A 48531-nucleotide genomic window follows, 5' to 3' on the forward strand; every position below is an offset into this window, starting at 1 on the left:
TCAGTGAACGTCGATGATGTGAAGACCCTGGCGAATGCGATCAGGGAAGAGGTGGCGAAGGCGATCACCGGCCAGCATGACACGGTCGACCTGATGCTGACGGCCTTGTTCGCCGGCGGGCATATCCTGCTTGAGGGACCGCCAGGCACCGCCAAGACGATGACGGCGCGCTGCTTCGCGCAGGCGCTCGGCGTCGCCTATGGGCGCATCCAGTTCACGCCCGACCTGATGCCCGGCGATATCGTCGGATCGAACATCTACAATTTCCAGACCGGGCAATTCACGCTGACGCGCGGCCCGATCTTCTGCGACCTGCTGCTCGCCGACGAGATCAACCGCACGCCGCCGAAGACGCAGGCAGCGCTGCTGGAAGCCATGCAGGAACACGCCGTGACCTTTGACGGCACCACGCATTCGCTCGGCCAGAACTTCATGGTGGTTGCGACGCAAAACCCGATCGAGCATCAGGGCGTCTATCCGCTGCCGGAAGCCCAGCTCGACCGCTTCCTGTTCAAGCACCGGGTGAGCTACCCCGACGCGCAGGAGGAACGCGCCATCATCGTCCATCATGGCGGCGGCTCCGCCTCGCATGACATCAAGCAATACGGCATCGAGGCGCAGACCGACCGCAAGACGCTGGAGAAGGCGCTTGCCACCGTCGGCGATGTCACGCTCGTCGACGATGTCGTCGGCTACATTGCCTCGCTGGTGCGCGCCACACGCCAAAGCCCGGAACTGGAGGTCGGCGCCAGCCCGCGTGCCGGCGCTATGCTCGCGCGGGCAGCGCGGGCGCGGGCGGCGTTGGACGGACGTGCCTATGTGATCCCCGACGACGTCAAAGCGCTCGCCGTGCCGGCGCTCCGCCACCGTGTCATCCTGTCGCCCGCGGCACAGATCGACGGGCGGCTGGTCGAGCAGATCGTGTCCGACCTTGTCGACCAGACGGAAGCGCCGCGTTGATCTATCCCAGCGGCAGAGCGATCTGGGCAGCGGCGGCGGGGGCCATCCCTGCCTTCCTGGTGGCGCTGGCATTGCCGTCGCTCTGGTATCTCGGCTTGCTGTGGATCTGTCTGTTGCTTGCCTTCCTGGCGGTGGATGCGGCCGCCGGACGCGGACGGGCATCGCTCAGCGCCAGCCTCGACGCGCCGCCGCAGATCGGCGTCGGCGGTCGCTTCAACCTGCAGATCGCCGCCCGCTTTGCCGGCCGGCCGCGGGCACTGCAGGCGCGGGTCGGGCACGATACGCGGCTAACGCCTGTCGCAGGCAGTGGCGGCGCGCTGGCTCCGACCAGGGACGGCGGAACGCTCGACCTGCAGTTCGAGGCATTGCGGCGCGGCATTGCCAGCTTCGATCGCCTGTGGCTGCGCTGGCGCGGACCGTTCGGGCTGGTCTGGAACCAGGTCGTGCTGCCGATGGACAAGAAGGTGGCGGTGCTGCCCGATGTCAGCAGTGCCCGCGACGAGGCGATCACCCTTCTGCAGCGCTCGGCACTGGCCGACGGCCATGCCCAGCGCCGCGCCGGTCAGGGCCGCGAGTTCGAGTCGCTGAAGGACTACCAGCCCGGCATGGGCCGGCGGATGATCGACTGGAAGCGCAGCGCCCGCCATGGCAAGCTTTTGGCGCGCGAATTCCGGGTCGAGGAGAACAACAACATCGTGCTCGCCATCGACAGCGGGCGCCTGATGTGCGAGCCGGTCGACGGCGTGCCGAAGGTCGACCGTGCCGTGACGGCCGCACTTTTGTCGGCCTTCATCGCGCTGAAGGGCGGCGACATGGTCAGCCTGTTCTCGTTCGATGCGCGGCCACGCGTCACCAGCGGCGCGGTGCGCGGTTCCGCCAGCTTCGCGATGATCCAGAAGCGCGCGGCCGAGATCGACTATTCCAGCGAGGAGACCAATTTTACGCTCGCGCTGACCACGCTGTCGGCCAAGCTCGACCGCCGCTCGCTGGTCATCGTCTTCACCGATTTCGTCGACCCGATCAGCGCCGAACTGATGCTGCGCACCGTCGGCCGGCTGACCGAACGGCATCTGGTGCTGTTTATGATGATGAAGGATGTCGAGCTGGAAACGCTGGCCGACATGCCGCCCGCCGCCCCCGAAGACGTCGCGCGCGCCGTCACCGCCGGCAACCTGCTCAGGGAGCGGCAAGTGGTGATCGGCCGGCTCAGGCTGCTTGGCGCGCATGTCATCGAGGCCAGCCATCAGCGGCTTGGCCCGGCGCTGGTCGAGCGCTACCTGCAGCTCAAGCAGGAGGATTTGCTGTGACGATGCAAGCCGGCACCAATGCCGTACGCCAGTCGCTGGCCAGCTTCCGCCAGGAGCGCGAGGCGGATTGGAAGGCGTTCGAGGCGCTGCTGGCGCGTGTCGAGAAACGGGCGCCGCGCGCGCTGTCGGAGGAGGAATTGCTGTCGCTGCCCCTGCTCTACCGGTCGGCACTGTCTTCGCTCTCGGTGGCGCGGGCGACATCACTCGACAATGCCCTGGTCTCCTATCTCGAATCGCTCTGCCTGCGCGGCTATTTCTACCTCTACGGCGCGCGCCGCGGCCTGCGGCAGCGCATCGGCGATTTCTTCCTGCATGACTGGCCGCACGCCATTCGCGACCTGTGGCGCGAGACGCTGGTGTCCGTCGGGCTGACCGCGGTAGGCGCCGGCGCCGGCTACTGGCTGGTGGCGTCCGACAAGGGCTGGTACGACGCCATCATCGCGCCTGGCCTGGCCGGCGGGCGCAATCCGGATTCGTCGGCCGAGATGCTGCGCAGCGTGCTCTATGACGGCGCCAGCAGCGAATTCCTGTCGAGCTTCGCCGCCTATCTTTTCACGCACAATACGCAGGTGGCGATCCTGGCCTTCGCGCTGGGCTTCGCCTTTGCCGTGCCCAGCGTGCTCATCATCCTGATGAACGGCTGCATGCTCGGCGCGATATTCCAGATCTACGCGGCCAAGGGGCTGGGCTTCGAACTCGGCGGCTGGCTCTCCATCCACGGCACCACCGAGATGTTCGCGATCGCGCTGGCCGGCGCCGCCGGCATGCGGATCGGCACGCGCATCGCCTTTCCCGGCGAACTGCCCCGCATGGCGGCCGCCGCCCAGGCCGGGCGGGTGGCCGCGACGGCCATGGTCGGTGTTGTGGTTATGCTTTTGTTTGCCGGCCTGCTCGAAGGCATCGGCCGGCAGACGATCACCAGCGATGGCGCGCGCTATGCCATAGGCGGCGGCATGCTGGCGCTATGGAGCGCCTATTTCTACCTGTTCCGGCTGGTGCGACATGGCTAGACGCGCTGCCTTTGTCGCGGCACGACCGCTGATCACGCCGGAGGGTGTCGATCTCAGGGTCAGGCTTGCCGACGCCGGCACGCGGGCTTCCGCCTTCCTGCTCGATGTCGTGATCATCTCCACCGCGACGGTGGTGATCACTATCGTCGCGCTGTTCGGGTTGAGAGGCCTTGGCGCCCACGAGCTGCAGCCGCTCTTCATAGTCTGGATCATCCTGATCTTCCTGCTGCGCAATGCCTATTTCATCGCCTTCGAGGCCGGCCGGCGCGCAGCGACACCCGGCAAGCGGATCGTCGGCATACGGGTCGCCTCGCGCAGCGGCGCGGGTCTCACGATCGATCAGGTGATCGCGCGCAATCTGATGCGCGAGATCGAAATCTTCCTGCCGCTGTCCATCCTCGCCGGGCGCGGCGGCGCCGGCGTCGCCGACACGCTGACGACGATCTTCGGGCTGGTGTGGGCGCTGCTGTTCGCGCTCTTCCCGCTCTTCAACCGCGACCGCCTGCGCATCGGCGACCTGCTGGCCGGCACTTGGGTGGTCGAGGCGCCGAAGCTGGCGTTGGTCGAGGATCTGTCGCTGCGGCAGGATCCGGTCGCCAACGCGTTTCACTTCAGCCAAGCCCAGCTCGACGCCTATGGCATCGCCGAACTGCACAAGCTGGAAGAGGTGCTGCGCCGCGACGACTATTTCGCACTAAGGGCCGTCGCCGATACGATCGGGCGCAAGATAGGTGCAGCGCCGCAAGCTCACGACGCGCGCGCGTTCCTGACCGCCTATTACGGAGATCTCAGGGCGCATCTCGAGCGCAAGCTTTTGCTCGGCACCCGCAAGGCCGACAAGCACGCGCGGTAGCAACCGCCGAACCGGCGATGATGGCTCCAAGTGCCTGGCGCCAAACGTGGAAACGTCGGCGCTGCCCCTCATCCGCCTGCCGGCACCTTCTCCCCGTATAGTGACGGGGAGAAGGGGGATTTATCGCGACGTTGGCGCCTATTCCGCAACGCTGGTAGTTGGCGAAGCCATCTGCGACAGCGTCTTTCTCCCCGTCACCATACGGGCAGAAATGCCCGGCAGAGCAATGAGGGGCGGCGCCGACTTGCGATATCCGATGCCCTCTCGGCGCTCTTGCTCCTACCCCACCCACTTCTCGTAATCGGACACCAGAAGGTGAACTGGTGCGACGTCCTCGTCGATGTTCGAAAAACGGCCGATCGGCTCGCGGAAGACGTTGTCGGTGAGGTCATCGTTGACGGTCGAGACTTCGCCGATCAGCACATCCTTGCCCTCGGCCCAGAAGGCGTGCCAGACGCCCGGCATCAGCGTGACGCTCTGGCCCGGATCGAGCTTCAGCAGCCCGCCGGCCGGCAATCTGTGGATGGTTCCGTCGACAGGCACCGACACTTCGGCCTTGGGATCGATACCGCCGTCGCGATCGTGCATGAACAGTTCCAGCACCAGCTTGCCACCGCCGCGGTTGATGATGTCCTCGGCCTTGATGTTGTGGCGATGCATTGGCGACAGCTGGTCCTTGCGCGAGATCATGATCTTCTCGGCATAGAGCATGCCCATTCCCTTTTTCATGTCCGCGTAAACGCCGTTGCGCACGGTGAACAGGAACAGGCCGAGTTCGTCGAACTTCTCCTGGCCGTAGTCGGTGATGTCCCAACCGAGCCGCGAGGTGAAAATGGCCGCGGAGTCAGCCTTGCGCGCCTTCATCTCTTCCGGGCTCCAGTAGGCGAAGGGCGGCATGATGTAGCCGAACGAGCGGATGAAGGCGTCGGCGTCGCGGATGATGTCGTTGATGGTGGAGCGTTTCATGGTCGTGATCCCTTCTTCAGGCGGCGCCTACAGCGCATAGCCGAACACCGATCCGGTGTCGACGCAAACTCTATACTGGCCTCATGACATCCGGACCGATCGGGGCCATAAGTCCAGCCAAATCCCAAGGTGACAATCCATGCGCAGCATAGACGACCTCGATACGCCGGCGATCCTGATCGATGCCGCCCGCGCCGAAGCCAACATCAAGCGGGCGCAGGCGCATGCCGACCGCCATGGACTGAAGCTCAGGCCGCATATCAAGACCCACAAGCTGCCCTATTGGGCGAAGAAGCAGGTTGCGGCCGGCGCGGTCGGCATCACCTGCCAGAAGATCGGCGAGGCCGAGGTGATGGCCGATGCCGGGCTGACAGATATTTTTCTCCCGTACAATATCCTCGGCCGCGCCAAGCTGGAGCGACTGAAGGCGCTGCATGGCCGCGTCACGCTGTCGGTGACGTCCGACAGCAGGGAGACGCTGGAAGGGCTCGCCGCCACATTCACCGATGCCGGCCATCCGCTGCCGGTGCTGGTCGAATGCGACACCGGCATGGGCCGCTGCGGGGTGCAGACGGCCGATGAGGCGGTCGCGCTGGCGCGCGAGATCGACAAGGCCAGGGGCCTTCGCTTCGGCGGGCTGATGACCTATCCGGCGGCCGGCCGCGCGGCTCAGGCCGAGTCGTGGCTCGTAGATGCCAAACAAGCGCTGGCGGCAGCAGGTCTCGCCTGCGACCGCATCTCCAGCGGCGGCACGCCCGATATGTGGCGCTCGGGCGAGGACAGCGTCGTCACCGAATATCGGCCCGGCACCTACATCTATCTCGACCGCTACCAGGTCGCCAAAGGCGTCGGCAGCCTCGACGATTGTGCGCTGACGGTGCTGTCGACGGTGGTCAGCCATCCGACGCTGGCGCGCGCCATCCTCGATGCCGGCAGCAAGGCGCTGTCCAGCGACACGCTGGGGCTGGCCGATTTCGGCGAGCTGCTGGGCATTCCGGGCGCGAGGATCGCCGGATTGAGCGAAGAGCATGGCAATGTCACGCTTTCAGATGGCGCCAAGCTTCGCATCGGCGAGCGCGTGCGCGTCGTGCCCGACCATTGCTGCGTCGTCACCAATTTGTTCGACCAGGTGCATCTGATCGACGGCGACAAGGTGCTGGAAACGCTGCCGGTGGCTGCGCGCGGCCGGATGGGGTGAGGAGCGGTAGCTGATCTTCGACTGAGGTCAGTTAGCCTGCCGCGCCGCCACACGGCGCATCGAGATGACGCGGCGTCGGCGGATTTCCGTGCGCATGGCCATCAGATGCAGGGCGAAGAACAGCACGGTGAAGCCGAGCGCCATCACCAGCAGCGGTCGCAACATCGAGGGATCGATGGCCGAGCCGCCCATGCGGAACACCGAAGCCGGCTGATGCAGCGTGTTCCACCAGTCGACCGAGAATTTGATGATCGGGATGTTGATGAAGCCGACCAGCGTGATGATGGCAGCGGCCCAGGCGGCGCGGCTTGCGACATCGAGTGCCCGGGTCAGTGCTATGATGCCGAGATACATCAGGAACAGCACGAAGACCGAGGTTAGTCGCGCGTCCCACACCCACCAGGTACCCCACATCGGCTTGCCCCAGATGGAGCCTGTGATCAGCGCAAGTGCCGTGAAGACGGCGCCGATCGGAGCCGCCGATTTCAGCGCCACATCGGCCAACGGATGGCGCCAGACCAGCGTGCCCAACGCCGAGATCGCCATCAGCGTGTAGCACATCATGGCGAGCCAGGCGAAAGGCACGTGAATGTACATGATGCGCACGGTGATGCCCTGCTGGAAGTCCTCAGGTGCTGCGAAGCTCATGTAGAGGCCGGCAGCGAGCAGGATGGCGGCGACCGAAGCCAGCCACGGCACGAGCCTATCGGCCAGCCCGACGAAGCGCGTCGGGTTGGCAATATCCATCCAGCCGGCAAGGCGTGAGGTGGTGTCGCTCATGCGGCCTTACATAGACCGGCGGCGTGTTTGGGGCAATCGAGTGGTTGTCGCAGGCGAGGCAGGCTCTTCCTTCTCCCCGTGGGAGAAGGGAAAGCCGTCCCGCTTAAGCCGCTTCGTTCACTGTCCGGCTGAGGCGACGGACTTCTTCGTCGTTGAGCAGGCCGCCGGCGCGCAGCAGGCTGGCGAAGCGGCCGTTGCGCAGCGACAATTCGGCAAAGCCACCGAACTCGACCACCCTGCCCTTGTCCATGAACACGACCAGGTCGGCGTCGCGGACCGTGGTCAGGCGGTGGGCGATGATGAAGGTGGTGCGATCGCGGCGCAACTCGTCGATCGCTTCCTTGACGCGGTCCTCGGTCTCGACGTCGAGCGCGCTGGTGGCCTCGTCGAGGACCAGGATCGGCGCATCCTTGAGCACGGCGCGGGCGATGGCGATGCGCTGGCGCTCGCCGCCCGAAAGCTGGCCGCCGCGCTCGCCGACCACCGTGTCGTAGCCAGCGCTCTTCGACAGGATGAAGTCCTGCGCGGCGGCGGCATTGGCGGCGGCGTGGACCTCGTCATAGGTCGCCTCGGCGCGACCGACGCGGATGTTGTCCTCGATCGAGCGGTTGAGCAGGCCGGCATCCTGGAACACGGTGGCAATCGAATGGCGCAGGGACTTGCGGGTCACCGAACGCGTATCGATGCCGTCGATCAGGATGCGGCCGTTGGACGGCGTGAAGACGCGCTGCAGCAGGTTGATGAGCGTCGTCTTGCCGGCGCCCGTCGGGCCGACGATGGCGACCGTCTGGCCTGCCTGGACTTCGAACGACACGTCGTCGACACCCTGGCCGGAATTGGCGAACTCAAAGCCGACATGTTCGAAACGGACGTGACCGGTGACGTTGACGAGGTCGCGCAGACCGTCGGGCTCGGCGGTTTCGGCGGCCGAGTCCTCGAGGCGGTAGAAGTCCTCTAGCTTGGCGCGGGCCTCGGAGATCTGGTTGGCGAAGGCCGACATCTGGTCGAGACGGGCGATCAGCAGCGTGGCGAAGCCGGTAAAGGCGATGACGTCACCGATGCGCAGTTGGCCATGGGTGACCAGATAGGCGCCGATCAGCAGCACAATCATCATCGAGATGGTCGACGACAGGCGATGCAGCGCGTTGGCGATCGCCCACCAATCGAGCACCGGGTTCTGCGCATCGAGCAGGTTCTTGACGTAACGCTTCAGCGCCTCGGTCTCATGGCCGATGCGGTTGTAGCTCTGCAGCACGGCGACGTTGCTGACGGAGTCGGTCACATGCGCGAACACGGTGTGGTAGTGCCGCTCGACCGCTGCCTGGCCTGCCTTGGTGCGGCGCATGACCAGCCGGCCGATGCCGACATAGAGGGCGCCGAGCGCAAGCAACACCATCGACATGCGAACGTCCATGCTGAGCGCGGTCGGGATCAGCAGCGCCAGGGCGACAGCCGTCGACAGATGCTGGCGCATGAATTCGAGCCACAGGCTGAACAGGGTCTCCACCGCGCGCAGCAGCGTGTGGAGCGAATTGGAGGTGCCGCGCTGGTGATGCCAGGCGAGCGGCATCGTGATCACGCGCTCGAACGACTGGCACAGAACTTCGCTGCGCCGCTTATGAGCGAAACGGTCGGCGCCGCGCGCCACCAGCACGAAGGCGACGATGTTGAAGGCACCAAGGCCGGCCCACAATCCCAGCGTCGAGAACACCGAGCCATGCTCGGAGATGGCATCGATCACCCGTCCGAACATGATCGGCTCGAGGATGGCGATAATGGCAAGCGCGACGTTCGCGCCGCAGATCAGCGCGACGCGCTTTCTGTCGGCCGCGAGATAACCCAGCGCTCTCCAGTAGATTTGCAGAAGTGACACTTCAGCTACTCCGCCAAAAGTTTTATTGTGCACCGCACCATTTCTTGACACGTACCGGTTAACGCGTCGCAAAACAATGCCCGTCTACCTCTTCCGTTCCCAATTCGCGAACAAAAGATGACGACGCTGCGAAATCTGTCGTGATCACCTAACGGTTTGAGATAAAAGGTGAAATGTCAGCCTTGCGGCAAAATCATGGCAGCGCCGAAGCGCTGCCACATTTTTAATCACCGGAAGCTTGCGTAGCTGGGTCTAATAGATCGAGCCGGCCGTTCGCCAAGATGATCCGCAAATAAAGACGAGAGAGTACTGCCCGCCCCGAAGGACGTGCAGATAGTGCTTCAAGCCTTTGATGTCACGCAGGTATCCTGACAACCACCTCGACCTTGTCGCCGGCCTTCGGCTCAAAGGACGAGGATTTTGTCTTGGTTCCATTGACCTCGAGCGAGATGGATTTGGCCTTTTTGTCGCGGATGACACGAACCTTGACCTCGGCCTCCAGCATCTTGAGCGTCGCCGCATAGCCGTCCCAATGGCCGGGGAGTTTCGGCCGGAACGTGATCTGCTTGCCGCGCCGCTCGATGCCCAGAATGCCTTCGACCGCAGCCCGGTAAAGCCAGCCGGCCGACCCGGTGTACCAGGTCCAGCCGCCACGACCGCCCTTGCTTTCCCCGGCATAGATGTCGGCCGCCACGACATAGGGCTCGACCCGATAATGCTCGGCGGTAGCCTCGTCGGCGGAATGGTTGACCGGGTTCAGCATCGAGAAGCATCGGTAGGCGTCGTCGGTGCGGCCCATCTCGGCCAGCGCGATGACGAACCATGTCGCCGCGTGGGTGTACTGGCCGCCGTTCTCGCGTACGCCCGGCGGGTAGCTCTTGATGTAGCCCGGGTCCTTGTCGGTCCTGGAGAAGGGCGGCGTGAACAGCTTGACGATCTTGAGCTCGTCGTCGACGAGCATCTTTGTCGCCTGCTGCATGGCGGTGGTCGAGCGCGCCGGATCGCCCTCGCCCGACAGCACGCTCCACGACTGAGCAATGGAGTCGATCTTGCACTCTGCGGAGTTGTGCGAGCCGAGCGGGCTGCCGTCGTCGAAGCTGCCGCGGCGATACCATTGGCCGTCCCAGGCGGTGCTTTCCAGCGCCCGCTTCAGCGCGTCGGCGTGCTTTGTCCAGGTTTGTGCGCGCTTGGTGTCGCCCTGCGTCTTGGCGATGGGGGCGAAGTCGCCCAGCGTCTTCAAGAGAAACCAGCCCAGCCAGACGCTCTCACCCTTGCCGCCTTCGCCGACGCGGTTCATGCCGTCGTTCCAGTCGCCGCCGAGGATCAGCGGCAAGCCGGCGGGGCTGCTGCGCTTGATGGCAAGATCGAGCGCCCGCGCGCAATGGTCGTAGAGCGAGGCATGCGTCTTGGAAATCTCCGGCGTGAAGAAGGCATCGTGCTCGCCTTCGCCGAGTTCCTGCCCGTCGATGAACGGCAACTGCTCCTTCAGGATGCCGGCATCGCCGGTCACGTCGATGTAGCGGCTGGTGGCGTGGGCGAGCCAGACCACGTCGTCCGAGATCATGGTGCGCACACCGGCGTCGGTGCGCGGCAGCCACCAATGCTGCACATCACCCTCGGGGAACTGCCGGCGCGCCGCATTGAGTATCTGGTCGCGCGCCAGCTTTGGATCATGCGCCAAGAGCGCCAGCGTGTCCTGCAGCTGGTCGCGGAAGCCGAAGGCGCCGCTCGCCTGGTAGAAGGCGGACCGGGCACGGATGCGGCAGGCGAGGCTCTGGTAGGGCAGCCAGTGGTTGACCATGGCGTCGAGCGCCTTGTCGGGCGTTTCGACCTGGATGGTATCAAGGAAGCCGCGCCAGACGCGCTCATTGTCGGCCAGACGCTGGTCGAAATCCTTGCCGCGATGGGTCTGCACCAGCGCGCTCGCCTCTTCGACAGAGGCCGCGTCGCCGAGCAGCCAGAACAGCGTCACGTCGCCGCCGGCGGGGATGTCGACATCACTGGCGATCGCGGCACAGGGATCATCACCGGCTTCGACGCGGTCGGACAGGTTGGCACCCGCCAGCACCGCCTGCGGATACTGGCTGCTGCCATGCCTGCCGATGAACTCGCTGCGGTCCGCCGTCACCGAATGCACCGGGCCGCCGGCGGCCAGGAAGGCCACCCGCTCGCTGAAATCGAGCCCATAGGGATTTTTCGCCAGCAGCGCGCCGGTCGCGGCATCCCGCGACGGGACGATGGTCGCCGCTGTGCGCGAGCGATGGCCGCCAAGCACCCATTCGGCGTAGGCATAGATGCGCAGCCGCGCCGACACCGAGCCGGAATTTTGGATACGCAGCCGGGTGATCTTCACCGGATCGTCCGCGTCCACCACATGCGTCAGGTCCATCGACAGCGGCCCACGCTTCGAGCGGAAGGTCGAAAAACCCTGTCCGTGCCATGTTTCGTAGGTCATGGCGGGATCGCGCAGCACGGCGGCCGTCGGCGAGAATGCCTTGCCGCTGGCGTGGTCGTAAATGTAGATGCCCTCGCTCGGCCGGTTCGAGACCGGATCGTTCGACCATGGCGTCAGCTGGTAGTCGCGACTGTTGCGGCTCCAGGTGAAGGCCGCGCCCTCGGCCGAGACATGGAAGCCGAACGAGGCGTTGGAGATGACGTTGATCCAGGGCTGGGGCGTTGTGCGGTGGCCGGTCAAACGGGTGACGTAGTGGCGGCCGTCGCCGTCGAAGCCGCCAAAACCGTTCCAGAGGCTCAAGCCGCTGCCGTCGGCGCTGCTTTCCGCCGAGGCGCGCGCCATGAAGGCCGGTGCCGGCAGTGATGGCTCGCGAGGGCCCGCTGCGCCCGGCGCCGGCTGCAGGGCATCACGCGCCTGCAGCGCCGCCGCCTCGGCGCGCTCGATCTGGTCGAAGATCGTGCCGTTGCGCGTGTGCAGCACGACACGGGCAACCGCGAGCAAGGTCTTGTAGGTGGCCTCGTCCATCAGGTCGCGGCGTACGGCGAAGATGTGCTGGCGCGGGCCGAGCTCCTTGCCGCGCAGGCGGGCGTTTTCGCACAGCGTCTCGACTGCCCTTTGCAGGTCCTGCACATAGGAGGACGCCTGTTCGTTGACGACGACGAAGTCGATCATCATGCCGCGGGCGCGCATATATTCCTGGAAGCGCAGCGCCTGGGCGACGATCTCCAGATCGGCGACGTCGCCGATGCGGACCAGGAAGATCGGGAAGTCGCCGGAGATGCTGGTCGGCCACAGGCTCGACTGCTTGCCAAGACCCGACGCGATGGATTCGGCCGGCAGGCGCAGGAAGGAATCAGGATAGACCAGATAGCGCGCCAGCTTCTGCACATTGGCGGCGTCGGTCAGGCTAAGGCCGAGATGGCGGGTCTGCACCTGGCTGCGGGTCCAGGCGAGCATCGCCTGGCGGGCGAAGCTTTCCGGATGGTCGAGCCGGGCGATGGCTTCGTCGAGCTCGGCGCGGTTGGCGCCGACGACGGTCCAGAAAGTCAGCGAGATCTTCTTGTTGGCGGGCACGCGCACCTGCCGGCGAAGGGCTGCGACCGGATCCAGCGTGAAGCCGGAATGGCCCCCAAGCTTTGCGCCGGGATCGAAGGCAGCCGCATCGACGATGGTGCGGCCGCGGCCGATGAAGGCGCGCCGGTCGGTCTCGGCCTCGGCATCGCGCGCCGGTCCCGAAGGATCGGTGACGAAATGCGCCATGGTGAGGTCGGGTTCGTTCTTCTCGCGCTTGCGCCTGGTGGCGAGGATGGCGCCCTTGTTGGGCGCGATCTCGGTCTCGACGAACATTTTCGAGAAGGCCGGATGGGCGTAGTCCGAGGCTTCGTTGCCCAGCACCAGTTCGGCGAACGAAGTCACCTCGATATGCCGATCGACGGCGCCGTCATTGTAGAGCGTGACGCGGCGGCCTTCGCCATTGCCTTCCGAGATGACGATGCATTCGACTTCCGAACGCAGCGATCCCACGGATTTGATGAAGCTCGCCTTGTCGTCGGAAAACAGCGTCTGGACGCGCTCGTTCTCAGCCCGCCTCGGCTCTGATGTCGCCGACCACCAGTCGCCAGTGCCGGCATCGCGCAGGAAGACGTAGGAGCCGAGCCGATCCTCGGTCGGGTCCGGCTGCCAGCGGGTGACGGCCAACTCGCCAAAGCGGCTGTAGCCCGAGCCAGTGGCGGTGACCATCACCGAATAGCGGCCGTTGGACATGACGTTGGTCGAGCGCAGCGCGCGTGCCGGATCGAGGATGATGCGCGTGTCCGGGCTTTCGGTCTCGGTCTCGTCCTTGGAGCGCTCGTCGGCCTCGGTCCTGACGGTGGCGGTCGGGATGTCGCGCGGCGCCCTCTCCTGCAGCAGGAGTTCGGCCGACTCGATGACCGGGTCGCTGTGGAAGCGGTCGCGCAGGCGGCCCTCGAAGATGGCGTCGGCAACGGCGGCGATCGACATGCCCGAATGGTGAGCCATGTAGTTCAGCACGACGGCGTGGTCGGAGCCTTCGGGCACACGCTGCGGCGTGAAATCGACGGCGTCGTAAAAGCCGTGCCGGCCAAGCGCGCCAATGGCCTTCAACCTTGCCAGGTTCTGGACGGATTCGCGCGGCGTGAACTGCGCCGCCAGGATCGTCGCGTAAGGCGCGATCACCGTGTTCTGGCCAAGGCCGCGCTTCAGCCCGAGCCCGGGCACGCCGAAATTGGTGTACTGGTAGGTCAGCTCGCGGTCGCGCGCGTTGTAGGCGGCTTCCGAAATTCCCCACGGCACGTTCTTCGAGCGGGCATATTGGATCTGGCGCTTGATGATCAGCTTGCTGGTCTGGTTGAGGATACTGCCTTGCGGCTCCTTCATCACCAGCGGCGGCATCAGATACTCGAACATCGAGCCCGACCAGGACATCAGCGAGCCCTGGAAACCGATCTCGACGATCGGCCGGCCAAGACGGAACCAGTGCTCGGTCGGCAGGTCGCCCTTGGCGATGGCGAACAGGCTGGTCAGCCGCGCCTCGGAGGCGAGAAGGTCATAGCAGCTTTCGTCGAGCTGGTGTTCCTCGACCCGGTAGCCGATCGACAGGAGCTTGCGCTCCTGCCGCATCAGGAAGGAGAAATCCATCTCGAAGGCGTAGCGGCGCGTGCGCTCGCGCAGTGCCAGGAGCCTGGCGCGCAAGGTTTCGACGGCGTTCTCGTCATTATGCGAGTCGTGGACATGCGCCTCGCAGGTGGCCTCCAGCCGCGCCGCCCAATCGGCGATGACATCGCTGCGCGGCGACGCGGCCTCGGTGTGGATGGCGACAGCAAGCTTGCGGATCTCGCCGGCGAGCACGGCAAGGTTGATGGTGCGGATCGACGCCATCTCGGGCTGTGCCTTGATGGTCATCACCGCGCGCCGCATGCCGTCGAGACGATCGGCCAGCCGCTGGCGCAGCGGCCTGAGCTGGCGGCGGTCGTCGGGCAATTCCTCGAGGCTCTCGTCGAGGATGGTCACCGTGTCGAGAATGCCCTCGAAGTCGCCCTGCAGGTGAACGGAAGGCGCCTCCGCCCATTCGGCACAGGCTGCCGCCACCGCCACCAGATGGCCGGCGAGGTTGCCGCTGTCGACGGCCGAGATGTAGAGCGGATACAGCGGCTTCAGCGTGGTCGTGTCGTACCAGTTGTAGAGATGGCCGCGATCGCGCGGCATGCTCTCGATGGTTGCCATCGTCGCATCGATACGGGTGATGGCGTCGGACAGGCTGATCCAGCCGAAATCGCGCGCCGAAACCACCGACAGCAGGTAGACGCCGATATTGGTCGGCGAGGTGCGCGGCGCCACCACCGGCGCCGGGCTCTCCTGGAAATTGTCCGGCGGCAGATTGTGGTGCTCGGCGGTGACGAAAGTCTCGAAGTAGTGCCAGGTGCGCCGCGCCACGGTGCGCAGCGCATGGATGTCGGCGGCCGAGATGCGCAGCCGGTCCTCGGTCTCGGCCGAGCGGCTGATCCAGCAGGCGACCGCCGGCGAGCCGATCCAGAAAATCGCGAAGAAGAAGGCGACGAAGGCGCCGGTGGAATCGGCGAGTACTGGAATGGCCAGGCCGACGACGCCGATAATCACGGCGCCATACATCATGCCGTAATAGGCTGCGAGATCGCTGCCACCGCTCTTGTGCGCCTGCGAGGCGGTGCGCCATTCGAGCAGGTTCTGCCGGCTGACAAACAGGCGGTAGACCGTACGCACGATCGCATCGCCCATCATCCAGGCGTTATGCGCCATCAACAGGATCTTAAGCGCCACGAGGGCCGTGCCGAAGACGGTGTCGCGCGCCAGCGCCGAGAAATGGCCTCGCGGCGTCTGGTCGCCGCTCTTCGGCAGGATGCCGTTGACGATGTCGAAGGTCGGCGCCATGAACAGGCTGAGGATCAGCAGCGCCTGCCATTGCGCGGCCTGCGTGAAGGGCAGCAGCGTCCAGCCGGCGATCGCCGCCATCACCCAGAAGATCGGCGTCAGCGAGCGGCGCAGATTGTCGACCATCTTCCAGCGCGACAGCGCCGGCACGCCGGAGCGCGGATTGAAGATGAAGCCGAGCAGTTGCCAGTCGCCGCGCGCCCAGCGGTGATGGCGGGAAGCATCAACTGAGTAGCGGATCGGATAGTCCTCGACCAGCTCGACATCAGTAACCAGCGCCGAGCGCGCCAGAGCGCCTTCGAGCAGATCGTGACTGAGGATGGTGTTCTCCTCGATGCGGCCCTTCAGCGCCGCCTCGAAGGCATCGACATGATAGAGGCCCTTGCCGGTGAAGGAGCCGTCGCCAAAGACGTCCTGATAGACGTCCGAAACGGCAAAGACGTAGGGGTCGAGGCCGCGATTGGCGGAGAAAATCCGCTGGAAGAACGAGGCGTCGTCGCCGCTGGTCAAAGAAGCGGTGATGCGCGGCTGCAGGATGGTGTAGCCGGCGGTGACACGACGCTTGGCCGCATCGAAATGCGGCCGGTTGAGCGGATGGCTGAGCTTGCCGGCCAAGGTGGCGACGGCATCGCGGGTGGTGCGCGTGTCGGCGTCGAGCGTCATCACATGGACGACGTTTTCCGGCAGTGGCACATCAAGCGGCAGGAAGGTGGTGTCGCTGTCGCCGCGCAGCAAAAGGTTCAGCTCGTGCAGCTTGCCGCGCTTGCGCTCCCAGCCCATCCAGCAGCCTTGCGCGGCATTGTAAAGCCGGCGCCGGTGCAGCACATAAAAACGCGGCGCCCCTTCCGACGGATAGCGGGCGTTGAGCCGGGCGATCTCGTCGCGGGCATATTGCAGGATCTCGATATCGGCGGCGTCGATCTCGGTCTTGGAATCCGGCCAGTCCGAAAGCAGCGCGAAACGGATCTCGTCGGCCGTGTTGGCGAGGTGGTGCACCTCGATGTTGCGGATGTTTTCCTCGACATCGTCGCGCGAGCCGATCAGCGAGGGCACCACGACCAGGGTGCGCGCCTCGGCCGGCACGCCCCCATGCTTGTAGTCGTAACCGACGAGCCGCGTCGGCTTCAGGAAAAGCGACACGACGGTGTTGAAGAATGCGAGCGCGCCCTCGCTGGCCGGCACGGCGAACAGCGCCAGCATCAGCACGATGGACGGCACCGAAAGGCCGAGATGGGCAAGCGCGTTGCCGGCGAGCGCCAGAAGCAGGACGGTCAGCGCAAACACCGGCACGACGACACCCAGCCAGCCGGTGTTGGCGAAGGTCCGCTTGACGGTGACGCTGACGGTCGGCCGGTAGCCAATCGCCTTTTCCAGCTCCAGCCGGCGCGGACCGACGAGGAAGAAGCCGACATCCGTATGCGCTGCACTCTCGGTGGCGCCGGTAGCACGGCCGGCGAGCTCGATCGCCTTCTCGGCGACGCGGTATTCAGAAAGCTCGGAGCGGCGCGCCAGCTCCTCGATGGCGGTGCGGTACTGGTCGCGCGAGAAGAAGTCGAGCGCCGCGAAATCGGTGCGCTCGCGCAGCAGCGTGTCGATGCGGCTGACGCCTTCGAACCACACCGTCCAGTCGACGTCGTTGATCAGACGCAGGCCGCGGATGATGTTGCCGGTGGTGACATTGCCGCTGGACAGCGTGTGGTGCTCCGAGATGATGATTTCCTCGGCATCGGAGCCGGTCTTCTCGAGCTCGCCCTCCAGCCATTCCAGCGCCCGGCCGGCATTCTGCGAACCGTCGCGCAGGCGGTAGAGCAGTTGGGTGGCGAAGGTTGTGTCCTGCGCATGGGTGACGTAGTGCGACAGGATCGCCTGGCGGTCGGCGTTGTCGTCGGTCGCCAGCACGCGGTCGGCGACTTCGTTGGCGATCTGGCGCATCTGCCGCGTGCGGTTGACGCGCACGGCGATGCGGCGAAGGTTTTCGATCAGCACGAAGCGCAGCAGCGACGGCAGCGCCCAGAGCTCGCCGATCTTCAGCGGCTCTACCGACTGGAAGCCCTCGACGATCGACTTGAACATGGTCGCCGAGACCGAACTGTCGGAATGCGCGACATAGGTCCAGGCCACCGCCAAAGCGCGCGGCACGCTGGTACCGTCGGACAGTTTCAGGGTCGGCAACTGGCGATAGAAGCGGCGCGGCAGATCGCGCTTGACCTGGAAGATCGTCTCCTCGACCAGATAGTTGTTGTCGAGCAGCCATTGCGCCGCCGGCGTGATGGTTTCGCCCTTCGCTTGCGCGGCATTGGTCGAGCGGTAGACTTCGAGAATCCGTTTCGCGCTGTCGCGGATACGGGCCTGGAATTCGAACGGCGTCAGCCCGAACAGGTCCCCGACTTCGCCCTCGGCAAGGCCGCTGCCCAGCGCACGCAGCCGGTCCTCCGGCAGGAAATTGGAGCGGATCGGCTCTTCCGTAATGGCCGGAAAGGCGGCGCTCGTCTTTTCGATCTTGGCGGGGTTCGTCTGTATGTTCATTGAAAATTCCGTATAGCGGGCGCGATGCGGCGTCCCCGCCACGGCAATGTCCCTAAAAGCGATTCAAATGCAATTGGTTGCATGGCGACATTGGTCGAAATGTTGTTTCCGCGCGCGACAGGGCGCCGTCTCTCGACAACTTCCGGATGAGCGCCCCTCGCACCCATTCGGATTTGATCGGATTCAGGCTTTTTCGTGGTACGGGCAACAGCTTACGCGATATTTCGCCGGCAGCGCGATCATGTTTGGAGACAGGCGTTAACCGTTGCCGGCAACACGACCGATGCGGACGACGAACAGAGCCGCCGTCCGTGTGGGCTCCAAGCGCAGTTCCGAGGCGCCCTGCCCCAGCAGAACCGCATCCAGCGGACCCAGGCGCGCCGGCGCGGCGCCGTGCACCGCGAGTTCGCCGTCGAGGCAGAGGACGAGCGTCGCATCATCGGCCGGCGAAACGTCGATCGCGGTCGAAATCAGCAGCCGCTCGACAGTGTGGGTCATGCGGGTGCGGCGGGTCATGACGTTGAGATCGGTGACCGGACCGGCGATCAGCTCGGCTCCGGTCGGCACGTCGGCCGGGAAGGAAAACGGGGCGGAGGCGCTGGTCAGTTTCTGCGGGGCCTGACCGGCGATATCGAGGATGATGCCCTCGCCTTCCAGTACGGCCAAGGTGCGGTCGACGCCAGCAAAGCTCGAAAACGGCCCGCCGGCCTCGACGCGCGCCATGGAGACGCGCCAGTCGAAATCGTCGAGCCCGACGCCGTCAGGTGAGACGGCGATTTCGGTCGTCGTGCCGCCGCCGTTCTTCCACGGCATGACGCGGTAGTCGGCGGCACGAAGGATGCGCATGCTTAACCCTCCGCAATGGCTACGGGCGTTCGAAACGCGAAAAGCCGCTTCTGCGGCTTTTCGCCTGCCTGCGGCCGGACGTTTCTCACCCCAAAATGCCCGGCAGGTTGAGTTGGTGTTGCTTGGCACAGTCAACAGCGATGTCGTAGCCGGCGTCGGCGTGGCGCATGACGCCGGTCGCCGGGTCGTTCCACAACACCCGCTCCAGCCGCTTTGCTGCTGCGGGCGTGCCATCGGCGACGATGACCATGCCTGAATGCTGCGAAAAGCCCATGCCGACGCCGCCGCCATGGTGCAGCGACACCCAGGTGGCGCCGGACGCGGTGTTGAGCAGCGCGTTGAGCAGCGGCCAGTCGGAGACGGCGTCGGAGCCGTCCTTCATCGCTTCCGTCTCACGGTTGGGCGATGCGACCGAGCCGGAATCGAGATGGTCGCGGCCGATGACGACGGGCGCCTTGAGCTCGCCCTTGGCCACCATCTCGTTGAAGGCGAGGCCAAGCCGGTGGCGGTCGCCGAGGCCGACCCAGCAGATGCGCGCCGGCAAGCCCTGGAAGGCGATGCGCTCGCGCGCCATGTCCAGCCAATTGTGCAGGTGGGTGTTGCCGGGAGTGAGTTCGCGCACCTTGGCGTCGGTCTTGTAGATGTCCTCGGGATCACCAGACAGCGCCGCCCAGCGGAACGGGCCGATGCCGCGGCAGAACAGCGGGCGGATATAGGCCGGGACGAAGCCGGGGAAAGCAAAGGCGTTCTCGAAGCCCTCTTCCTTGGCCACCTGACGGATGTTGTTGCCATAGTCGAGCGTCGGCACGCCGGCATTCCAGAACGCCACCATGGCCTCTACATGCTCGCGCATCGACGAGCGGGCGGCCTTCTCAACCGCCTTGGGATCGGACGTGCGCTTCTCGCGCCATTCGGCCAGCGTCCAGCCCTTGGGCAAATAGCCGTTCAGCGGGTCATGCGCCGAGGTCTGGTCGGTGACCATGTCGGGGCGCACGCCGCGCCGCACTAGTTCCGGCACGATATCGGCGGTGTTGCCGACGAGGCCGACCGACTTCGCCTCTCCGGCCTTGGTCCAGCGCTCGATCTTTTCCAGCGCCTCGTCCAGCGTGTCGGCGCGCTCGTCGACGTAGCGGGTGCGCAGCCGGAAATCGATACGGTCGGGATCGCATTCGACGGCCAGGCAGCAGGCGCCGGCCATGACGGCCGCCAGCGGCTGGGCGCCGCCCATGCCGCCAAGGCCGCCGGTCAGGATCCACTTGCCCTTGAGATTGCCGCCATAGTGCTGGCGGCCGGCCTCGACGAAGGTCTCGTAGGTGCCCTGCACGATGCCTTGCGTACCGATATAGATCCACGAGCCGGCCGTCATCTGGCCGTACATCATCAGGCCCTTCTTATCGAGCTCGTTGAATTTCTCCCAGGTCGCCCAATGCGGCACCAAATTGGAATTGGCGATCAGCACGCGCGGCGCATCCGGATGGGTGCGAAACACCCCGACCGGCTTGCCGGACTGGACCAGCAGCGTCTCGTCCTCGCCGAGCGTCTTCAGCGACGCGACGATGCGGTCGAAATCGTTCCAGGTGCGCGCGGCGCGGCCGATGCCGCCATAGACGACCAGTTCGTTGGGGTTTTCGGCAACGTCGGGATCGAGATTGTTCATCAGCATGCGCAGCGGCGCCTCGGTCAGCCAGGTGCGGGCGTTGAGCTCGGCGCCGCGCGGGCTGCGGACTTCGCGGATGTTGTGGCGAGGATCGGTCATCATTGTCCCTTTCGAGTAAGGCGGCGCGTCAGCGTCCGGCCCAGTCAATCGCGGTTTCGAGGATCTTTTTCAGCGTGGCGCGGATCGGTGCTGCAAACTCGGCATCATAAGGAGCCGGCCAATTGTCCGGCGCGCCCTTGCCTCCGGGCTCGCGCATGTAGCCACGGTTGGAGAGCTCCATCTGCAGCGCATGCACGTTGTTTTGCGGTTTGCCAAAATTGCGCGTGATCCAGCCGCCCTTGAAGCGGCCGTTGATGACGAAGGTCTCGCCGGTTTCGGCGAGGATCTGGCCAACCATCGCCTGCAACGCAGGATCGGCGCTCTTGCCATCATTGGTGCCGAGGTTGAACACCGGCAGCGTGCCCTCGAACAGGCGCGGCAGCACCGAGCGGATCGAATGGCAGTCATAGAGCACGATCTTGCCGTGCAGGCCGCGCAGCCGGTCGATTTCGGCCTGCAAGGCGGCATGATAGGGCATGAAGTATTTTTCGCGGCGCTCATCGATCTCCGACGGTCCCGGCTCTTCGCCTTCGCGGTAGAGCGGATCACCATCGAAACTCTCGGTCGGGCAAAGGCCAGTCGTCGCCTGGCCCGGGTAGAGCGATGCGCCGGACGGGTCGCGGTTGACGTCGATGACGGTGCGCGAGATCGCCGTATGGACGATCGTCGCGCCGAGGCCGGCAGCAAAATCATAGAGATTGTCGATCCACCAGTCGCAGTCGCGGCGGCCGAGCCAAGGCGAGACCAAACGGTTCTCGAGGCCGGCGAGATCGATGCCGGTGTGCGGGATCGACACCAGCAGCGGTGCCGTGCCGTCCGTTACCGTGAGCCAGTCGGCCATCATGCCGCTCCCGAAATCGCGGGCAGCGCCACCGCGCCCGCCGCCTCCACCGCCGCACCACTGCGCACAATGGCGATGGCCTTTTCCATGTCGGGGTGGAAATGGCGGTCATTGTCGAGATGCGGCACTTCCGCCCTGACCAGCTTGCGGACAGCTTCGAGCGCAGTGCTCGAAGGCAGTGGAGCGTGGAAGTCGCAGCCTTGCGCGGCGGCCAGCAACTCGATGCCGATGACTGCCGTGGCATTCTCCACCATGCCGATCAGCCGGCGTGCGCCGTGTGCTGCCATCGAGACGTGGTCTTCCTGGTTGGCCGAGGTCGGGATGGAATCGACGCTCGCCGGATAGGCCTTCTGCTTGTTCTCGGAAACCAGCGCCGCGGCGGTCACCTGCGGGATCATGAAGCCGGAGTTCAGCCCCGGCTTCGGCGTCAGGAAGGCCGGCATGCCGGACAGCGCCGGGTCGACCAGCATGGCGATGCGCCGCTCCGACAGCGAGCCGATCTCGCAGACGGCAAGCGCGATCATGTCGGCGGCGAAGGCCACCGGCTCGGCGTGGAAATTGCCGCCGGAAAGAGCCGTGTCATCCTCGGCGAAGATCAGCGGATTGTCGGTGACGCCATTGGCCTCGGTGCCCAGCGTATCGGCGGCCTGGCGCAGCACGGCGAGTGCGGCACCCATCACCTGCGGCTGACAGCGCAGGCAGTACGGGTCCTGCACGCGCTCGTCGCCGACGCGGTGCGATTCTCGGATGGCGCTGCCGGCCATCAGATTGCGCAACGCGTCCGCCGTCTCGATCTGGCCGCGATGCTTTCTGAGCAGATGGATGCGCGGATCGAAGGGCGCGTCGGAGCCTTTTGCCGCATCGGTCGACAGGGCGCCGGCGACCAGCGCCGACTGGTAGAGGACCTCGGCCTCGAACAGGGCGGCCAAAGCGTAAGCGGTCGAGAACTGGGTGCCGTTGAGCAGCGCCAGCCCTTCTTTGGCCCCGAGCGTGACCGGCTCCAGCCCGTGCGAGACGAAGGCGACCTTGGCCGGGAAACGGCCATGCGGTGTAAAGCATTCGCCGACGCCGATCATCACAGCGGTCATGTGCGACAGCGGTGCCAGATCGCCGGAAGCGCCGACCGAGCCTTGCGCCGGCACCACTGGGATGACGTCATTGGCGAGCATGGCTTCCAGCAATTCGATGGTCTGCGGCTGCACGCCGGATGCGCCCTGCGCCAGGCTGGCGAGTTTCAGCGCCATCATCAGCCTGGTGACAGCGACCGGCATCGGCTCGCCGACACCGGCGGCATGCGACAACACGATGTTGCGCTGGAGGGTCTCGAGGTCGGCGGCGGGAATGCGGACGCTCGCCAATTTGCCGAAGCCGGTGTTGATGCCATAGACCGGCTCACCCTTGGCGACGATCCTTGCGACGGCCTCGGCGCTGGCCTTGATCTTTGGCCGGCAGGCGTCATCCAGCCTAGGCACGGCGCCGCGGTAGATGGCGCGCCAGTCGGCAAGCGTCGCATTGCCGGGCTTCAAAACGAGTTCGGTCATTGTCCTCTCCAGATGCGGGCATGCAGCGGGTTGAAGCCCATGCGGTAGACGAGTTCGGCCGGGCGCTCGATGTCCCAGATCGCGAGATCGGCGGATTTGCCGGCCTCCAAGGTGCCGGTCTTTTCCAGCAGCCCGAGCGCGCGGGCCGCTTCGCGGGTGACTCCCGCAAGGCATTCCTCGACCGTCAGGCCGAACAAGGTCGCCGCCATGTTCATGGTCAAGAGCAGCGAGGTCAGCGGCGAGGTGCCGGGATTGCAGTCGGTCGCGACCGCCATTTTGACGCCGTGCTGGCGGAACAAGGCGACCGGCGGCTTCTTGGTCTCACGGATAAAATAATAGGCGCCGGGCAGGATCGTCGCCACGGTGCCAGCCTTGGCCATTGCGGCCGCGCCGGCCTCATCGGTGTATTCAAGATGGTCGGCAGAGAGCGCGCCATAGCGTGCGGCGAGTTCTGCGCCGTGCAGATTGGACAACTGGTCTGCGTGAAGCTTCACCGGCAAGCCCAGCGCCCTGGCCTTGTCGAAAACGCGAGACATCTGCTCGGGCGAAAAGGCGATGCCTTCACAGAATCCGTCGACCGCATCGGCGAGACCTTCGGCGGCAACGGCCGGCAGGATCTCCTTGGCGACGAGATCAATGAAAGCGTCCTTGTCGCCTTTTGCCTCGGGCGGCAGCGCGTGGGCGGCGAGGCATGTAGTGCGGACCGTCACCGGGCGTTTGTTGCCCAGCTGCCGCGCGGCCCGCAGCGACTTTGTCTCATTGGCTAGGTCGAGGCCATAGCCCGACTTTACTTCTACGGTGGTGACGCCTTCCGCCATCAACGCATCGAGGCGCGGTAGCGTCTGGGCGACAAGTTCGTTCTCGCTGGCGGCACGCAAGGATTTGACCGACGAGACGATGCCGCCACCGGCTTTGGCGACCTCTTCATAGGTGGCGCCGGCCAGACGCATCTCGAACTCGTTGGCGCGGTTGCCGGCATAGACAAGATGTGTATGGCAGTCGATCAGGCCGGGCGTGATCCAGCGGCCATCGCAGTCGATGCTCTCGGCGCCCTGAGCGAGGCTGGACGGCATCTCGGCTTCCGGGCCGGCATAGACGATCAGGCCATCGCGCGCGGCGATCGCGCCCTTTTCGACGATGCCCAGTCCGGACGTGTTTTCGGACAAGGTCGCCAGGCGCGCATTGCGCCAAAGGTGAAGGCCCCCTGCCCGGCTTTTCATTTGTGCCGCCATCATCTTTTCCGTTTCAATGGATGGCAATTATGTATATACATATTGAAACGCACTGCAAGTGCTATCGTGAATGGAAAGCGGGATTCGGAGAAAAACGTGACGGCGATCTTTGCGGAACAGGCGCTGCTGCCCGACGGCTGGCACGGCAATGTCAGGATATCACTGGCTGACGGCCGCATCGTGACAGTCGACGCAGGTGCATCGCCGCAAGCCGGCGACGAACGACACGCCATCCTGTTGCCCGGCATGCCGAACCTGCACAGCCATGCCTTCCAGCGCGGCATGGCGGGTCTCGCCGAATTGCGCGGCCCTTCCGCCGACAGTTTCTGGAGCTGGCGCGAGGTGATGTACCGTTTCGCGCTGTCGATGACGCCCGACCAGGTCGAGGCGGTCGCCGCCCAGCTCTATGTCGAGATGCTGGAAGCCGGTTTTTCACGCGTCGGCGAGTTTCATTATCTTCATCACGATCGCGACGGAAAACCCTATGCCAACATCGCCGAGATGGCGGAGCGCATCGCGGCGGCGGCCGGCGAGACAGGCATCGGGTTGACGCTGCTGCCGGTGTTTTACGCGCATTCCTCCTTCGGCGGCGCGGCGCCCAATGAAGGCCAGCGGCGATTCATCAATGATGTGGAGAGGTTCGCGCCGCTGCTTGAGAAAAGCCGGGAGTGTGTTCGCGCTCTGAATCAAGCCGTCGTCGGCGTCGCCCCGCACAGTCTGCGCGCCGCGACGCCGGATCAACTCGCCTCGGTCGCCGCCATGGCGCAAGACGGGCCGGTTCACATCCACGTTGCCGAGCAGGTGAAAGAGGTTGAGGACTGCATCGCCTGGTCCGGCGCGCGCCCGGTCGAATGGCTGCTCGCCAATGCCGGGGTGGACCAGCGCTGGTGCCTGATCCATGCCACCCACATGACCGAGGCCGAGACGGTCGGCATGGCCAAAAGCGGTGCCGTTGCCGGTCTCTGCCCGATCACCGAGGCCAATCTCGGCGACGGTACCTTTGCCGCGCCGCTGTTCACCGAACATGGCGGACGCTTCGGTGTCGGTTCGGATTCCAACGTGCTGATCGGCCTGCCTGACGAATTGCGGCAGCTCGAATATTCGCAGCGCCTTGCGCATCGCGCCCGCAATGTGCTGGCGGTCGCCGGCGGCTCGACCGGGCGCGCCTTGTTCGATGCGGCACTAGACGGCGGCAGCCCAGCACTGGGCGCTGGCCCTTCGCGGATCGCAGCCGGCGCCGCTGCCGATTTCGTCTCGCTCGATGCAGATCATCCATCGCTGGCCGGAAAGGCCGGCGATGCGATCCTCGATGCCTGGATCTTCGCCAATGGCACCAAAGTCGATTGCGTCTGGGTGCATGGCAAGAAGCAGGTCAGCGACGGCAGGCATGCAAAACGCGAGGCGATTGCCGCGCGGTTTCGCAAAGTGATGACGGCGCTTTCGGCATGAGCCTGATCGAGACAGCGGTGGTCGAAGGCGGCGGCTCGCTGCACCAGCGCATCCTGTCCGACATCAGCGAAAAAATCCTGTCAGGTGCCTGGGCGCCCGGCCACCGCATCCCGTTCGAGCATGAACTGACGTCTGAGTACAATTGCTCGCGCATGACGGTGAACAAGGCGCTGTCGCAGCTGGCCAAGGCCGGACTGATCGAGCGCCGCCGCCGCTCGGGCAGCTTCGTGCGCCGGCCGCAGTCGCAAGCCGCGGTGCTGGAAATCCACGACATCCGGATCGAGGTCGAAGCGCTCGGCCTGCTTTATCGTTATGAAAGGCTGGCGCGGCTGAAGCGGCGCAGCAGCGCCGAGGACCGCGCCCTGCTTGAGCTAACCGCCGCAGGGCCTGTGCTGGCGCTGGAGTGCCTGCATTTCGCCGGACAGCGGCCGTTCGCACACGAACAACGGCTGATCAATCTGACCGCCGTCGTGGAGGCTGGCGAGGAGGAATTTCTTGAAATCGCACCCGGCCCCTGGCTGATCGGCCGCGTGCCTTGGAGCGAAGCCGAGCATCGCATCCGCGCCATTGCCGCCGACCAGCACATTGCCGATGCCCTCGACATCGAGCCCGGCGCGCCGTGCCTGGTGGTCGAACGGCGGACATGGAGCGCCGAGCATCCAGTCACCCATGTCCGCTTCACCTATGCGGCCGAGAGCCACACGCTGGTGGCGCGGTTCAGGCCATCGCAGGGGTAGTGCCACACCCCTTCTCCCCTTGTGGGAGAAGGTGGATCGGCGCGCAGTGCCGAGACGGATGAGGGGTTGCTGGAAGAAATGAGGCGTCAAAAGATCAAGCAGTTTTAAGCGCTTAGTTGTTCAAGGTGGCGATCAGTCCAACACCCCTCATCCGACCGAGCTTCGCTCGGCCACCTTCTCCCACAAGGGGAGAAGGTAAAGCGCCATGCCTCAAATCGCAGCGGTAATAATCATCTCGACCAGGTATTCCGGGCCGGCGAGCTTGGCTTCGCCGGTGGCGCGGGCCGGCGTGTGGCCCTTAGGCACCCACTTGTCCCATTCCGCATTCATCTCGGCGAAGGTGCCCATGTCATCCAGCCAAATGATCGCCTGCAGGATCTTGGTCTTGTCGGTGCCGGCCTTGGCCAGCAATTCGTCGACGGTCGCCAGAATGTCGCGGGTCTGCGAGGCAACGTTGCCGCCGGGCTCGCCGACCTGGCCGGCCAGATAGACGGTGTTGCCGTGGATGACGATCTGGGTCATGCGCGGGCCTACATCGATGCGACGAATGCTCATGGGATGTTTCCTTCCTTTTGTGGGTCGCGCCTCTTTAGAGTTGCGGCTTGCTTCGGGCAAGGCCGCCTGGGCGAATCCTTCTTGAGCCAAGGCGGTGGGCGCGAGGCCAGCCGTACACGGCGAGTTGACCGGGGCGCCGCAATTCCGCCGGAATGGCTTGTTGACTAATGTAATAACATCACATATCGACTTGGCCGCCTGCAGCAGCGCGGATTTCCGCGCCACGGATCGTTTGATGACAAATGCCTGCCTGACCTTCCGCGACCTGACGCTCGGCTATGGCAGCCACCCGGCGATCCATCATCTCGACGGCACCATCCGCAAGGGCTCGCTGACCGCCGTCGTCGGCGCCAATGGTTCGGGCAAGTCGACGCTGATGAAGGGCATCGTCGGGGTTCTCAAGCCGATGGCCGGCAGCGTGATCCGCGCGCCCGGCGTGCGCGCCGCCTATCTGCCGCAGCAGTCGGAGCTCGACCGCTCCTTTCCGGCGCGGGTCGTCGATCTGGTTTCGTTGGGCCTCTGGCCAAAGCGCGGCATGCTAGGCCGCTATACAAAAGAGGATCGCGACTCCGTCAGCCAGGCGCTGATGGCCGTCGGTCTCGGCGGCTTCGAGAAGCGCCCGATCGACACTTTGTCGGGCGGCCAATTGCAGCGCACGCTGTTTGCCCGCGTGCTGCTGCAGGACGCCGATCTCATCCTGCTCGATGAGCCGTTCAACGCCGTCGATGCCAAGACCGTCGGCGACCTGATCGCGCTGATCAAGCGCTGGCATGGCGAGGAACGCACTGTCATGGTCGTGGTGCACGATCTCGACCTCGTCAGGCAGAATTTTCCAGAAACGCTGCTGCTCGCCCGCCAGCCTGTGGCCTGGGGCGAGACCAAGGAAACGCTGCGGCCGGAGAACCTTTTGCGCGCCCGCCGCTTCCATGAAGCGTGGGAAGAGAATGCGCCGTGGTGCGAGCCGGAAGGCCATGATCACGGGCATGTCCACGGGCACGATCACGTTCATGAACACCATCATGGCTCCGGGCCGAGGGCGGCCTGATGGACGCGCTCTACACCCTCTTTATCGCCCCCTTTGCCGATTTCGGCTTCATGCAGCGGGCGCTGATCGGCTCGCTGATGCTGTCGCTCGGTGCTTGCCCGGTCGGCGTCTTCCTGATGCTGCGGCGCATGAGCCTGTCGGGTGACGCCATGGCGCATGCCATCCTGCCCGGTGCCGCCGCCGGCTTCCTGTTCTATGGGCTGGAAATCCTGCCGATGACCATTGGCGGGCTGATCGCCGGCGTCATCGTGGCGCTCGGCGCCGGTGCCGTCTCGCGCTTCACGATCCAGCGCGAGGACGCCTCGATGGCGGCCTTCTATCTCATCTCGCTCGCCATCGGCGTGCTGATGGTGTCGATCCGCGGCTCCAGCGTCGACCTCATGCATGTGCTGTTCGGCACCGTGCTGGCGCTCAACAATGAGGCGCTAGCGCTGATCGGCGGCATCGTCGCGGTGACACTGGTCTGCCTCGTCATCTTCTGGCGGGCGCTGGTCGCGGAATGCCTCGATCCGCTGTTCCTGCGCTCGGTCAGCCGTCTCGGCAGCCCTGTGCATTTCATCTTTCTCGGCCTCGTCGTGCTCAACCTCGTCGGCGGCTTCCAGGCGCTGGGCACGCTGCTGTCGGTCGGGCTGATGATGCTGCCGGCGGCGGCCGCCCGCTTCTGGACCGTGCGCGTCGAGCCGATGTGCGTGCTGGCGGTGCTGATCGGCTTCGCCTCCTGCATTGCCGGGCTGTTGCTCTCCTATCACGCGTCGCTGCCGTCAGGTCCGGCCATCATCCTGTCCGCCGGCGTCGTCTACTTCGCCTCGATCCTGTTCGGCACGCGCGGCGTGCTGCGCGCCCGCATCGTGCATCACCGCCACCGAACCGCCTGATCCTCACCCCCCGCCCTACAAGGAGATCTTCCCAATGCTGAAATCGATCCGCGCCGCCCTGACGATGAGCGTTATAACATTAAGTGCCTTTGGAGGCTCCTCGGCCTTCGCGGCGCCGCTCAAGGTGGTCGCCAGCTTCACGGTCATTGCCGATTTCGCGAAAAATGTCGGCGGCGACCGGGTCAACATCACTACCATCGTCGGCCCGGATGGCGATGCGCATGTCTACGAGCCGAGCCCGGCCGATGCGGTGGCGATGGCCGGCGCCGATGTGGTGCTGGTCAACGGACTGCATTTCGAAGGCTTTTTGCAGCGCCTGGTCGACGCCAGCGCCACCAAGGCGACGATCGCGGTGCTGTCCAAGGGTGTGACGCCGATCGATTTCAAGCCTGAGTTCGCCGATGCCGACGCTGCCGAAGGCGCCGGCACGGGTGGCGGCAAGACGGTCACCGACCCGCATGCCTTCCAGTCGATCGCCAACGCAAAGATCTATGTGAAGAACATCGCCGATGCCTTCTGCGCCGCCGATTCCGCGGGCTGCGTCAGCTACCAGAGCAACGCCGCCGCCTACACCAAGAAACTCGATGCGGTCGAAGGCGAAGTGAAGACGGCGATCCAGTCCATCCCGGAAGAAAAACGCGTCGTCATCACCTCGCATGACGCCTTCGGCTATTTCGAACACGAATACGGCCTGACCTTCCTGGCGCCGCAGGGCGTGTCGACCGATTCCGAGCCTTCGGCCGCCGACGTCGCCAAGCTGGTCAATCAGGTCAAGCAGGATAAGGCGGCGGCGATCTTCGTCGAGAACATCACCAATCCGCGCCTGATCGAGCAAATCGCCAGCGAGACCGGCATCAAGGTGGGCGGCACGCTCTACTCCGACGCGCTGTCGCAGCCCGACGGCCCGGCCTCGACCTATATCGACATGATGCACAACAACATCGCCCAGATCAAAGGCGCCATCCTCGGCAGTTGAGCAAGGCCGGTTGGATTCCTCGCCGGAAATGTCTATGTGCGCAGGGAGATTTCTTCCCTGCGCGGATTGCCGGTCCGACCGGGGAGTGGCAAGACTGCCGCCAAATCGGATTGCGAGGACACCATGGAATACCGCCAGATCAGCGAAGACTATTCGGTTGCGGGGCAGATCCAGCCCGAAGACGTCGCCGCCATCAAGGAAGCCGGCTTCAAGAGCGTCATCTGCAACCGGCCCGACAATGAGCAGCCCGGCCAGCCCTCGGCCGACAGCGTCAAGGCAGCCGCCGAAGCGGCAGGACTCGCTTTCCGCTTCGTCCCGGTCATCAGCGGCCAGATCACCATGGAAAATGTCGAGGACCAGGCCAAAGCGCTAGACGAACTCGAAGGCCCCGTCTTCGCCTATTGCCGCTCCGGCGCGCGCTGCACCAATCTTTATGGGCTGGTCCAGCAGCAGAAGGCTTAGATCGGCAGCGCGCCGGTTTCCTTCAGTGTCTCCAGCACGATCGCCGTCTTCACGTGCTGCACGGATTCGTGCGGCAAGAGCACGTCGTTGACGAATTCCGACAGCGACTTCAGATCCGGCGTCACCACCTTCAAGATGTAGTCCATCTCGCCGGTCAGCGCGTGCGCCTCCTGCACTTCCGGCAGCCGCGCCAGCAATTCGCCGAAGCGCCTGGCATTGTCGCGGTTGTGGGTGGCCAAGGTCACCGAGATGACGTTGACCAGCGAAAAGCCGAGCCGGTCGCGATCGAGCACGGCGCGATACCCCTTGATATAGCCGTCCTCCTCCAGCCGCTGACGGCGGCGCGAGCATTGCGACGGCGATAGATTCACCCGGTCCGACAAATCGCTGTTGGTCAACCGCGCATCGGCCTGCAGCAGCGCCAATATCTTGCGGTCAAATTGATCAATGCGCACATCATCCACGGTCGTTCTCCTCTCTGTGCACGTTTCACGCATCAGATGAACATTTCAAGCGTTTGAATGCAAGCTCTGTGCGGTTGGTTGGCGCTATAATGGGCAAGGATGGCCAAGAGCGGCCAGAACAGCTTTCGGAGACCTGCCATGGGCCCCTTCCCGCACGACGCACCGCCCGCCAAGATCAGCAAGACCAATCCCGCCGGCACCGACGGCTTCGAGTTCGTCGAATTCGCGCATCCTGAGCCGGAGAAGCTCGCCGAGCTTTTCACCCGCATGGGCTATGTCGCGGTTGCCAAACACCGCAGTAAGAACAACACCGTCTGGCGCCAGGGCGACATCAACTACATCGTCAATGCCGAGCCCGGCTCGCATGCGATGAAGTTCGTCGACAAGCACGGCCCCTGCGCCTCCTCGATGGCGTGGCGGGTCGTCGATGCCAGGCACGCTTTCGACCATGCCGTGGCCAAGGGCGCCACGCCTTACGAAGGCAAGGACAAGGCGCTGGACGTGCCGGCCATCGTCGGCATCGGCGGCTCGCTGCTCTATTTCATCGACAGCTATGGCAAGAAGGGCTCGGCCTATGACGCCGAGTTCGAATGGTTGGGCGAGCGCGACCCGCGGCCGCAAGGCGTCGGCTTCTATTATCTCGACCACCTCACCCACAATGTCTATCGCGGCCAGATGGACAAATGGTGGGATTTCTACCGCGAGTTGTTCGGCTTCAAGCAGATCCATTTCTTCGACATTGACGGCAAGATCACCGGCCTTGTCAGCCGGGCCATCACCTCGCCCTGCGGCAAGATCCGCATCCCGCTGAACGAGTCCAAGGACGAGACCAGCCAGATCGCCGAATATCTGAAGAAATACAATGGCGAAGGCATCCAGCACATCGCGGTGGGCACCGACGAGATCTACGGCGCCACCGACAGACTGGCGGCCAACGGGCTGAAATTCATGCCGGGTCCGCCGGAAACCTATTACGACATGTCCTATGACAGGGTGAGCGGCCATGACGAGCCGATCGAGCGGATGAAGAAGCACGGCATCCTGATCGACGGCGAAGGCGTGGTCGACGGCGGCATGACCAAGATCCTGCTGCAGATCTTTTCGAAAACCGTGATCGGCCCGATCTTCTTCGAATTCATTCAGCGCAAGGGCGACGAAGGCTTTGGTGAGGGCAATTTCCGTGCGCTGTTCGAATCGATCGAGCAGGACCAGATCAAGCGCGGCGTGATCAAGGTCGACGGCAAAGCGGCGTAACGGTCAAATTGCCGACGTACAGCTGCCCCTCACCTGCCTGCCGGCATCCTCTCCCCGTAAACGGGGCGAGGGACGCTATCGCCGATGCTTTCGCCAATTGTCAGCATTGCAGAAAATGGCGCCGGGTTGCGGCCAGCCTCTTTCTCCCCGTTTACGGGAGAAATGCCCGGCAGGGCAATGAGGGGCGGCGCCAATATCGGGGATTGGTCGATCACAATCCCAACCGCTCTACCTCTTCTTTCCTCAGCTTCACATCATAATCGAGCAGAAACTCGTCCAGCTGCGGCGGCGCGACGGAGGTGCCGGACAGCATGGCGTGCACCTGGCCGCGATGGTGGATGTCGTGCAGGAAGACGTGGGCGAGGATGTCGCCGATTTTTTCCGGAATCATGCCGTCCTCGCGCCGGTCGGTGATGACGCGGCGGTCGAGATCGGCCTCTGACAGGGCGTCGCAGAAGGCGATGAGCCTGCGGTCGGCCGCGACCTGGGCGGCAAACAGCGCCTGAGGTTTATCGAACGGCACATAATCATCATAGGCAGCAGCACCAACGCCACCCTCCTCCAGGAAATCGAGATAGAGATAGTCGACCGCGAGGATGTGGTTGAGCGTCGCCTTGATCGACGGGAAGAAGCTGGTGCGTTCGGCTTCGAATTCGCCAGGCTTGAGCTGCAGCACGGCACGGTAGAGCCGGTCGTTCGACCAGAGATTGTTGCCGGCCATGCGGCTGAAGTGGGTGAGAATATCCATGCTATGCGCCTGCCCAACCGGTCCAGGCAACCAAATTTGTAATGCCGGCCAGGGTAACTATACCCGTAAGACGAGCGTTCATGCTGCGCCGCAGCGCCTGTGTTTCGGCGTCGCTTGCGACGTCCCGGTTCAAAGCAACATGAATAAGCTTCGGTAGGCGCGCCACGCTGCTGAAATTGCGCAGCCTTTCAGACCGGTCCTCGACCTGCCGGCAGAGCCGAATTGCGGAGATCAACAGCCAGCCGGTTGCGACGCTGCAAAGTCCGATCCAACAAAGATAGGGAACGGAGTACGGCATCTGCCAGTCAAGCGCCCGTCGACCGCACCAGATAGAGGCCCGCCCACATAACCGCGAAACCGGCGACAACGATCAGCAGCAGCCGGTTCATGCGCCGGCGCATGGCCTGCGTTTCCTCGTCCCGCGCGACGTTCAGATTGGTGACGGTGTGGAACATCATCGCGTTGCGTGGAAAGCCGCTGCGGTTGGTGAGGTCAGGCGAGCGCGCCTCGATGCGATAACTCAGCCGGATCGCCTGGATGAAGATCGCCAGCATCACAAGCGCCCAGACGCCGCACAGAAGATAGAATGCCCCGCCCGTCATTCCCTCACCTCTAGTATTTCTCGACCTTCTGCTCGATGGCGCCGAAGATCGAACTTCCCGCCTTGTTCTTCATCTCGATGCGCACGGTGTCGCCGAAGCGCAGGAACGGCGTTTTGGGTTCGCCTGATACAATGGTCTCGATCATGCGCAGCTCGGCGATGCAGGAATAGCCGGCGCCACCTGCCGACACGGGTTTGCCCGGACCACCGTCGAGTTTGTTGGAGACGGTGCCGGAGCCGATGATGGTGCCGGCGGCGAGCGACCGTGTTTTCGCGGCATGGACGATCAGCGCCGGAAAATCGAAGGTCATGTCGATGCCGGCGTTCGCCCGGCCGAACGGCTTGCCGTTGAGATCGGCGAGCAGTGGCAGGCTGACCTTGCCGCCATCCCAGGCGTCGCCCAATTCGTCCGGCGTCACCGCGACGGGCGAAAAGGCAGAGGACGGCTTTGACTGGAAGAAGCCGAACCCTTTGGCGAGTTCCGGCCCCGTGAGGGCGCGCAGCGTCACGTCGTTGACCAGCATGACCAGCCGAATAGCGGCTTTTGCCTCTTCGAGGCCTGCGCCCATCGGCACGTCGTCGACGATGACGGCGACTTCCGCCTCCATGTCGATGCCGAATCCGTCGTCCGCCATGCGGATCGGATCGCGCGGCGGAACGAAGCTGTCGGAGCCGCCCTGGTAGATCAGCGGATCGGTCCAGAAACTTGCCGGCATCTCGGCGCCACGCGCTTTCCGCACCAGTTCGACATGGTTCACATAGGCCGAACCGTCGGCCCATTGATAGGCGCGCGGCAGCGGCGAGTGGGCGTCATGCTCGTGGAAGCGCGCCGACGGCACCGCATTGTTCTCCAGCGATTCCGCCATGGCGGCGAGATGCGGCGCGATGCGGCTCCAGTCGTCGAGCGCGGCCTGCAGGGTGCGCACCAGAAACGAGGCATCGGTAAAGCGCGTCAGGTCACGCGAGACGACGACAAGTTTCCCGTCGCGCGTCCCGTCCTTCAATGTGGCAAGCTTCATGCGGTTTCCTCTCCTACTGCGGCTTCGGCGCAGCTTAAGCCCACAACAAGGCCGTCGCGGGCAATCGTCAAGTCGCCAGACCAAGTTTTCCTGACGGCGGTGATCCAATCGGCTTCGCCGATCTCGGGATCGTCGGCCGGGATGAGGTGGTTCAGCACCAGTCTTTTGACACCGGCGTCGGTGGCGATGCGCCCCGCCTCATCGGCAAACGAATGACTGGCGAGCAAATGTTCCCTCAGCCGCGCGCCGTTACCGGTCTTGGCGACCAGCCTCTCGATGCCTTGTTCCAGCATCGCCTCGTGGACAAGAATGTCGGCACCCTTGGCGAAATCGGCCAGCGGTGGAAAGAACGCTGTGTCGGCCGAGAAGACAACGCTTTTCCCGCCTTGCTCGAAGCGCAGCGCAAAACAGTCGGTCACCGGCGGATGGTCGACGCGCAGCGCCGTCACCTTCAGTCCGTAGTCCTCGATAACCTTGCCCTCGCCGAACTCGACGACCGAAACCAGCTCGCGGATATCCGGCCGGCCTTCGTCGGCGATGCGGATCTCGATGTCGAATTCCATCGCCTGGCAGAAGCGCCTCCAGTAATGGCCGGTGCCGGGTGGTCCGAAGACGCTGACCGGGCTCGCCAGACCGGCCGTCCAGGCGGTGTGGATGAGCGGCCCGAGTTCCAGCACGTGGTCGGAATGGAGATGGGTGATGAAGATGAGGTCGAGCGCCTTCAGGCCGACTCCTGCGTCAACAAACGCCCGCGTCACGCCCAGCCCACAGTCGACGACAATGGTGCGGCCGCCGAGCTCGAGCAGCGACGAACTCGGCCAAGGCCCGCCTGGCCGTACCGCCGGTCCGCCCTTGGAACCCAGAAGCACCAACCGATCGCGCACCCGGTCGACGCTCAAGACCAGTCGCCCTCAGGCGTGCCATTGAAACGCTTCTTCAGATCGGCCCAGCAGTCGATGTAATTGTCCTGCCGGGTTTCCAGCTCGGCGCCGTAGCGGGTCAGCATTTGCGGGAATCGGGTCTCGAACATGAAGGCCATGGTGTTGTCGAGCTTGACCGGTTTCAGCTCCGTGCGCGAGGCCTTTTCGAAGCCAGGGGCGTCGGGCCCGTGGGCCAGCATCAGATTGTGCAGGCTGATGCCGCCAGGGACAAAGCCTTCCTCCTTGGCGTCGTACTGGCCGTGGATCAGGCCCATGAACTCGCTCATGATGTTGCGGTGGTACCAGGGTGGCCGGAACGTATCCTCCGCCACCAGCCAGCGCGGCGGGAAGATGACGAAGTCGATGTTGGCGGTGCCCTCCTCGCCGCTCGGCGCCGTCAGCACGGTGAAGATCGACGGATCGGGATGGTCGAACAACAGCGCACCGACCGGCGAAAACGTCGCAAGATCATATTTGTAGGGTGCGTAGTTGCCGTGCCACGCCACCACGTCCAGCGGCGAATGGCCGATCTCGGTGACATGGAAATTGCCGCACCATTTGACGATCAGCCGGCAGGGCGTCTCCTTCTCCTCGAACCAAGCGCAAGGCGTCTTGAAATCGCGCGGATTGGCGAGGCAATTGGCGCCGATCGGGCCGCGGTCGGGCATCGTCAGCTTGGCGCCGTAGTTCTCGCAGACATAGCCGCGCACTTCCTTGTCGACCAGCTCGACCTTGAACACCAGACCGCGCGGCAGAACGGCGATCTCGCCCGGCCTGAGCTCGATGACGCCCATTTCGGTGACGAAGCGCAGCGCGCCCACCTGCGGCACAATCAGCAACTCGCCGTCGGCGTTGAAGAAATGGTCGTCGACCATGGAGCGGTTGGCAACATAAACATGCGCCGCCATGCCGGTCTGCCCAAGCACATCGCCGGCCGTGGTCATGCTGCGTATGCCCTGAATGAAATCGGTCGGCTCCTTCGGCATCGGCACCGGGTTCCAGCGGTACTGGCCGAGCGCCAGTTCGTGGTCGCCGACATTGGGGGCAGTCTTCCACAGCGGATAGCTCACCGGTTTGAAGCGGCCGGTGTGTTTTACGCTCGGCCGGATGCGATAGAGCCAGGAGCGCTCATTGGTGCCGCGCGGCGCGGTGAAGGGCGAACCGGAAAGCTGTTCGGCATAGAGGCCGTAGGCCGGCCGCTGTGGTGAATTTCGTCCCTGGGGCAGCGAGCCGGGCAAGGTTTCGGTTTCAAAATCGTTGCCGAAGCCCGGCATGTAGGAAAAGGCCATTGCGTCCTCCTCAAGCATGATCCCCGGATTGCCATTTCCACCCAGCGATGGCGTCTGGCGGTCCGCGGGTTGACCAAACTGGTTTCATTTGTAACCATCTAAAATGTAACTATCAATGCCGCGATGGCGTTGCGAGGACTAAGCAACCATGGACATCCTCGAACTGGAAAGCTTCCTGCCCTACCGGCTCTACCGCCTTGCCGATGCGGTCAGCCACGAATTCTCGAAGATCTACAAGGACCGCCACGGCCTGACGCGGCCGGAATGGCGCACGCTTTCCGGCCTAGGCCAGCACGGCACGATGACGGCGACGGAGCTCGGCGAGCAGTCAGCCATGCACAAGACCAAGGTGTCGCGCGCCGTCGCCGAACTCGAGCGGCGTCGCTGGCTGACGCGCACGCCCGACGAGAACGATCGCCGCGTCGAGCATCTGACGCTGACCAAAGCGGGGCTTGCCGCCTATCGCGAGATGGTGCCGCTGGCGAAGGCGTTTGAAAGGGAATTGCTGGCGAGGCTGGGCGCGGAAGAGCGGGCGGCGATTGTCCGCGGGGTGGCGGCGCTGGAGGCGGCGTTGGCCGACGGCTAGGTCAGCAAACAGAATTGTTGATACGCCGGCGGGACAGCATCTCTTATTCCGCCTTCACCAGTCCATCACCACCTTACCCGAACTGCCGCTGCGCATGGCATCGAACCCTGTCTGGAAATCGTCGATGCCGATACGATGGGTGATCAGCCCGGAGACGTCGAGCGGGCCCTGCACCAAAGCGATCATCTTGTACCAGGTCTCGAACATCTCGCGGCCATAGATGCCCTTGAGATGCAGCATCTTGAAGATGACCTTGTTCCAGTCGATCTCGAAGCCGGTCGGCGCGATGCCCAAAATGGCGATCTTGCCGCCATTGTTCATGGTGTCGATCATGTCGCGGAAGGCGGGAGCCGCTCCCGACATTTCGAGGCCGACGTCAAAGCCCTCGGTCATGCCGAGCGCCGGCATGACGTCGCGCAGCTTTTCCTTCGAGGCATCGACGACATGCTGGACGCCGAGTTTTTTGGCCAGCGCCAGCCGTACCGGGTTGATGTCGGTGATGACGACTTTCCTGGCACCAACGCACTGCGCCACCAGCGCGCCCATGATGCCGATCGGCCCGGCGCCGGTGACCAGCACGTCCTCGCCGACCAGGTCGAAGGACAGTGCCGTGTGAACCGCATTGCCCAAGGGATCGAAGATCGCGGCGATCTCGTCCGGCACGTCGTCGGGGATCGGCACGACATTGTGCTGTGGGATCGCCAGATATTCGCCGAAGGCACCGGGGCGATTGACGCCAACGCCGAGCGTGTTGCGGCAGAGATGCCCTCGCCCCGCCCGGCAGTTTCGGCAATGGCCGCAGACGATATGGCCTTCGCCCGACACGCGCTGGCCGACCTTGTATTCGGTCACCGCCGCACCGAAATCGGCGACCGTGCCGACGAATTCATGGCCGGTCACCATCGGCACCGGCACTGTCTTTTGCGCCCACTGGTCCCAATTGTAGATGTGGACGTCGGTGCCGCAAATCGCCGTCTTCCTGACCTTGATCAGCACGTCGTTGGGGCCGATCTCCGGCACCGGCACCTCTTCCATCCAGATGCCCGGCTCGGCCTTGGCCTTCACCAGCGCCTTCATCATGTTCGACATTCTTTTGTCCCTTGAATCCCTTGATTCGGAATCGCTTTCGGCGGCTCAGGAGATGACACCCAGCTCCTTACCGACCGCTCCAAACGCCGCCACCGCGCGGTCGATATCGGCGCTGGAATGGGCGGCCGACATCTGCGTGCGGATGCGTGCCTGGCCCTTCGGCACCACCGGAAAGGAGAAGCCGATGACATAGATGCCGCGCTTCAGCATGCGTGCCGCCATCTCCTGCGCCAATGCGGCATCGCCCAGCATCACCGGGATGATCGGATGATCGGCACCGGCCAGCGTGAAGCCGAGCTTGCTCATCTCGGAGCGGAACCGCGCGGCGTTGTCGTAGAGGCGCCGGCGCAGCGCATCGCCGTTGCGGACCATCTCGAACACCCGGATAGAAGCGCCGGCGATCGCCGGCATCAGCGTGTTGGAGAACAGATAGGGCCGCGAGCGCTGGCGCAGCCAGTCGACCACCTGCGTCTTGCCCGATGTATAGCCGCCGGAGGCGCCGCCCAGCGCCTTGCCGAGCGTGCCGGTGATGATGTCCACCCTGCCCTCGACGCCGCAATGCTCGGCCGAGCCGCGGCCGTTGGCGCCGACGAAGCCGACCGCATGGCTGTCGTCGACCATGACCATGGCGTCGTATTTGTCGGCGAGGTCGCAGACGCCCCTGAGATTGGCGATGATACCGTCCATGGAAAACACGCCGTCGGTGGCGATCAGCCGGAAGCGGCAATCCTTAGCCTCCTTCAATCGCGCCTCGAGCTCGGCCATGTCGTTGTTGGCGTAGCGGAAGCGCTTTGCCTTCGACAGCCTGACACCATCGATTATCGAGGCGTGGTTCAGCGCATCAGAGATGATCGCATCCTCCTCGCCGAGCAGCGTTTCGAACAGGCCGCCATTGGCGTCGAAGCAGGAGCCGTAGAGGATGGTGTCGTCCATGCCGAGAAAGGCGGAAATCGTCGCCTCCAGCTCTTTGTGCTCCTCCTGCGTGCCGCAGATGAAGCGCACCGAGGCCATGCCGTAGCCATAGCGGTCGAGCGCCTGCTTGGCCGCCTCGCGCAATTCGGAACTGTCGGCGAGCCCGAGATAGTTGTTGGCGCAGAAATTCAGCACCTTGTCGCCGCCGACTTCGATCTCGGCCGACTGCGTCGAGGCAATCACCCGCTCGGATTTGTAGAGGCCGGCCGACTTCAGGCCTTCAAGCTCGCTGTCGATGTGGGAAAGGAATGCCGCGCTCATGGTCAGGCCCTGTTGAGATCGATCGGACTGTCGCCCCGCCGGTGAGAAAAATCCATCGCAAAAACGACGGCTTCGGTGACGCCGCGAACGTGCGACCGCGATCCTTCGTGACAATCAAGTGACGATGAACTTAAATGCAGTGCTGCCGCGAAAGAACATGATAACCATCTTGGCAGCTTTCCATCCCGGCCTTTCCGGCCAGCGTCATCGTTTCCGGACCTGTTAACCCTTTCAAGCCAATGGTCTTCTCGCCAGGAATTCACGGCAGGAATCCGTCGACCGGAGGGGTCACCTAGAAATGTCGCAGCAGCCAGTGCATAGCGTGTCACGCAAGCTGATACTGCTGATCAAGAGCGGCTATTGGCTGGCGCTGCTGATCATCGCCACCATGGTGATGGCCTCCTTCATCCTGTTGCAGCAGATGATGGCAGCACAGCAGCATAACGACGCACTGCTCAACATCGTCAGCACGCAGAAGGCCCTGTCGCAGCGGATCGTCTTCCTTGCCGGCGCAACGGGCGCAGCCGCGCGCGACAAGCAACCGGCGCTGGTTGCCGCGCTCAAGCAGGCGACCGCCGAGTTCGAGACGAATTACGACCTCCTGCTCGACCAGACGGGCGCCAATCCGACGTCGCCGGCACGGCTCGATCCGAAATCGATCGAGAATGTGCTGTTCGCCAAGCCGTTCCACCTCGACTATTTCTCGGTCGGGCTGATCGCCAATGGCGAACGCCTGATCTCATCCTTCGAATCGAAGCTGGCAATCGGCGGCGAGGGCTACAAGGGCGGCGCCGAGCGCGTCAATCTCGACGCCTCCGTCGCCAACGCCACGCTGTCGGGCTATGCGGCACTTGGCCAGCGCATCAGCGCCTATGCCGACGAGCGCTCGGGGCAGCTGCTCGATCTCCACCGCACCCTGTTCTTTGCCACCCTCGGCGTCATCGTGCTGGTGGCGCTGTTCATCTTCCGCCCGATGTCGAACGCCATCCTGCGCAAGACGCGTGAGCTGGTCGACGCGCGCAACTCCATGGCCTTCATCGCCGTGCATGACGGGCTGACCGGCCTGCACAACCGCACTTTTCTCACCGACCATTTCGACACGCTGATCAAGGGCGCCCACCGCCGGCGAGAGCGGCTGGCCGTGATCCAGCTCGACCTCGATCGGTTCAAGCAGATCAACGACACGCTCGGCCACGCCGCCGGGGACTATGTGCTGGTGGTCACCGCGCAGCGTATGCGCGATTCCTGCCGGGCATCGGATCTGTGCGCGCGCCTCGGCGGCGACGAGTTCGTGATGATCCTCAATGGTGCCGGCAGCACCGAGGACATCCATATGCTGGGCAGGCGCATCCTGGAGCAGATCAACGAGCCGATCGTCTTCCAGGGCACGACGATCCTGCCGGGCGCCAGCGGCGGCATTGCCGTCTATCCCGTCGACGCCGACAATGCCGAGGACCTGCTGGTCCATGCCGATCTGGCGCTTTACTCCGCCAAGAAGCTCGGCGGCGGCAACTTCTCGTTCTTCTCCGAGGAGCTCAGGCGCGAACTCGACTATCGCAAGCAGCTCGAGCACGACATCCGCACCGCCATCGCCGATAAGGCCTTCGAGGTCTATTTCCAGCCGCAGGTGTCGCTGGCCAGCGGCACGATCAGCGGCATCGAAGCGCTGGTGCGCTGGAAACATGCCGATCGCGGCATGATCTCGCCGGGTGAATTCATTCCGGTCGCCGAGAAATGCGGCTTCATGCCCGAAATCGGCCGCATCGTCATTGGCAAGGCAATCAACGAAGCGGCCGAATGGGACCGCGCCGGCATCGCCTTCGGGCGGCTCGCCGTCAACGTCTCCGGCACCGAGTTGCGCGAGCCGGACTTCGACAAGTTCCTGTTCGACACGCTGGAGAAGGCCGGCCTGGCGCCGCAGAAGCTGTCGCTTGAAATCGTCGAATCCGTCATCCTCGACGACGAGAAGACGGGCATCGCCGCGAAGCTCAGGCACATCCGCGCCGCCGGCGTGCATCTAGAACTCGACGATTTCGGCACCGGCTATGCCTCGCTCAGCCACGTCAACCCGAACGAGATCGACCGGCTGAAGATCGACCGCCGCTTTGTCCAGAACATCAACGAGAATGGCGACAACTCCAAGATCGTGCGCGCCATCACCGAGCTGGCGCGCGGCCTCGGCATCTCGATCGTCGCCGAGGGCGCGGAGACCGAAGCCGAGCTCGACTCGCTGATGGCGATCGGCTGCGACCAGGTGCAGGGCTATTCCATCGCCTTCCCGATGCCGCAGGACAAGGCGCGCGAATGGCTGATGGCGCGCAGCCCGAAGAAGGCCAGGCTGAAGGTGCTTCAGGGCAGCCTCGCTTAAGGCGTGTCGATATTCAGGTAATGCCGGCCATAATGGTTGAGCAGTTCATAATTTGACGTTGCGAGCCGGTTTTCGGGAACGAGGCAGGATATCGTTCTTGTCACCCGGAAAATCCGCTAGCAGTCGCCCGAAGCTCGGGCTTCGACATTTGCCCTGAGCGCCGCCAGTACCTCGGCAAACTCCGCCAGCCTGTCGTCCGGCAATCCCACTCTCAGTTGCTTGTCGAAGGCGAGTGCTGCGGTGCGCAATGTCTCGAACAGCGCTTCGCCGGCCGCGGTCAGCGCCACCTGGTGAACCCGGCGGTTCTCCGGATCGCGCCGGCGCGTCAGCAACCCTTGCGCTTCCATGGCGTTGAGATGGTGGGTCAGCGTCGCACCCTGGATGCCGATCATGCCGGCAAGTTCGCGCTGGTTGGCAAGTTCGCGCGACTTGACCGACAGCAGAGTGACCCAGACTGGCAGCGTGCCGCCGGCCTCGACAAGCGCCGCGTCAAAGGCCTGCGCCACCAGCTTGGCGGTACGGGCGAGGTTCATTCCGACGGGCGGACGGTCAAAAGGCGTCATGATTCGACACTAATGCATCAAACGGATCGGCGAAACTCGACTCATGCATTGACATCAAACCATTCGACATCTAACTTTTTTGTCAGCGGCGGGCAAAAGAGGAAATGCGGTCATGCAATATATCTTCATTGCCGTCCTCGGCCTTCACGTCATGGCCGGCGTGTTCTGGGCGGGCACCACCATCGCTGTCGGCCGTGACCCGGAGATTCGGGCGGAGCGGTTCTTCCGACCGCAAATGGGCGCGGCCGGCCTGGCTTTTCTCACCGGCATATTGCTTTGGTACTTCTTCCACGAGGGCGTTTTCGGCTCGATGGAAAAGGTGCTGGCGCTGGGCATCGTGACCGCCCTGATTGCCGCCGGCGTGCAGGGCGCGTTGGTGGGCTCCGCCAGCAGGCAGCTTGCCGGCGCCGACCAGGCAACGGAAAGCCAGTTGCGTGCGAAGATGACAAGGGGCGAGCGTATTGCCGGGGGGCTGCTTGTCATCACCGTGCTCTGCATGGCCACCGCCAGGATGTTTTGAGCAACGGCGCAAGCACCGTCTACAATATCGTACAGTGCCCGGCGCCAGCCGGCACCGTGCGCGGCGCGCACCGGGCCAACGCGGCAGGTGGCTCTCCCTGCGAAGGTCCGGCGCGCGTCACCAACCGTTCGTACTGCTCGTCAGATCCGCAAGCCGAACCTAATGCCGTCATAGATGGCGGCGTGGATGTTGCGCGAGGCCACCGCATCGCCGATGCGAAACAGCACGAAACCGCCTTCGGGATTGCGCCTGGGGAAGATGTCGCCGCCACTGACCAGCCGCTCGTAGTCGACCGCGCCGCCATTCCGCGACAGCGGCTTCAGCGAGAGGTAGAGGTCGTCGAGGGGTGCCGTGCCATGCTCGACCACCACCTGGTCGACCAGCCGCTCGCCGCGCCAGCCATCGGCGAAATCCGAAGCCAGTTCGGCGACCAATTGGTTGCCCTCGCGCCGCACCGACCGCAGCCTGGTGTTGATGGTGATCGTGACGCCCTTTTCCTGGAAGGCGCGCATATAAGGCACATGGTTCATGCCGCCCATCTCGGGAGCGAAGAAGCGCTCCGGCGAAACCAGCTCGAGCTTCGAACCGGCAGTCGCGATCAGTTCGGCCGCGCCCATGCCCTGATGGCCGCCATTGTCATCATAGAGCAGCACGTTCTCGGCCGGCTTGACGGCGCCCGCCATGATGTCCCAGCTCGAGGTGACGAGATTGTCGCCCGCCGTCAGCGGCGGGTTCTGCGGCAGGCCGCCGGTGGCGACCACCACCACATCGGGCGACAGCGCCAGCACGTCGTCCTTCTCGGCCCAATTGTCGTAGCGGATCTCGACACCGAGCCGGTCGAGTTCGGCCAGTCGCCAGTCGATAATGCCGATCAGCTCCTTGCGGCGCGGGTTCTGCGTCGCCAGCCGCACCTGCCCGCCGGCCTGGCTGGAGGCTTCGAGCACCGTCACCTTATGGCCGCGCTCAGCGGCGACGCGCGCCGCCTCCAGCCCACCGGCGCCAGCGCCGACCACGACCACCTTGCGCTTAGGCCCCTCCGTCCTGGGGATGATATGCGGGATCTCGGCCTCGCGGCCGGTTGCCGCATTGTGGATGCACAGCGCCTCGCCGCCCTCATAGATGCGGTCGAGGCAATAGGTGGCGCCGACGCAGGGGCGGATCTCGTGTTCGCGGCCTTCCATCACCTTCTTGATGATATGCGGATCGGCGATGTGAGCGCGGGTCATGCCGACCATGTCGAGCTTGCCGGTGGCGATGGCGTGGCGCGCCGTGGCGACATCGGAAATGCGTGCCGCGTGGAAGGTCGGGAACTTCGTCGCCGCCCTCACCTCGCCAGCGAAGTCGAGATGCGGCGACGAGCGCATGCCGGCCATCGGGATGACCTTGGTCAGCGCCGCATCGGTCTCGATCGAGCCGCGGATGATGTTGAGGAAATCGACCTTGCCGGAGCCGGCCAGCCGCCTGGCGATCTCGACGCCCTCGTCCTTCGACAGACCCTTTTCAAAATCCTCGTCGGCAACCATGCGGATGCCGACAATGAACTTTTCGCCAACCACCACGCGCACCGCGTCGAGCACCATGCGAGTGAAGCGCAAGCGGTTGTCGAGCGAACCGCCGAACTCGTCATCGCGCTGGTTGGTGGCCGGCGACCAGAAACCGTCGATCAGATGGCCGTAGGCCTCGAACTCGATGCCGTCCAGGCCGGCGGCCTGGCAGCGCTGGGCGGCCGACGCATAGTCGGCGACGATGCGCTCGATATCCCAGTCCTCGATGGCCTTCGGGAAGGCGCGATGCGCCGGCTCGCGCACTGGCGAGGCCGACAGCACCGGCAGCCAGTCGGCCTTGTTCCAGCCGGTGCGGCGGCCGAGATGGGTGATCTGGATCATCACCTTGCAATCATGCTCGTGGCAGGCATCCGCCAGTTCCTTGAGCCAGGGCACGATGCGGTCGTCATAGACATGCAGATTGCCGAAGGCAGCCGGGCTGTCGCGCGAGACGATCGCCGAACCGGCGGTCATGGTCAGCGCCATGCCGCCCTTGGCCTTTTCGGCATGGTAGAGCCGGTAGCGCTCCTTCGGCATGCCGTCCTCCGAATAGGCCGGCTCATGGCTGGTCGACATGACCCGGTTCTTCAGCGTCAGGTGCTTGAGCTGGTAGGGCTGGAGAAGCGGATCGTTGCTTGTCATCGTCTTCCTACTGATTCATTTTGTGCTAATGAGCTGCGAAAATTGAGAAGAGACCCACCCATGATCGACACCAAAACCCTCACCCAGCTCGGCGCGCACGTCGAGACGCCACAGAGCCCCGAGGCAGCGGTCCTGGAAACCGTGCCGTTTGCGCGCGGCGACGGCCCGCCGGCCATCGTGCGCTTCGTCTGCCCGGAATTCACCTCGCTCTGTCCGGTCACCGGACAGCCGGATTTCGCCCATATCGTCATCGACTACGCACCCGATACGCTGCTGGTTGAATCGAAATCGCTGAAGCTGTTCATGACTTCGTTTCGCAACCACGGCGCCTTCCATGAAGAATGCACCGTCATGATCGGCCGCCGCATTGTGGCCGCGACCAAGCCCCTGTGGTTGCGCATTGGCGGCTATTGGTATCCGCGCGGCGGCATTCCGATCGACGTGTTCTGGCAAACCGGCGCACCGCCAGAAGGCAGCTGGCTGCCCGACACGGGTGTTGCACCCTATCGCGGGCGGGGCTGACGAGATCACGCTAACAATACTCATTCGCACTGATATTGGCTGAGCGCCCATTCGCCGGTCACCGACAGAAGGTCAGTTATCTTCCAGGCGCCGCCGACCTTCTTCAGCTTCCATTCGAGCCGGTGCTGGTGACCTTCGACGACAAAGGCGACGACCACCTTGGCCTCGTCGCCATTGACGGCCTCGATGGTCCGCAGGCTCTTGTCGATGGCGAGCTTGTCGTAGTCGGCATTGTCGAGCGCCATGTTGGGGTCGAGGCACTCGCCCTGCCCCGAGGCGCGCAGCGCATCGCTCTTGTCGAGAACAGTTTTCGCCGGATCGATGAAGTTCTTGCGCTGAGCCGGATCAAGCTCCAGCCCGAGATGCTCGTAGAAGGGTTTCACCACCGCCGTCGGCGATCCCGGCAAAACGGGCGCGGGCGGCGGCAGTTCGGCCGACTTGGTTCCCGGCGCGGGCGTTCCTTCCAGCGGCGGCGATGTGTCATCCGCCGGCGCGTTGTCGCCGGACGAGGCCTTCGGCGGCGCGCCGAACAGGCCTTGCGCCGAGGCGCTGCCGTTCAGCCCCGCGGCCAGCATAGATAGGGTCGACAGCGCGACGACAAGACGACGGAGCACAGCATCACTCCGCCGAGGGGGCCGGCATGCATTCCAAGGCACTCAGGGTCCAGTTGTTGGTTTTGGATGTGATGTCGGCGACCTTCCATTTGCCGTCCACCTTCTTCAACGACCACACCATTTCGCGTTTGGAATCATCGCCTTCCGGGAAAAGGCTGAACGTCGCCGTTACCTCGGCCGTATCGCCATCGACCGTTTCGGCAAGCTTCAGCGTCTTCGTCACCGTCTTCTGGTCAAAATCCTGCGCGTCGAGACCGGGATCGAAGTCGATGCAGGAGACCTCGTCGGGCTTCTCCTTCTGCGCCTTGTCGTTGAGCTCGAACAGCTTGGTCACCGGATCGGTGAAGCGGTCGCGATATTTGGCGTCCGCCTCGAATTTCACCGGTGCGTAGAAGAACTTCACGGCGTTGGAAGCCGGCCCAGCGAGTGCTGCGGCAGGCAAGGCAATCGACATGGCAGCGGCCAGCACTATCGGTCTCATGCAGGATCTCCGGATGTTCGGCGGCGTGGTGGCAAGATCACCACCACGCATCCTGCATATCGGCTTTTTTGCGGCTCATGAAGCCCCGCAGCGCCAGCCTCAGGCGCCCCGCCAGACGTTCTGGAAGTTCGCAAAAGCGCTTCCGAGGCTAATTGCCAACGATACTGGCCAGATACAATCGCTGCGAACATCACAGGATCCTCAGCCTCCGAAAGTCGCGACAGGCGCTTTGAGTTGGGAGCGCTCGGGCTTGACACCGAGCCCTGGCATCTGCGGGACACGGATATGCCCGTTTTCGATGACGATGGGGTTTACGGGATCGGTGTGCCCCTCGATGTATTCCTGCGCGATCCAGGCGCCCTCAAGAAGTCTCGGCTCGGCGGTAGCGGCAAGGTGCACGCATGCCGCGGCAATGACGTCCCCGCCCCATGTATCGTCACAGCTGTGCGGAAGAGATCGTATTGCACACAGATCGCGGACCGTGACCATCTTGGTAAGGCCGCCAAGGCGAGTGACCTTCAATCCGAATCCGTCCGCGATACCTGAAGAAATTGCCCGCAGGACGGCATTCAAATCCTCGGTATTCTCATCTAGGTAGACCGGATGGGTAACGCGTCCCTTGAGGCTCGCGACTTCCTCCATGGTGTTGCAAGGCTGTTCAAACACGAACGGGATTGCCTGGCAAAGCCGATCGATGTGCAGCGCGGCCGCGGCGGTGAGGCCACGATTTGCGTCGACGGCTATCCGGGCCTTGAATCCAACCGCTTCCCAGACCTTGTGCACGGTGGCGACGTCTTGCTCGAGATCCCGTCCGCCTATCTTGATCTGAAGCCGTGGGTAGCCGGCCTTGACCTTGTCGACGGCAATGCGCGCAGTCTCATCCGGTGCACCGACAATAGTCGAGTAATAAGAGGGCACACGATCGGTGAGCGCACCGCCCAGAAGTGTTGAAACCGGAACGCCCAGCCGCTGGCCGGCGAGGTCGAGGAGAGCGATATCCAAGGCTGCCTTGGCATAGTTGTGACCGTTCAACCGCTCCTCCATTCTTGTCGCGAGGCGGCGCATGGACGTGGTGTCTTCGCCGACCAGTCCAGGCGCTATTTCTGCAATCGCCGCTCTCGCACCCAAAGCATGTTGGGGCTGATAAACAGGGCCGACCGGGCAGGTCTCACCCCAGCCTGACAGTCCGTCCTCGGTGGTCACTTCAACGAGCGTGCTATCCAGATCCTGCACGGTGTCGCTGGCCATCCGGTAGGCACCGCCTTTGACAGGCAGAAGCACCTGATAGACTTTAATCGACTCGATACGCATACGGACTTAGCTCCCTTCGAGCCAAGCGATTCTGGCCATCTTGCCATTCCAGTGCATGACGGCGCTCTCGGTCACAAACCTGGATCGCACTGCTGTGTTCAAGCGCGCACATTGTGCTTGCGCTTCATGAAGTCCTTGGCGGTCTCGACCGCCACCGCTGCGTCGCGGCAATAGGCGTCGGCGCCGACGGCCTTGCCGAATTCCTCGTTGAGCGGCGCGCCGCCGACCAGCACGACATAGTCGTCGCGGATGCCCTTTTCCTTCATCGTGTCGATGACGACCTTCATGTAGGGCATGGTCGTGGTCAAAAGTGCCGACATGCCGATGGATGAACATGCCGGCCTTCATTGCGTTGGCGGACAAAAGCACTTCCGGCACGAACAGGATGCCGTCGCGAAAATCCTCGCCGACGATGCGCATGCCTTCGACCAGCGCCTCGGTCAGCACCTTGTAGGGTGCCCAGCCGCGCTCGAGCAGGATCTGTGTGCCTTCCTCGATCTCTTCCTTCAACCCGTCATAAAGGTCGTCGTGCATCTGCTGCACCAACTCGTCGTCGGAAAGCTCGGAAAGGATGATCTCGTCGTCGGCCATTT

General features: G+C 64.2%; 40 protein-coding genes and 1 pseudogene (1 of these 41 running past the window's edge). 17 read left to right on the top strand and 24 right to left on the bottom strand.

The window, feature by feature from the left end; genetic code table 11:
- The 5 genes in view from AC04SI_RS12625 to AC04SI_RS12645 are tightly spaced (at most 2 nt apart) and all read left to right on the top strand, a layout consistent with a single transcriptional unit that may run on beyond the window.
- A protein-coding gene (locus tag AC04SI_RS12625; protein WP_488474277.1) for a DUF4350 domain-containing protein crosses the window boundary here: on the top strand, positions 1–17 show its 3' end. 1186 nt of this gene lie to the left of the window's left edge; 17 of the gene's 1203 nt are visible here — the last part of the coding sequence; its start codon lies beyond the left edge, outside the window; its stop codon occupies positions 15–17.
- Positions 4–960, top strand: coding sequence for an AAA family ATPase (locus AC04SI_RS12630; RefSeq protein WP_404277548.1), 957 nt, complete (start codon positions 4–6; stop codon positions 958–960). The genes AC04SI_RS12625 and AC04SI_RS12630 overlap by 14 nt, the downstream gene beginning before the upstream one ends.
- The gene (locus tag AC04SI_RS12635; RefSeq protein WP_404277546.1) at positions 957–2267 is read left to right on the top strand and encodes a DUF58 domain-containing protein; all 1311 of its coding nucleotides are present in this window, start codon (positions 957–959) and stop codon (positions 2265–2267) included. Before AC04SI_RS12630 ends, AC04SI_RS12635 begins: the two co-directional genes overlap by 4 nt.
- Before the next feature lie 2 nt (positions 2268–2269).
- A complete protein-coding gene (locus AC04SI_RS12640) occupies positions 2270–3277 on the top strand; it encodes a stage II sporulation protein M (RefSeq protein WP_404277942.1) in 1008 nt (335 codons plus the stop codon).
- Positions 3270–4130: an RDD family protein gene (locus AC04SI_RS12645; protein WP_404277544.1), complete on the top strand. Its 861-nt coding sequence runs from the start codon at positions 3270–3272 to the stop codon at positions 4128–4130. Before AC04SI_RS12640 ends, AC04SI_RS12645 begins: the two co-directional genes overlap by 8 nt.
- Positions 4131–4409: 279 nt before the next feature.
- Here the strand turns inward: AC04SI_RS12645 and AC04SI_RS12650 are convergent, their stop codons facing one another.
- Positions 4410–5096 (bottom strand): D-lyxose/D-mannose family sugar isomerase, encoded by a 687-nt coding sequence (locus tag AC04SI_RS12650; protein WP_192182701.1) that lies wholly within the window; start codon positions 5094–5096, stop codon positions 4410–4412.
- Between the two features lie 139 nt (positions 5097–5235).
- On the opposite strand from AC04SI_RS12650, the gene AC04SI_RS12655 reads away from it, so the two are divergent.
- On the top strand, positions 5236–6294 hold the full coding sequence (locus AC04SI_RS12655; protein WP_404277542.1) for a D-TA family PLP-dependent enzyme: 1059 nt from the start codon (positions 5236–5238) through the stop codon (positions 6292–6294).
- A gap of 27 nt (positions 6295–6321) precedes the next feature.
- On the opposite strand, the gene AC04SI_RS12660 is transcribed toward AC04SI_RS12655, so the two are convergent.
- The 8 genes from AC04SI_RS12660 to hutI all read right to left on the bottom strand — a co-directional run bounded on the left by AC04SI_RS12660 (position 6322) and on the right by hutI (position 24071).
- On the bottom strand, positions 6322–7074 hold the full coding sequence (locus AC04SI_RS12660) for a heme ABC transporter permease (protein ID WP_404277540.1): 753 nt from the start codon (positions 7072–7074) through the stop codon (positions 6322–6324).
- 103 nt (positions 7075–7177) lie between these two features.
- Entirely contained in the window at positions 7178–8947 is a 1770-nt protein-coding gene (locus tag AC04SI_RS12665) for a glucan ABC transporter ATP-binding protein/ permease (protein WP_404277538.1), read from the bottom strand.
- Between the two features lie 355 nt (positions 8948–9302).
- Complete coding sequence (locus AC04SI_RS12670) at positions 9303–17855, bottom strand: glycoside hydrolase family 94 protein (protein ID WP_488474278.1); 8553 nt, start codon at positions 17853–17855, stop codon at positions 9303–9305.
- Positions 17856–18113: 258 nt separating this feature from the next.
- Complete coding sequence (locus AC04SI_RS12675) at positions 18114–18701, bottom strand: HutD/Ves family protein (protein ID WP_404277534.1); 588 nt, start codon at positions 18699–18701, stop codon at positions 18114–18116.
- Between the two features lie 85 nt (positions 18702–18786).
- Positions 18787–20460 carry a urocanate hydratase gene (gene hutU / locus AC04SI_RS12680; RefSeq protein WP_404277532.1) on the bottom strand — a complete coding sequence of 558 codons (1674 nt, stop codon included), beginning with the start codon at positions 20458–20460 and terminating at the stop codon, positions 18787–18789.
- Positions 20461–20485: 25 nt separating this feature from the next.
- Entirely contained in the window at positions 20486–21301 is an 816-nt protein-coding gene (gene hutG / locus AC04SI_RS12685; RefSeq protein ID WP_488474279.1) for an N-formylglutamate deformylase, read from the bottom strand.
- Positions 21298–22839, bottom strand: coding sequence for a histidine ammonia-lyase (gene hutH, locus AC04SI_RS12690; RefSeq protein ID WP_488474280.1), 1542 nt, complete (start codon positions 22837–22839; stop codon positions 21298–21300). Before hutH ends, hutG begins: the two co-directional genes overlap by 4 nt.
- Entirely contained in the window at positions 22836–24071 is a 1236-nt protein-coding gene (gene hutI, locus AC04SI_RS12695) for an imidazolonepropionase (RefSeq protein WP_404277526.1), read from the bottom strand. Before hutI ends, hutH begins: the two co-directional genes overlap by 4 nt.
- Positions 24072–24167: 96 nt before the next feature.
- On the opposite strand from hutI, the gene AC04SI_RS12700 reads away from it, so the two are divergent.
- A complete protein-coding gene (locus AC04SI_RS12700) occupies positions 24168–25520 on the top strand; it encodes a formimidoylglutamate deiminase (RefSeq protein WP_404277524.1) in 1353 nt (450 codons plus the stop codon).
- Positions 25517–26257, top strand: a complete 741-nt coding sequence (hutC, locus tag AC04SI_RS12705; protein WP_404277522.1) for a histidine utilization transcriptional repressor HutC — start codon at positions 25517–25519, stop codon at positions 26255–26257. The genes AC04SI_RS12700 and hutC overlap by 4 nt, the downstream gene beginning before the upstream one ends.
- Positions 26258–26467: 210 nt before the next feature.
- On the opposite strand, the gene AC04SI_RS12710 is transcribed toward hutC, so the two are convergent.
- Positions 26468–26812, bottom strand: coding sequence for a RidA family protein (locus AC04SI_RS12710; RefSeq protein WP_192182714.1), 345 nt, complete (start codon positions 26810–26812; stop codon positions 26468–26470).
- Between the two features lie 235 nt (positions 26813–27047).
- Here AC04SI_RS12710 and aztA point away from each other — a divergent pair, with 235 nt between their 5' ends.
- From aztA to AC04SI_RS12730, 4 genes are all read left to right on the top strand, one after another.
- Positions 27048–27857, top strand: coding sequence for a zinc ABC transporter ATP-binding protein AztA (gene aztA / locus AC04SI_RS12715; RefSeq protein ID WP_404277519.1), 810 nt, complete (start codon positions 27048–27050; stop codon positions 27855–27857).
- A complete protein-coding gene (gene aztB / locus AC04SI_RS12720) occupies positions 27857–28732 on the top strand; it encodes a zinc ABC transporter permease AztB (RefSeq protein WP_404277517.1) in 876 nt (291 codons plus the stop codon). The genes aztA and aztB overlap by 1 nt, the downstream gene beginning before the upstream one ends.
- 34 nt (positions 28733–28766) lie before the next feature.
- On the top strand, positions 28767–29708 hold the full coding sequence (aztC, locus tag AC04SI_RS12725) for a zinc ABC transporter substrate-binding protein AztC (RefSeq protein ID WP_404277515.1): 942 nt from the start codon (positions 28767–28769) through the stop codon (positions 29706–29708).
- Positions 29709–29831: 123 nt separating this feature from the next.
- Positions 29832–30170 (top strand): protein tyrosine phosphatase family protein, encoded by a 339-nt coding sequence (locus tag AC04SI_RS12730; RefSeq protein ID WP_404277513.1) that lies wholly within the window; start codon positions 29832–29834, stop codon positions 30168–30170.
- Here the strand turns inward: AC04SI_RS12730 and AC04SI_RS12735 are convergent.
- Positions 30167–30634: an Lrp/AsnC family transcriptional regulator gene (locus tag AC04SI_RS12735; protein WP_006205881.1), complete on the bottom strand. Its 468-nt coding sequence runs from the start codon at positions 30632–30634 to the stop codon at positions 30167–30169. The genes AC04SI_RS12730 and AC04SI_RS12735 overlap by 4 nt on opposite strands.
- A 138-nt stretch (positions 30635–30772) precedes the next feature.
- On the opposite strand from AC04SI_RS12735, the gene hppD reads away from it, so the two are divergent.
- Positions 30773–31888 carry a 4-hydroxyphenylpyruvate dioxygenase gene (hppD, locus tag AC04SI_RS12740; RefSeq protein WP_404277511.1) on the top strand — a complete coding sequence of 372 codons (1116 nt, stop codon included), beginning with the start codon at positions 30773–30775 and terminating at the stop codon, positions 31886–31888.
- Positions 31889–32099: 211 nt separating this feature from the next.
- On the opposite strand, the gene AC04SI_RS12745 is transcribed toward hppD, so the two are convergent.
- From AC04SI_RS12745 to hmgA, 5 genes are all read right to left on the bottom strand, one after another.
- The gene (locus AC04SI_RS12745) at positions 32100–32636 is read right to left on the bottom strand and encodes a DinB family protein (RefSeq protein ID WP_404277509.1); all 537 of its coding nucleotides are present in this window, start codon (positions 32634–32636) and stop codon (positions 32100–32102) included.
- 305 nt (positions 32637–32941) lie between these two features.
- Positions 32942–33238, bottom strand: coding sequence for a hypothetical protein (locus AC04SI_RS12750; RefSeq protein ID WP_404277507.1), 297 nt, complete (start codon positions 33236–33238; stop codon positions 32942–32944).
- A gap of 10 nt (positions 33239–33248) precedes the next feature.
- Positions 33249–34256 (bottom strand): fumarylacetoacetate hydrolase family protein, encoded by a 1008-nt coding sequence (locus tag AC04SI_RS12755; RefSeq protein ID WP_404277505.1) that lies wholly within the window; start codon positions 34254–34256, stop codon positions 33249–33251.
- Positions 34253–35155, bottom strand: coding sequence for an MBL fold metallo-hydrolase (locus tag AC04SI_RS12760; RefSeq protein ID WP_404277503.1), 903 nt, complete (start codon positions 35153–35155; stop codon positions 34253–34255). Before AC04SI_RS12760 ends, AC04SI_RS12755 begins: the two co-directional genes overlap by 4 nt.
- Positions 35152–36465: a homogentisate 1,2-dioxygenase gene (gene hmgA, locus AC04SI_RS12765; protein ID WP_404277501.1), complete on the bottom strand. Its 1314-nt coding sequence runs from the start codon at positions 36463–36465 to the stop codon at positions 35152–35154. Before hmgA ends, AC04SI_RS12760 begins: the two co-directional genes overlap by 4 nt.
- 148 nt (positions 36466–36613) lie before the next feature.
- Between hmgA and AC04SI_RS12770 the strand changes: the two genes are divergently transcribed.
- Positions 36614–37051 carry a MarR family winged helix-turn-helix transcriptional regulator gene (locus AC04SI_RS12770; RefSeq protein ID WP_404277499.1) on the top strand — a complete coding sequence of 146 codons (438 nt, stop codon included), beginning with the start codon at positions 36614–36616 and terminating at the stop codon, positions 37049–37051.
- A 54-nt stretch (positions 37052–37105) separates the two neighbouring features.
- Here the strand turns inward: AC04SI_RS12770 and tdh are convergent, their stop codons facing one another.
- Positions 37106–38140: an L-threonine 3-dehydrogenase gene (gene tdh / locus AC04SI_RS12775; protein WP_096456834.1), complete on the bottom strand. Its 1035-nt coding sequence runs from the start codon at positions 38138–38140 to the stop codon at positions 37106–37108.
- A 45-nt stretch (positions 38141–38185) separates the two neighbouring features.
- Positions 38186–39373, bottom strand: a complete 1188-nt coding sequence (locus AC04SI_RS12780; protein ID WP_404277497.1) for a glycine C-acetyltransferase — start codon at positions 39371–39373, stop codon at positions 38186–38188.
- Positions 39374–39671: 298 nt separating this feature from the next.
- On the opposite strand from AC04SI_RS12780, the gene AC04SI_RS12785 reads away from it, so the two are divergent.
- Positions 39672–41741: a putative bifunctional diguanylate cyclase/phosphodiesterase gene (locus tag AC04SI_RS12785; protein ID WP_488474281.1), complete on the top strand. Its 2070-nt coding sequence runs from the start codon at positions 39672–39674 to the stop codon at positions 41739–41741.
- Positions 41742–41857: 116 nt separating this feature from the next.
- On the opposite strand, the gene AC04SI_RS12790 is transcribed toward AC04SI_RS12785, so the two are convergent.
- Positions 41858–42304, bottom strand: a complete 447-nt coding sequence (locus AC04SI_RS12790; RefSeq protein ID WP_404277493.1) for a MarR family winged helix-turn-helix transcriptional regulator — start codon at positions 42302–42304, stop codon at positions 41858–41860.
- A 112-nt stretch (positions 42305–42416) separates the two neighbouring features.
- Here AC04SI_RS12790 and AC04SI_RS12795 point away from each other — a divergent pair, with 112 nt between their 5' ends.
- Positions 42417–42824 (top strand): hypothetical protein, encoded by a 408-nt coding sequence (locus AC04SI_RS12795; protein ID WP_192182730.1) that lies wholly within the window; start codon positions 42417–42419, stop codon positions 42822–42824.
- A gap of 140 nt (positions 42825–42964) precedes the next feature.
- Here the strand turns inward: AC04SI_RS12795 and AC04SI_RS12800 are convergent, their stop codons facing one another.
- Positions 42965–45010, bottom strand: coding sequence for an oxidoreductase (locus AC04SI_RS12800; protein ID WP_404277489.1), 2046 nt, complete (start codon positions 45008–45010; stop codon positions 42965–42967).
- A gap of 60 nt (positions 45011–45070) precedes the next feature.
- Between AC04SI_RS12800 and queF the strand changes: the two genes are divergently transcribed.
- Complete coding sequence (gene queF / locus AC04SI_RS12805; RefSeq protein WP_192182732.1) at positions 45071–45532, top strand: preQ(1) synthase; 462 nt, start codon at positions 45071–45073, stop codon at positions 45530–45532.
- A gap of 20 nt (positions 45533–45552) precedes the next feature.
- On the opposite strand, the gene AC04SI_RS12810 is transcribed toward queF, so the two are convergent.
- The 4 genes and pseudogenes from AC04SI_RS12810 to AC04SI_RS12825 form a co-directional block, all read right to left on the bottom strand.
- The gene (locus tag AC04SI_RS12810) at positions 45553–46146 is read right to left on the bottom strand and encodes a YqhG/Tai3 family protein (protein ID WP_404277487.1); all 594 of its coding nucleotides are present in this window, start codon (positions 46144–46146) and stop codon (positions 45553–45555) included.
- Positions 46147–46150: 4 nt separating this feature from the next.
- Positions 46151–46627 carry a DUF3828 domain-containing protein gene (locus AC04SI_RS12815; protein WP_404277485.1) on the bottom strand — a complete coding sequence of 159 codons (477 nt, stop codon included), beginning with the start codon at positions 46625–46627 and terminating at the stop codon, positions 46151–46153.
- Positions 46628–46828: 201 nt separating this feature from the next.
- Complete coding sequence (locus AC04SI_RS12820) at positions 46829–47938, bottom strand: mandelate racemase/muconate lactonizing enzyme family protein (RefSeq protein WP_404277483.1); 1110 nt, start codon at positions 47936–47938, stop codon at positions 46829–46831.
- Between the two features lie 98 nt (positions 47939–48036).
- Positions 48037–48529 (bottom strand): annotated as a pseudogene (locus AC04SI_RS12825) (B12-binding domain-containing protein).
- Positions 48530–48531: the final 2 nt, after the last annotated feature.

It is taken from the genome of Mesorhizobium sp. CNPSo 4689, assembly GCF_057784325.1.

Excerpts from the sequence above, each read along its gene's own strand:
- AC04SI_RS12640 (WP_404277942.1), top strand. The coding sequence starts at position 2,270 with ATGCAAGCCGGCACCAATGCCGTACGCCAGTCGCTGGCCAGCTTCCGC.
- AC04SI_RS12645 (WP_404277544.1), top strand. The coding sequence starts at position 3,270 with ATGGCTAGACGCGCTGCCTTTGTCGCGGCACGACCGCTGATCACGCCG.
- AC04SI_RS12650 (WP_192182701.1), bottom strand. The coding sequence starts at position 5,096 with ATGAAACGCTCCACCATCAACGACATCATCCGCGACGCCGACGCCTTC.
- AC04SI_RS12655 (WP_404277542.1), top strand. The coding sequence starts at position 5,236 with ATGCGCAGCATAGACGACCTCGATACGCCGGCGATCCTGATCGATGCC.
- AC04SI_RS12660 (WP_404277540.1), bottom strand. The coding sequence starts at position 7,074 with ATGAGCGACACCACCTCACGCCTTGCCGGCTGGATGGATATTGCCAAC.
- AC04SI_RS12670 (WP_488474278.1), bottom strand. The coding sequence starts at position 17,855 with ATGAACATACAGACGAACCCCGCCAAGATCGAAAAGACGAGCGCCGCC.
- AC04SI_RS12675 (WP_404277534.1), bottom strand. The coding sequence starts at position 18,701 with ATGCGCATCCTTCGTGCCGCCGACTACCGCGTCATGCCGTGGAAGAAC.
- hutU (WP_404277532.1), bottom strand. The coding sequence starts at position 20,460 with ATGATGACCGATCCTCGCCACAACATCCGCGAAGTCCGCAGCCCGCGC.
- hutG (WP_488474279.1), bottom strand. The coding sequence starts at position 21,301 with ATGATGGCCGACTGGCTCACGGTAACGGACGGCACGGCACCGCTGCTG.
- hutH (WP_488474280.1), bottom strand. The coding sequence starts at position 22,839 with ATGACCGAACTCGTTTTGAAGCCCGGCAATGCGACGCTTGCCGACTGG.
- hutI (WP_404277526.1), bottom strand. The coding sequence starts at position 24,071 with ATGGCGGCACAAATGAAAAGCCGGGCAGGGGGCCTTCACCTTTGGCGC.
- hutC (WP_404277522.1), top strand. The coding sequence starts at position 25,517 with ATGAGCCTGATCGAGACAGCGGTGGTCGAAGGCGGCGGCTCGCTGCAC.
- AC04SI_RS12710 (WP_192182714.1), bottom strand. The coding sequence starts at position 26,812 with ATGAGCATTCGTCGCATCGATGTAGGCCCGCGCATGACCCAGATCGTC.
- aztA (WP_404277519.1), top strand. The coding sequence starts at position 27,048 with ATGACAAATGCCTGCCTGACCTTCCGCGACCTGACGCTCGGCTATGGC.
- aztB (WP_404277517.1), top strand. The coding sequence starts at position 27,857 with ATGGACGCGCTCTACACCCTCTTTATCGCCCCCTTTGCCGATTTCGGC.
- aztC (WP_404277515.1), top strand. The coding sequence starts at position 28,767 with ATGCTGAAATCGATCCGCGCCGCCCTGACGATGAGCGTTATAACATTA.
- AC04SI_RS12730 (WP_404277513.1), top strand. The coding sequence starts at position 29,832 with ATGGAATACCGCCAGATCAGCGAAGACTATTCGGTTGCGGGGCAGATC.
- hppD (WP_404277511.1), top strand. The coding sequence starts at position 30,773 with ATGGGCCCCTTCCCGCACGACGCACCGCCCGCCAAGATCAGCAAGACC.
- AC04SI_RS12745 (WP_404277509.1), bottom strand. The coding sequence starts at position 32,636 with ATGGATATTCTCACCCACTTCAGCCGCATGGCCGGCAACAATCTCTGG.
- AC04SI_RS12750 (WP_404277507.1), bottom strand. The coding sequence starts at position 33,238 with ATGACGGGCGGGGCATTCTATCTTCTGTGCGGCGTCTGGGCGCTTGTG.
- AC04SI_RS12755 (WP_404277505.1), bottom strand. The coding sequence starts at position 34,256 with ATGAAGCTTGCCACATTGAAGGACGGGACGCGCGACGGGAAACTTGTC.
- hmgA (WP_404277501.1), bottom strand. The coding sequence starts at position 36,465 with ATGGCCTTTTCCTACATGCCGGGCTTCGGCAACGATTTTGAAACCGAA.
- AC04SI_RS12770 (WP_404277499.1), top strand. The coding sequence starts at position 36,614 with ATGGACATCCTCGAACTGGAAAGCTTCCTGCCCTACCGGCTCTACCGC.
- tdh (WP_096456834.1), bottom strand. The coding sequence starts at position 38,140 with ATGTCGAACATGATGAAGGCGCTGGTGAAGGCCAAGGCCGAGCCGGGC.
- AC04SI_RS12780 (WP_404277497.1), bottom strand. The coding sequence starts at position 39,373 with ATGAGCGCGGCATTCCTTTCCCACATCGACAGCGAGCTTGAAGGCCTG.
- AC04SI_RS12785 (WP_488474281.1), top strand. The coding sequence starts at position 39,672 with ATGTCGCAGCAGCCAGTGCATAGCGTGTCACGCAAGCTGATACTGCTG.
- AC04SI_RS12790 (WP_404277493.1), bottom strand. The coding sequence starts at position 42,304 with ATGACGCCTTTTGACCGTCCGCCCGTCGGAATGAACCTCGCCCGTACC.
- AC04SI_RS12795 (WP_192182730.1), top strand. The coding sequence starts at position 42,417 with ATGCAATATATCTTCATTGCCGTCCTCGGCCTTCACGTCATGGCCGGC.
- AC04SI_RS12800 (WP_404277489.1), bottom strand. The coding sequence starts at position 45,010 with ATGACAAGCAACGATCCGCTTCTCCAGCCCTACCAGCTCAAGCACCTG.
- queF (WP_192182732.1), top strand. The coding sequence starts at position 45,071 with ATGATCGACACCAAAACCCTCACCCAGCTCGGCGCGCACGTCGAGACG.
- AC04SI_RS12815 (WP_404277485.1), bottom strand. The coding sequence starts at position 46,627 with ATGAGACCGATAGTGCTGGCCGCTGCCATGTCGATTGCCTTGCCTGCC.
- AC04SI_RS12820 (WP_404277483.1), bottom strand. The coding sequence starts at position 47,938 with ATGCGTATCGAGTCGATTAAAGTCTATCAGGTGCTTCTGCCTGTCAAA.